This is a genomic window from Desulfobaculum senezii, from assembly GCF_054657395.1.
Genome location: NZ_BAAHYU010000005.1, coordinates 57,672 through 115,342 on the forward strand (window position 1 = coordinate 57,672; position 57,671 = coordinate 115,342).

Annotated in this window: 43 protein-coding genes (1 of these 43 only partly in view); 18 read left to right on the forward strand and 25 right to left on the reverse strand. The window is 64.0% G+C overall.

Annotation, left to right across the window (positions count from 1 at the left end):
* A protein-coding gene (locus ACYQ2T_RS16830) for a hypothetical protein (protein WP_459902018.1) crosses the window boundary here: on the reverse strand, nt 1-101 show its 5' portion. Its footprint begins 250 nt before the window's first position; only the first 101 of its 351 coding nucleotides appear in the window; the start codon lies at nt 99-101; its stop codon lies beyond the left edge, outside the window.
* 75 nt (nt 102-176) lie between these two features.
* The gene (locus ACYQ2T_RS16835) at nt 177-1,826 is read right to left on the reverse strand and encodes a hydantoinase/oxoprolinase N-terminal domain-containing protein (RefSeq protein WP_459902019.1); all 1,650 of its coding nucleotides are present in this window, start codon (nt 1,824-1,826) and stop codon (nt 177-179) included.
* Between the two features lie 392 nt (nt 1,827-2,218).
* On the opposite strand from ACYQ2T_RS16835, the gene speA reads away from it, so the two are divergent.
* From speA to speB, 4 genes are all read left to right on the forward strand, one after another.
* Nucleotides 2,219-4,141 (forward strand): biosynthetic arginine decarboxylase, encoded by a 1,923-nt coding sequence (gene speA, locus ACYQ2T_RS16840; protein ID WP_459902020.1) that lies wholly within the window; start codon nt 2,219-2,221, stop codon nt 4,139-4,141.
* Nucleotides 4,142-4,173: 32 nt separating this feature from the next.
* Entirely contained in the window at nt 4,174-5,352 is a 1,179-nt protein-coding gene (locus tag ACYQ2T_RS16845; protein ID WP_459902021.1) for a saccharopine dehydrogenase family protein, read from the forward strand.
* Entirely contained in the window at nt 5,331-6,485 is a 1,155-nt protein-coding gene (gene nspC, locus ACYQ2T_RS16850) for a carboxynorspermidine decarboxylase (RefSeq protein ID WP_459902022.1), read from the forward strand. Before ACYQ2T_RS16845 ends, nspC begins: the two co-directional genes overlap by 22 nt.
* Before the next feature lie 123 nt (nt 6,486-6,608).
* A complete protein-coding gene (gene speB / locus ACYQ2T_RS16855) occupies nt 6,609-7,460 on the forward strand; it encodes an agmatinase (RefSeq protein WP_459902168.1) in 852 nt (283 codons plus the stop codon).
* 358 nt (nt 7,461-7,818) lie between these two features.
* Here the strand turns inward: speB and ACYQ2T_RS16860 are convergent, their stop codons facing one another.
* The 4 genes from ACYQ2T_RS16860 to ACYQ2T_RS16875 all read right to left on the reverse strand — a co-directional run bounded on the left by ACYQ2T_RS16860 (nt 7,819) and on the right by ACYQ2T_RS16875 (nt 12,373).
* Entirely contained in the window at nt 7,819-8,595 is a 777-nt protein-coding gene (locus tag ACYQ2T_RS16860; protein WP_459902023.1) for a superoxide dismutase, read from the reverse strand.
* Nucleotides 8,596-8,723: 128 nt separating this feature from the next.
* On the reverse strand, nt 8,724-9,125 hold the full coding sequence (locus ACYQ2T_RS16865; RefSeq protein ID WP_404845266.1) for a hypothetical protein: 402 nt from the start codon (nt 9,123-9,125) through the stop codon (nt 8,724-8,726).
* Nucleotides 9,126-9,147: 22 nt separating this feature from the next.
* Complete coding sequence (locus tag ACYQ2T_RS16870; protein WP_459902024.1) at nt 9,148-11,247, reverse strand: TRAP transporter permease; 2,100 nt, start codon at nt 11,245-11,247, stop codon at nt 9,148-9,150.
* A gap of 148 nt (nt 11,248-11,395) precedes the next feature.
* Nucleotides 11,396-12,373 (reverse strand): TAXI family TRAP transporter solute-binding subunit, encoded by a 978-nt coding sequence (locus ACYQ2T_RS16875; protein WP_404845268.1) that lies wholly within the window; start codon nt 12,371-12,373, stop codon nt 11,396-11,398.
* A gap of 312 nt (nt 12,374-12,685) precedes the next feature.
* Here ACYQ2T_RS16875 and ACYQ2T_RS16880 point away from each other — a divergent pair, with 312 nt between their 5' ends.
* From ACYQ2T_RS16880 to ACYQ2T_RS16905, 6 genes are all read left to right on the forward strand, one after another.
* A complete protein-coding gene (locus ACYQ2T_RS16880) occupies nt 12,686-14,083 on the forward strand; it encodes an ATP-grasp domain-containing protein (RefSeq protein ID WP_459902025.1) in 1,398 nt (465 codons plus the stop codon).
* A 33-nt stretch (nt 14,084-14,116) separates the two neighbouring features.
* On the forward strand, nt 14,117-15,691 hold the full coding sequence (locus ACYQ2T_RS16885) for a KamA family radical SAM protein (protein ID WP_459902026.1): 1,575 nt from the start codon (nt 14,117-14,119) through the stop codon (nt 15,689-15,691).
* On the forward strand, nt 15,691-16,890 hold the full coding sequence (locus ACYQ2T_RS16890; RefSeq protein ID WP_459902169.1) for a M20 family metallopeptidase: 1,200 nt from the start codon (nt 15,691-15,693) through the stop codon (nt 16,888-16,890). Before ACYQ2T_RS16885 ends, ACYQ2T_RS16890 begins: the two co-directional genes overlap by 1 nt.
* A gap of 199 nt (nt 16,891-17,089) precedes the next feature.
* Nucleotides 17,090-19,498: a PAS domain-containing sensor histidine kinase gene (locus ACYQ2T_RS16895; protein ID WP_459902027.1), complete on the forward strand. Its 2,409-nt coding sequence runs from the start codon at nt 17,090-17,092 to the stop codon at nt 19,496-19,498.
* Nucleotides 19,488-20,192: a response regulator gene (locus ACYQ2T_RS16900; RefSeq protein WP_459902028.1), complete on the forward strand. Its 705-nt coding sequence runs from the start codon at nt 19,488-19,490 to the stop codon at nt 20,190-20,192. Before ACYQ2T_RS16895 ends, ACYQ2T_RS16900 begins: the two co-directional genes overlap by 11 nt.
* A 312-nt stretch (nt 20,193-20,504) precedes the next feature.
* Nucleotides 20,505-20,780: an HU family DNA-binding protein gene (locus ACYQ2T_RS16905; protein ID WP_404845273.1), complete on the forward strand. Its 276-nt coding sequence runs from the start codon at nt 20,505-20,507 to the stop codon at nt 20,778-20,780.
* Nucleotides 20,781-21,578: 798 nt separating this feature from the next.
* Here ACYQ2T_RS16905 and ACYQ2T_RS16910 read toward each other — a convergent pair.
* Nucleotides 21,579-23,867: a PAS domain-containing hybrid sensor histidine kinase/response regulator gene (locus ACYQ2T_RS16910; RefSeq protein WP_459902029.1), complete on the reverse strand. Its 2,289-nt coding sequence runs from the start codon at nt 23,865-23,867 to the stop codon at nt 21,579-21,581.
* 210 nt (nt 23,868-24,077) lie between these two features.
* Between ACYQ2T_RS16910 and ACYQ2T_RS16915 the strand changes: the two genes are divergently transcribed.
* Nucleotides 24,078-24,998 (forward strand): sulfotransferase, encoded by a 921-nt coding sequence (locus tag ACYQ2T_RS16915; RefSeq protein ID WP_459902030.1) that lies wholly within the window; start codon nt 24,078-24,080, stop codon nt 24,996-24,998.
* On the opposite strand, the gene ACYQ2T_RS16920 is transcribed toward ACYQ2T_RS16915, so the two are convergent.
* The 15 genes from ACYQ2T_RS16920 to ACYQ2T_RS16990 all read right to left on the reverse strand — a co-directional run bounded on the left by ACYQ2T_RS16920 (nt 24,992) and on the right by ACYQ2T_RS16990 (nt 38,901).
* The gene (locus ACYQ2T_RS16920; RefSeq protein ID WP_459902031.1) at nt 24,992-25,507 is read right to left on the reverse strand and encodes a TadE/TadG family type IV pilus assembly protein; all 516 of its coding nucleotides are present in this window, start codon (nt 25,505-25,507) and stop codon (nt 24,992-24,994) included. The genes ACYQ2T_RS16915 and ACYQ2T_RS16920 overlap by 7 nt on opposite strands.
* A gap of 18 nt (nt 25,508-25,525) precedes the next feature.
* Nucleotides 25,526-26,860 (reverse strand): vWA domain-containing protein, encoded by a 1,335-nt coding sequence (locus tag ACYQ2T_RS16925; RefSeq protein ID WP_459902032.1) that lies wholly within the window; start codon nt 26,858-26,860, stop codon nt 25,526-25,528.
* A complete protein-coding gene (locus ACYQ2T_RS16930; protein ID WP_459902033.1) occupies nt 26,763-27,146 on the reverse strand; it encodes a TadE/TadG family type IV pilus assembly protein in 384 nt (127 codons plus the stop codon). Before ACYQ2T_RS16930 ends, ACYQ2T_RS16925 begins: the two co-directional genes overlap by 98 nt.
* A gap of 20 nt (nt 27,147-27,166) precedes the next feature.
* Nucleotides 27,167-28,531: an SPOR domain-containing protein gene (locus ACYQ2T_RS16935; protein WP_459902034.1), complete on the reverse strand. Its 1,365-nt coding sequence runs from the start codon at nt 28,529-28,531 to the stop codon at nt 27,167-27,169.
* Between the two features lie 18 nt (nt 28,532-28,549).
* The gene (locus ACYQ2T_RS16940) at nt 28,550-29,494 is read right to left on the reverse strand and encodes a type II secretion system F family protein (RefSeq protein WP_459902035.1); all 945 of its coding nucleotides are present in this window, start codon (nt 29,492-29,494) and stop codon (nt 28,550-28,552) included.
* 13 nt (nt 29,495-29,507) lie between these two features.
* Complete coding sequence (locus ACYQ2T_RS16945) at nt 29,508-30,467, reverse strand: type II secretion system F family protein (RefSeq protein ID WP_459902036.1); 960 nt, start codon at nt 30,465-30,467, stop codon at nt 29,508-29,510.
* The gene (locus tag ACYQ2T_RS16950) at nt 30,464-31,957 is read right to left on the reverse strand and encodes a TadA family conjugal transfer-associated ATPase (protein WP_459902037.1); all 1,494 of its coding nucleotides are present in this window, start codon (nt 31,955-31,957) and stop codon (nt 30,464-30,466) included. The genes ACYQ2T_RS16945 and ACYQ2T_RS16950 overlap by 4 nt, the downstream gene beginning before the upstream one ends.
* Complete coding sequence (locus ACYQ2T_RS16955) at nt 31,954-33,180, reverse strand: CpaE/TadZ family protein (RefSeq protein ID WP_459902038.1); 1,227 nt, start codon at nt 33,178-33,180, stop codon at nt 31,954-31,956. Before ACYQ2T_RS16955 ends, ACYQ2T_RS16950 begins: the two co-directional genes overlap by 4 nt.
* Nucleotides 33,181-33,213: 33 nt before the next feature.
* Entirely contained in the window at nt 33,214-33,483 is a 270-nt protein-coding gene (locus tag ACYQ2T_RS16960) for a hypothetical protein (RefSeq protein WP_459902039.1), read from the reverse strand.
* On the reverse strand, nt 33,480-34,970 hold the full coding sequence (locus ACYQ2T_RS16965; protein WP_459902040.1) for a type II and III secretion system protein family protein: 1,491 nt from the start codon (nt 34,968-34,970) through the stop codon (nt 33,480-33,482). The genes ACYQ2T_RS16960 and ACYQ2T_RS16965 overlap by 4 nt, the downstream gene beginning before the upstream one ends.
* 32 nt (nt 34,971-35,002) lie before the next feature.
* Nucleotides 35,003-35,233, reverse strand: coding sequence for a hypothetical protein (locus ACYQ2T_RS16970; protein ID WP_459902041.1), 231 nt, complete (start codon nt 35,231-35,233; stop codon nt 35,003-35,005).
* A 2-nt stretch (nt 35,234-35,235) separates the two neighbouring features.
* Nucleotides 35,236-36,054 carry a Flp pilus assembly protein CpaB gene (cpaB, locus tag ACYQ2T_RS16975; RefSeq protein WP_459902042.1) on the reverse strand — a complete coding sequence of 273 codons (819 nt, stop codon included), beginning with the start codon at nt 36,052-36,054 and terminating at the stop codon, nt 35,236-35,238.
* A gap of 15 nt (nt 36,055-36,069) precedes the next feature.
* Nucleotides 36,070-36,615 carry an A24 family peptidase gene (locus ACYQ2T_RS16980; protein ID WP_459902043.1) on the reverse strand — a complete coding sequence of 182 codons (546 nt, stop codon included), beginning with the start codon at nt 36,613-36,615 and terminating at the stop codon, nt 36,070-36,072.
* A 300-nt stretch (nt 36,616-36,915) separates the two neighbouring features.
* Nucleotides 36,916-37,077, reverse strand: coding sequence for a Flp family type IVb pilin (locus ACYQ2T_RS16985; RefSeq protein ID WP_404845289.1), 162 nt, complete (start codon nt 37,075-37,077; stop codon nt 36,916-36,918).
* Nucleotides 37,078-37,524: 447 nt separating this feature from the next.
* Nucleotides 37,525-38,901, reverse strand: a complete 1,377-nt coding sequence (locus tag ACYQ2T_RS16990) for a sigma-54-dependent transcriptional regulator (RefSeq protein ID WP_459902044.1) — start codon at nt 38,899-38,901, stop codon at nt 37,525-37,527.
* 168 nt (nt 38,902-39,069) lie between these two features.
* On the opposite strand from ACYQ2T_RS16990, the gene ACYQ2T_RS16995 reads away from it, so the two are divergent.
* The 6 genes from ACYQ2T_RS16995 to ACYQ2T_RS17020 all read left to right on the forward strand — a co-directional run bounded on the left by ACYQ2T_RS16995 (nt 39,070) and on the right by ACYQ2T_RS17020 (nt 48,866).
* Nucleotides 39,070-39,993, forward strand: coding sequence for a hypothetical protein (locus ACYQ2T_RS16995; protein ID WP_459902045.1), 924 nt, complete (start codon nt 39,070-39,072; stop codon nt 39,991-39,993).
* Between the two features lie 191 nt (nt 39,994-40,184).
* Nucleotides 40,185-41,234, forward strand: a complete 1,050-nt coding sequence (locus ACYQ2T_RS17000) for a class I fructose-bisphosphate aldolase (RefSeq protein WP_459902046.1) — start codon at nt 40,185-40,187, stop codon at nt 41,232-41,234.
* 280 nt (nt 41,235-41,514) lie between these two features.
* Nucleotides 41,515-42,222, forward strand: a complete 708-nt coding sequence (locus tag ACYQ2T_RS17005; protein ID WP_459902047.1) for a CerR family C-terminal domain-containing protein — start codon at nt 41,515-41,517, stop codon at nt 42,220-42,222.
* A gap of 82 nt (nt 42,223-42,304) precedes the next feature.
* Entirely contained in the window at nt 42,305-44,680 is a 2,376-nt protein-coding gene (locus ACYQ2T_RS17010; RefSeq protein ID WP_459902048.1) for a TolC family protein, read from the forward strand.
* Nucleotides 44,681-44,682: 2 nt separating this feature from the next.
* Complete coding sequence (locus ACYQ2T_RS17015) at nt 44,683-45,792, forward strand: efflux RND transporter periplasmic adaptor subunit (RefSeq protein ID WP_459902049.1); 1,110 nt, start codon at nt 44,683-44,685, stop codon at nt 45,790-45,792.
* Nucleotides 45,789-48,866 (forward strand): efflux RND transporter permease subunit, encoded by a 3,078-nt coding sequence (locus ACYQ2T_RS17020; RefSeq protein ID WP_459902050.1) that lies wholly within the window; start codon nt 45,789-45,791, stop codon nt 48,864-48,866. The genes ACYQ2T_RS17015 and ACYQ2T_RS17020 overlap by 4 nt, the downstream gene beginning before the upstream one ends.
* An 87-nt stretch (nt 48,867-48,953) precedes the next feature.
* Here the strand turns inward: ACYQ2T_RS17020 and ACYQ2T_RS17025 are convergent, their stop codons facing one another.
* From ACYQ2T_RS17025 to recQ, 3 genes are all read right to left on the reverse strand, one after another.
* Entirely contained in the window at nt 48,954-49,337 is a 384-nt protein-coding gene (locus ACYQ2T_RS17025) for a response regulator (protein ID WP_459902051.1), read from the reverse strand.
* Complete coding sequence (locus ACYQ2T_RS17030) at nt 49,303-52,101, reverse strand: PAS domain S-box protein (protein WP_459902052.1); 2,799 nt, start codon at nt 52,099-52,101, stop codon at nt 49,303-49,305. The genes ACYQ2T_RS17025 and ACYQ2T_RS17030 overlap by 35 nt, the downstream gene beginning before the upstream one ends.
* A gap of 491 nt (nt 52,102-52,592) precedes the next feature.
* The gene (gene recQ / locus ACYQ2T_RS17035) at nt 52,593-54,815 is read right to left on the reverse strand and encodes a DNA helicase RecQ (protein WP_459902053.1); all 2,223 of its coding nucleotides are present in this window, start codon (nt 54,813-54,815) and stop codon (nt 52,593-52,595) included.
* A gap of 219 nt (nt 54,816-55,034) precedes the next feature.
* On the opposite strand from recQ, the gene ACYQ2T_RS17040 reads away from it, so the two are divergent.
* Nucleotides 55,035-57,437 (forward strand): GGDEF domain-containing protein, encoded by a 2,403-nt coding sequence (locus ACYQ2T_RS17040; RefSeq protein ID WP_459902054.1) that lies wholly within the window; start codon nt 55,035-55,037, stop codon nt 57,435-57,437.
* Nucleotides 57,438-57,671 lie beyond the last annotated feature (234 nt).

Consider the following 57,671-nt stretch of genomic DNA (forward strand, 5'->3'; position numbering starts at 1 on the left):
GTGCCGTCCTTGAATATCCAGCCATGGACGACTTCGGTCTCGGGGTTTTCGCTCGCGGCCTCAAGGCAGGATTCGAAACTTGTGGGCTTGCGGTCGAACATGAATACCTCCGTTGGCGTGTTGTCGGCGCTGTGGCCTGTGACGGTGTGCACGGGCGGGTCTGGCCGCCGCGTGGGTTACTGGTCGGCCTTGGTGCCGATAAGGGCCGCGCCAAGGGCGTTGCCGACTTCAAAATGATCCGGGAAATGGATGGGCGCGCCAAGGCGCTGTGCCACTTCGGGCAGCAGCATCCGCGCGGCTGCGCCAATGCCGACGATGGGCACGTTGAGGGCGGCGCTAAAGCGTACAAGGGACATGGAGTCCTTGCGGGCGATGAATTCCGCCATGCTTCCGCCAACTTCCTTGCGCACCACATGGTCGAGCAGAGCGTTTTCAATCTTGCGCTGGGCTTTGGTTATGACAGCTTCGCAAAAGGCCTCAGCGTCCATGCCGTGGCGGCGCGCCAGCACCTCTGCCGCGGCCTTGGCCTGCGCGGTGTCGCCGATGCTCAGGCGGCCGAGTACGTGCAGGGCGTCCGTTGGCGTGAAGCCGATTTCCGCCACCTGCTGCGCGCGGACAAGGCGCTGAAGATGCGCGGAAAGCGAAATTTCGCTGAGGCCCGTGGCGCGCATGAGGGATGCGGCGGACATGGGGCCGGCGCCGCTGAGAACGGTCAAAATGGGATCAGCGGCGATGACGTCCGGCTCCGGCGCTTGGTCTATGGTAATGAGGCGCGAGGCGTCGCCGGAGTCCAGCCACGATTCTGGGGCCGGGACGTTTGTAGCCATGCAGATGGGCAAAACGCGGGCTGGACCAACGGCGATGGACCCCGCCGCAGTGGTGCGGACCTGCGAGTCTCCGCCGATGCCCACGGTGAACATTTCCACGGCTTCGACGTGCGTTTCCCACTGGCCGATGCGGCTGCCGCCCTTTTTGATGGTGGGCTGGCCTGCGCGGATGAGGGTGACGTCCGTGGTGGTGCCGCCAACGTCCACGATGAGGGCGTTGTCGCCGGGGGCGAAGGCCATGCCGTAATGGGCAGTGGCGGCGGGACCGCTGGCAAAGGTCTCGGCCGCGCGGCGTAGTGCGCTCTCCAGCGTCATGGGCGCGCCGTTGCCGCGCACAATGCTCACCGGACAGGTGAGGCCATGCTCTGCAAGGGCGGCGCTGACGCCGTCGATGAATTCCTGCATGACGGGCATAAGGCGGGCGTTGAGCACGGTTGTGGCGGCGCGCTCCTTCATTCCGGCCTTGCCGCTGACCTCGTGGGAGCAGAAGACGGGCTTGGGGTCCACCAGTTCGATGGCTTTAGCGGCCACCTGCTCATGCGTGGGATTGGCGTAGCTCATGGCCGCGCTGACGGCGTAGGCGTCCACATGGCCGCGCAGATTGCCAACGCCATCGACGATGGCTTCCACGTCGAGGGGGGCTTCCTCCTTGCCGACGATGGAGTGGCCTCCGGCGGCGTATTGCACGGAGACGACGGGCAGGTCGAAGGCCTTGGTCATGCCGATGACGAACAGCCCGACGCGCGCGCCTTTGTCTTCCACCACGGCGTTGGTGGCGAGGGTGGTGGACACGGCGACCACATCCACCAGCTGGGGCGGAGTGGCGCTCTCGCGCATGACGCGGGACAGGGCGGACGACAGGCCGATACTGAGATTTTTGTGTGTGGTCGGTGTCTTGGCGGAGGCGACAACGTCGCCGGACGCGCGGTCCAGAAGAATGGCGTCCGTGTAGGTGCCGCCGGTATCGATGCCTATTGCATAGCCGTGTGTCTGTGTCATGATGAATCCTTTGCCGTTTTTCGTGGTCTGTGACGGCCGTATGTGCAGTACGTGGTGATACTGCCAAGGCGCGCGGTTGGCAACCGTGCATCGTGAAAAATCGGCCAAGCGGGCGGATGGGGGCGGATTTTCACGCTATGCGGGGATTTGTGGCGTATAGGTCAGGCTCTTTTTTGTGGAAGGGAGAGAGTGTTTGGGGTAAGGGAAGTTTGTAAAATTTCCCAAAGTTTTGGTGAGCTATTGACGAGTGGCGCAAAATCTACTAATTGGCGCGCTCCATCATATCGGGCAGGCGGGGGCGGCGGTTTGGGCGCTATGAAATACTGGCGCAAACAGCCACCCCGTGCGGCTTTTCCCCGAAAAGTTCCGATGGGTAAGGAGGGTGCTGCGATATGGCAAAGAAACCCGTGCTTGAGCAGTGGAACGCAACGCGTTCTGCTGACCTCTATGGCGTCAATAACTGGGGCAGTGGCTACTTTGGTGTGGCCGACTCCGGCGACGCCGTCATCACCCCTTTTGCAGAACGCGGCCCGGCCGTCTCCATCCCCGAGGTCATCAAGGGCCTTAAGGAGCGGGGCATGGACCTGCCCGTGCTTCTGCGCATCGAAAATATTCTCGATTCCCAAATTTCCGTCCTGCACGACTGCTTCAACCACGCCATGCGCGACCTTGAATACCAAGGCGAATTCCGTGGCGTGTACCCCATCAAGGTGAACCAGCAGGAACAGGTTGTGGAGCGCATCACCGAATACGGCGAGCCGCATCACCACGGCCTTGAAGTGGGCAGCAAGCCCGAACTCATCGCCGCGCTGTCCTATCTTCACGACCGCGAGGCCTGCATCGTCTGCAATGGCTACAAGGACCGCGAATTCGTGGACCTTGCCCTTTACGCCAACAAGATGGGCTATAACTGCATCCTCGTCCTTGAAATGCCGAGTGAGCTGGCGCTTATTCTGGAGCGCTCGCGCGCTTTGGGCATCCGTCCGCGCATGGGCATCCGCATCAAGCTGGCGGCCCGCGCCGGTGGTCACTGGACGGAGTCCGGCGGCGATCTGTCCATCTTTGGCCTGTCCACGGCCGAGGTGGTGGACGTGGTGGACGAACTGCGGAAGCACGACATGCTGGACTGCATGCACCTGCTGCACTTCCACCTTGGCTCGCAGATTCCGAACATCCGCGACATCCGAAATGCCCTGCGCGAGGCCTGCCGGGTCTATGCCGGGCTGGTGGATGAAGGCGCGGCCATGGGCTATCTGGACCTTGGCGGCGGCCTTGCCGTGGACTACGACGGCTCGCACACCAACTTCCTGTCCAGCCGCAACTACACCCTTGGCGAATACTGCGCCGACGTGGTGGAAACCGTGATGAGCATTCTGGATGAGCGCGACATCGCGCATCCGCACATCATTACGGAGTCCGGCCGCGCTACGGTGGCGTACTACTCCGTGCTGTTGTTTGAGATTTTGGACGCCAGCCGCCTTGAGGACCGGGCCATCCCCATTGACCTGCCCGAGGACTGCCCCGAGCCGACGGAAAACCTGCTTGAGGTCTACCAATCCATCTCGCTCAAGAACTTGCAGGAGTGCTACAACGACGCCATCTATTACCGCGATGAAATCCGCCAGATGTTCCGCATGGGCACGTGCTCCCTGCGCGAGCGCTCTGTGGCGGAATCCCTGTTCTGGGCCATCATCAAGGAAATTGCCGCGCGCGTGGACGAGGTGAAGCGCCCCACCAAGGAACTGGCGGGCATTCAGGATTCCCTCGCCAGCATTTACTACGCGAATATGAGCATTTTCCAGTCCTTGCCGGACTCGTGGGCCATTGACCATCTGTTCCCGGTCATGCCTGTGCACCGTATGGACGAACAGCCCACGGAAAAGGTGGTGCTGGCGGATATCACCTGCGACTGCGACGGCAAGCTGGACCGCTTTATCGACGAGCGCGGCGTCCGGCGCACGCTGGATGTGCACGACCTGCGTAAGGGCGAGCCCTATTATATGGGCGCGTTCCTCGTCGGCGCGTATCAGGAGACGCTGGGCGACCTGCATAACCTTTTCGGCGACACCAACGTCGCCTCCATCCATATCAATGAGGACGGTTCGTTCGACTTCGTGCGGGAGCTCGATGGAGATTCCGTGGCTGACGTGCTGTCCTACGTCGAGTATGATCCGAAGATGGTCCTGGAGCGCTTCCGCAACGTGGCGGAGCGTGGCATCCGGGAGGGGCGCATTACCCCTCAGGACAGGTACGCCATCATGAAGGCCTTTGAACAGGGCCTGAGAGGATCGACCTATCTGAACGGCTTGCGATAGCACAATCCCTTTTGACAAGGAGGGACACAAGGATGTCCAGAGTACTCATCGTCGGCGCTGGCGGTGTGGGTCAGGTTGTGGCTCACAAATGCGCGCAGCTTCCCGAAGTGTTTCAAGAAATATGTCTTGCCAGCCGCACCGTCTCCAAGTGTGACGCCATCGCTGCGCAGCTTCCCCGCCCCATCCGCACCGCACAGGTGGATGCGGACAACGTCCCCGAGATGGTGGCGCTGATCAATGACTTTCAGCCGGACCTCGTGTTGAACGTGGCCCTGCCGTATCAGGACCTGAATATCATGGACGCCTGCCTTGAAACCGGCGTCCACTACCTCGACACGGCCAACTACGAGCCGCTGGACGAGGCGAAGTTTGAATACAAGTGGCAGTGGGCCTATCAGGACCGCTTCCGCGAAAAGGGCCTGATGGCGCTGCTTGGCAGCGGCTTCGACCCCGGCGTGACCAACGTCTTTTGCGCCCACGCCCAGAAGCACCACTTCGATGAAATCCACCAGCTGGACATCATCGACTGCAACGCGGGCGACCACGGCAAGCACTTTGCCACCAACTTCAATCCGGAAATCAACATCCGCGAAGTAACCGCGCGTGGCCGCTACTGGGAACGCGGCGAATGGGTGGAGACCGACCCGCTGTCGTGGTCCATGTCCTACGACTTCCCCGAGGGCATTGGTCCCAAGAAGTGCTACCTCATGTATCATGAGGAGTTGGAGTCGCTGGTGCAGAACCTGCGCGGCATCCGTCGTGCCCGCTTCTGGATGACCTTCTCCGACAACTACCTGAAGCATCTGGAAGTGCTGGAGAACATCGGCATGACCCGCATCGACGCCGTGGAGCACAACGGCTGCGAAATCGTGCCGTTGCAGTTCCTTAAGACGCTGCTGCCGGACCCGGCCTCCCTCGGCCCGGACACCAAGGGCCGCACCTGCATCGGCTGCCTGATGCGCGGCGTGAAGGACGGCAAGGAAAAGCAGGTCTACGTGTACAATATCTGCGACCATCAGGACGCCTACCGCGAGGTGAGGTCGCAGGCTGTGTCGTACACCACGGGCGTGCCCGCCATGATTGGCGCGGCCATGATGCTGACCGGCAAGTGGAAGGGCGAGGGCGTCTTCAATATGGAAGAGTTCGACCCCGACCCGTTCATGGATATGCTGAATACACACGGCCTGCCATGGAAAGAGATCATCTCCTAGCCGCGTTGGAGCGCGTCCCCGCCACGCCATGCTTTGTGGTGGACGAGGCGCTCCTGCGCCGCAACCTGTCGGTGCTGGACACGGTCCAGCGCCGGACAGGGGCCAAGATTCTGCTGGCCCTCAAGGGTTTTGCCATGTTCAGCGCGTTTGCGCTGTTGCGGGACGCGCTGCATGGCGTTTGCGCCAGTTCCCCGCACGAGGCACGCCTTGGCCGCGAGGAATTCGGGCGCGAGGTGCACGCCTTTGCCGCCGCCTATTCCGAAGCGGACATGCGCGAGCTGGTCACCCTGAGCGATCATATTTCCTTCAACTCCTTTGCCCAGTACCGGCGCTTCAAGCCGTTGGTGGACGCCGCGCCCGCGCGCATTGAGTGCGCCATCCGCGTGAATCCGGAGCACTCCGAGGGCGCTGTGCCCATCTACGACCCGTGCTCCCCCGGCTCGCGCCTTGGCGTGCGGCTGCGTGATTTTGAGCCGGACGCCCTTGACGGCATTTCCGGTCTGCATTTCCACACGCTGTGTGAGCAGAATGCGGATTCGCTGGAGCGTACCCTTGCGGCGTTTGAGGCCTCATTCGGCCCGCATCTGCGCGGCATGAAGTGGCTGAACATGGGCGGCGGGCACCACATCACGCGCGAGGACTACGACGTGGACCTGCTGTGCCGCCTCATCGACGGCGTGCGCGAGCGCTACGGCGTTGGCGTCTATCTTGAACCCGGCGAAGCCGTGGCGCTGGATACCGGATTCCTCGTCGCTACGGTGCTGGACGTCATTAATGCGGATATGCCTATCGCCATCCTCGATGCCTCCGCCGCCGCGCATATGCCCGATGTGCTGGAGATGCCGTACCGTCCGGACGTCATCGGCTCCGGCCAACCCGCGGAGAAGGCGTGGACGTGCCGCCTTGCCGGGCATTCCTGCCTTGCGGGCGACGTGATAGGTGAGTACTCCTTCGACCGCCCGCTGCACCCCGGTGACAGGCTCATATTTACGGATATGGCCCACTACAGCATGGTGAAGACCAACACCTTCAACGGCCTCAAGCTGCCCTCCATCGCCCTGCGGCGTGCGGACGGGACGCTGGAGGTCGTGCGCGAGTTCGGGTACGAGGACTACAAGACCCGCCTGTCCTGACCGATTTACGTTCAGGCGCGGGTATGGGCGGCGCTTTTTCTTTTTCGCCGCCCCAAACGCCAACGACCATATCGACCAGCGAAACAAGGAGCAGAGCCGTTGAGCGGACTTTATCCTGATTTTATGGCCACAGACCTGGAACCCACCGCTCCGGGCGAGAGCCTGTTCCATATCATCCCCGTTCCCTACGAAAAGACCGTCTCCTACGGCGGCGGGACCGTTGACGGGCCGCAGGCCATTCTTGAGGCCTCGGACCAGCTAGAAATGTGGGACGGCTCTTCCGTGCCCGCCCGCCGCGGCATCGTCACCCACGACGCCGTCGAGTGTTCCGGCGCGGCAAAGACCGTTATGGACCGCATCGCCGACGCCGTGAAGACCGTGCGCGGCCACAACGGCATGCCCGTCGTCCTGGGCGGCGAGCACACCGTCACCCTCGGTGCGCTGCGCGCCCTTGCCGAGGAGCACGGCACCTTCGGCATTGTGCAGTTCGACGCCCACGCCGACCTGCGCGACAGCTACGAAGGCTCCCCCTACAGCCACGCCTGCGTTATGCGCCGCGCCGTGGCCGACCTCGGGCTGCCCCTCTTTCAGCTTGGCGTTCGCGCCCTGTGCGAAGAGGAAGTCGAGTACCGCCGCGAGCAGGGTATAGGCCACATTGACGGCTGGGAACTTGGCACCATGCCCTTCCCCCGCGCGCTTCTGCCAGAAGGGTTCCCCGATAAGATTTATGTCACCTTCGACGTGGACGGCCTCGATACCTCCATCATGCCCGCCACAGGCACCCCCGTGCCCGGCGGCATCATGTGGCATCAAGCCATGCAGCTGCTGCGTATGGCCATCCGCGGACGCCGCGTCCTCGGCTTCGACGTCGTCGAACTCGCCCCCATTCGCGACATGCACGCCTGCGACTTCACCGCCGCACAGCTCGTCTACAACATCATGGGCATCATCGACCGCGACGCTGTGCTGCCCTAGGGTGAGCGTTCATTGGAAGAAGAAAAGGCCGACGATGGATTCGTCGGCCTTTTTATTTTTGGGGAAGAAGAGGACGGGGAAGGGGAGTGCCTCCGGCGGGTTAAGGGCCGTGGGCCCTTAACGATCCCATTTATACGCCAGTAATGCGTACCAGACACGCGGCCTCTATCAGGCCCCCGCAACGGCGCCACACCCACACGGCCAACTCCCCCAACGCGAGGGAAAAGCCACCCACCCCTTTTTCGGGCTGGCTTCCAGCCCGAAAACCTCGGGATTTTTAAGGGGTCGCACCCCTTAAGCCGCCGGAGGCATGCTCTTGCCTCCGGCGTAACGCCCCGGCCCATCCACGCGCACTCCGTTAGGCGGTGCCGTTTTCGTAGCGGCGGGTGACTTCGTACCAGTCCACGAGTCTGTCGAGGATGGCTTGGACGTAGGCTTTTCTGCGGTTTTGGTAGTCGAGGTAGTAGGCGTGTTCCCACACGTCCACGACGAAGAGCGGCACGTGGCCCATGGTGATGGGCGTCTCGGCGTTTTGTGTGCCGATGATGTCGAGGCCGCTGCCAGTATCCACCAGCCAGACCCAGCCGCTGCCGAAGACGCTGGCGGCCTGTGTGACGAAGCGATCGCGGAAGCGTCCGAAGGAGCCGAAGGAGGCGTCTATGGCGGCGGAGAGGGTGTTGCCGGGGCGGCCGCCGCCGAGGGGGGCGAGGCCGCGCCAGTAGAAGGTGTGATTCCATGCCTGTGCGGCGTTGTTGAAGATGGCTTTTCGGTCTTCGCGCCCGGACGTGGCGGTGATGATTTGGATCAGCGACATGTCCTGATAGGGCGTTCCGCCGATGAAGCGGGCGGTCTTTTTGTAGTAGCCGAGGGTGTGCTTGCCGTAGTGGTAGGCCACGGTCTTGGCGGAGATGATGGGTTCAAGGGCGCTGACGGGGTAGGGGAGTTGGTGCGACATGCCGTGGTGCGCGGCCATGAAATGCATGGGCATGTGGCGGTAGCCTTTGTCCTTGACCATGTGGTGCCCCGCGTGGGCGAAGGCGGCGGGCAGCAGCCCTGCCCCGGTGAGGGCCGTGGCTGTTGCCGCCAGCTTGAAGAAACGGCGGCGGCTTATGCGGGGGGCACGATTGGAGCTCATAGGGCCTCCTTGGGCTTTGCGTGTGTGCTGAGCACGGATTCTTCAATCGTAGCCCATCATGATGATGACGCAACAAAAAAACCGGCCGGGCGTGACGTCGCCTGGCCGGTTTTGTGTTGCGTGAGGGGTTATTCCGTTGGCACGTGGTAGTTTTTGACGAAGGCCTTGACGCGGCGCTGGATGCGTATGGTGCGCCCGATGAGCTCGGCAAGGCCGAAGAGCGCAATGGAGAGGATGAGCGAGAAGAGCAGAAACCCGCACCCGCCGAGGATGAACAGCAGGTTGATTTCATCGTTTGGGCTGTCCGTTTGCCAGAGGAAAGTGATGCACCCGATGGTCCCGAGGAGCCATGACAGATGCGCCACCACGGTCAGAATGTGCTCCATGGGCAGGCGCGAGATGGGGTTGACCATCTTGTAGCCCACAAAGTCCTCGCTGCCGCACTTGGGGCACTCGCGGTAGCTTTTGCTGAAGGTCTCGCCGCAGACCTCGCACTGGAACATCTTTTTAACGATGGTACGTGTGGGCATGAGTGTGCTCCTGTGTTGGCGGTCATGCCGCTGCGGTATGCGGGGTGCCGGACTGCGTGCGCATGCGTTGCATCATCCACACCGCGCCCCAAATGATCAGCCCGGCGGGGTAAACCCAGTAGCGCTGGTCGTGCGGGATGCCGGTCAGTTGGGCGATGAGGTCCGGGCGCATCATGATGAGGGTGATGCTGAGCAGAATGGGAATTTCCCAGAGCTTGTTGCGCGTGATGAACCACCCCTGCGTTGCCGAGGCAAAGGCAAAGTTGCCCACGCAGGCCATGAGGAAGATAAGTCCACCTTGTAGCCAGCTGTCCACATTGTGGAGGATGAGGTCGTGGTTGAAGATGAACATAAAGGGCAGGATGGCTGTGCGTATGTCGTACAGGAAGCCCTGAATGCCAGTGGGGATGGGTGGCGACTCGGCAATGGCCGCCGCCGCGTAGGCGGCAAGCCCCACGGGCGGCGTGTCGTCGGCGAGAATGCCGAAGTAGAAGCAGAACAGATGCGCCGCCATAAGCGGAACGATGAAGTCCTGCGTTGCGCCAAGGGTGACGATGGCAGGCGCGGTGAGGGACGCCATGACGATGTAGGTCGCCGTGGTGGGCAGCCCCATGCCGATGAGCAGGCTGGCGGCGGCAGTGATGACGAGCATCAGGAAGATGTTGCCGCCGGAAAGCTGGTCGATGACCTGCGTGATGAGCCCGCCGAGGCCAAGGGCCACGACGCCGACGATGATGCCTGCCGCGGCGGTGGCCATGGCGACGCCCGCCATGTTGCGCGCGCCGTCGGCCATGGCGAGTACGATGTCGCGTATGCCTTGTCCAAAGGCGGGGCGCATGGGCTTGCCGCTCATGCGGGCGCGGATGGGACGCTGCACCAGCATGATGACCGTCAGCACGATGATGGCGCGGAACGCGGCAAGCTCGGGAGAGTGCCGCAGGATAATCAGTTCATACAGCAGCATGGCGAGTGGGAGCAGAAAATGCAGCCCGGCGAGAAGGGTGGGAATAAAGCGCGGAAGCTCGGCGCGCGGGATGCCCTGCAGCCCCAGCTTGCTGGCCTCGATGTGCGAAATGTAGATGAGCGCCGCGTAGGAGACAAAGGCCGGAACCGCCGCCGCCTTGACGACCTCAATGTACGGCACGTTGACGTATTCCGCGATGATGAAGGCCGCCGCACCCATAATGGGCGGGGCCAGCTGACCGTCGGTTGAGGCGGCTACCTCAATGGCGCCGGCCTTGGTGCCGGGGTAGCCGACCTTCTTCATCATGGGGATGGTAAAGGTGCCGGTGGTGACGATGTTGGCAATGGACGAGCCGGACACCATGCCGGTGAGTCCGGACCCGAGGATGGCGGCCTTGGCCGGTCCGCCTTTGAAGCCGCCCAGCAGGCACAGGGCCAGCTGAATGAAAAAGTGCCCGGCTCCGGCCTTCTCCAGCATGGTGCCAAAGAGGACGAAGAGAAACACGATGGTGGCGGAAACGTCGAGGGGGATGCCGTAAATGCCCTCGGACGACATGGTCATCTGCCCGATGAAACGGTTCAGGGACACGCCCTTGAAGGCGATGACATCGGGCATGTACGGCCCGAGAAAAGCGTAGATGATGAACAGGAGGGCGATGACGGGCAGGGCCGGGCCGATGACGCGCCGCGTCCCCTCAAGCAGCAGCGCCACCAGCAGGATGCCGAAGACTAGGTCGCGCGTGGTGGGCGCGCCGTAGCGCATGGAGATGCCGTCATAGTCCAAAAAGATGTACAGCGCGGCCAATGCCGCAAAAAGGGCGAGGATGTAGTCCAGAATGGTCACGCGGTGCATGGCGAGGAAGAACCGCAGGTCCGGCCGCCAGTTGGGCGTAAACTTGAACATGGGAATATTCAGATACACCAGCACGATGGCGAAACCGAGATGAAAGGCCCGGATATAGAGCGTATCCAGAATAAGCCAGCTGGCCGTGGATAGCTGGAACAGGGACCACAGCACCGCAATGCCAATGGTCAGAGCGCGCGTAACGCCGTAGCTGTCGCTTTGCAGGCCGTGCTCGGCCTCGGCAAGGCGTTTGGCGTACTCCACACCTTTGATGTCGGGGTCGTGTTCAGTCTGGTGGTGCGGTGCGTGTGGCATGCGTGGCTGCACTCCTAGGCTGCGGGTTGCGGAGGACAGTCGTCCGCCATGCGGGGATGACCGGGGACTGGGACGCCGCGCGGGCGTCTGTAACGAATGGCGAGGGAGCGCCCCGGACCGGCCTTGGCCGGTCCGGAGCACGTGGAAGCTACATCAGCCCGGCTTCCTGATAGTAGCGCATGGCGCCGGGATGGATGGGAGCGGACAGGCCCTGAAGCATGCCGCGCTTGGTCAGCACCTTGTATGCGGGGTGCAGTTTTTTGAATTCCTCGAAGTTTTCAAAAACTTCCTTGGTGATGGCGTACACCACGTCGGCGGGGACCTTGGAGGAAGTCACAAAGGTGGCCTTCACGCCAAAGGTCTTCACGTCCTTTTTATTGGTGGCGCCGGGGTAGAACTCGATGGGGATGTCCGAGGGGGCGTAGTAGGGGTACTCGCTGAACAGGGAGTCCACGCCCGTGATGTCGATGATGCGCACGGCGCGCTTGCCGGCGGTGGCTTCCTTGATGGCGCCGGAGGGGTGGCCAACGGTGTAGAAGAAGGCGTCGATGCGGCCGTCCTGCAACAGGCCGGGAGCCTCGGCGGCTTTCACGCCCTCGGCGGTGAGGTCTTTGTCAATGTCGAAACCGAGGGCCGTCAGCGCGTCAATAGCGTTTTGGCGCTGGCCGGAACCGGGGTTGCCGATGTTGATGATTTTGCCCTTCAGGTCCTGCACGGTGGTGATGCCCGCGTCCTCTGCGGCCACCAGCGTGACGGATTCGGGATGGATGCTGAACACGGCGCGCAGGTCGCGCTGCGGTCCGCTGTCCTTCCATTCGGCCATGCCCTTCATGGCCTGATACTGCCTGTCGGACTGCACAATGCCGAATTCCAAATCGCCCGCCATAATGGCGTTGACGTTAAACACGGAGCCGCCCGTGGATTCCACGGTGCAGCGGATGCCGTATTCGTCTTTCTTTTTGTTGACGATGCGGGCGATGGCGCCGCCGGTGGGGTAGTAGACGCCGGTGATGCCGCCGGTGCCAATAGTGATGAAGGTGGTCTTGGCTGCTGCGCCCGTGGGCATGGTGCCCATGAGGAAGACTCCCAGGCACAGGGTGAAGGTAAGCATGAACCATTTCCGCATGTGTCGCCTCCTGCCGGATGAGGTGTGGACTCGGTGGCCTCCGGGGTGGAGGCATGCCGTGTGGTGGTATCGACCTTCCCTGATGTCAGGGACGTCAGCGCAGTTGTGATAACAACCTGTTAGCAAAGATCATTTGTGATTATTCCTCGTTCGTTACCAAAACTTAAGAAAAATGGCAAATTTTGTCGTAAGTTTTGTAGTGGTCTGTGAATTTCTTCATTCTTTCATGCACTGTGCGATGAAGTCTTGCGTTTTTTGGAAAATAGGGACAACACTTTATGGCATACACCGCCATCAAGTGAAGGGGCGCATATGTACCGCCAGTTTGTCCGTCTTGAAGATGGGGTCTACTACGTCGTCTATGTTGGCGAGGTAAAGGCCTGCTGCCTGAATGCGTACGTCGAGCAGGCGTTTCGGCGTAGTGTTGGGCAGGAAGTGCGTGTGATTTCAATCGTTCCGGACATGATGATGGAGTATCGGTGGAACGACGTGATGGTCGTCAATCCACCGGCGGAGCGTTTGCGGTGGGTGCTGGGGCGCGATGTGGCGCGCCGGGTGCCGTCCGCGGCCTTTGCCGCCGGAGTCTGCGCCGATGCCGCTGTGCTGCGCCTGCTGACGGAGCTGGTGCGGCGGCAGGGCGAGGTGCCGGTGTGGATGTTCGAAAGCCGTCCGGAGCTGAGCGTACGCCTTGCCGGGGGCGTACGGCTTGTGGGGCCGGACGCGGACCTGACCCGGCTCATCAACGACAAAACATGGCAGTATGCCGCCTTTGCGGACATTGTGCCCGTGGTGGAGCACCGGGTGTGCTCCGGCCGCGAGGCCATGTGCCGCGCGGCGGGCGATATGCTGGAGTATTGCGCCGAGGGCGTGTTCGTCTCCATGGCGTATTCTGCTGGCGGCGGCGCAAGCATGGTGGCCGCCACGGTGACCGACTGTGCGGCGCGGTTTCAGGATGTGGACGCGCAGTATTTTGTCTGCCGGTACATGCCGCACTGTTTTGACCCAACGGTGCTTGGCGTGGTGGCGGGGCCGGATGAGGTCTATGTGGCGGGCGTGGCAGATATGGCGATTGAAAACGGCACCGCCTTTCGTGGCTCCACTTTTCCCTCCATCTTGCCCGCCAACGTGCAGCGGAGCCTGTGCGAGGCCACGGAGCGCGTGGGGCGGCGGCTTGGGGAAATGGGCTTTCGGGGCATCTTTGGCTGCGACTACATCGTGGATGAGCGCGGCGACTTTTTTTTCATCGAAGTGAACCCCCGCAAACAGGGCACAACCATGGAGTTTTGTGCGTATCTGGAGCGGCACCTGCCCCCCGGCGCGCCCAACCTGCCGGAGTTGGAATACCACGCGGTGCTGCATGGGCGCTTTCCGCCGAATACGGTGCGCCCCGGCGAGGCGGGAACGCGAAGCGCGCCGCTGTGGTGGGGAACGTACAATTATAAGACGGACGTGGAGGTGACCACGCACGACGCCGCGCCCCAGACCATGCCGGAGCGGGAGTTGTTCGCCTCGGTGGCGGAGCATGGCGGGTGCGGGCACATTGTGCGCGAACATGTGGGTGCGGGGATGATGGTTCTGCCCGGAACCTTCCTTGCGCGGGTGGTGGCGGCCGCGCCAACGCGGGACGCCATGCTGACGGAGTTGGAGGCGGGCAAGGCGCGCATTGCGCAGACGGTGGCGGTGGACGGCGGGTGCGGCTGTGTGGCTTAGGGCCCGCGTGGGCAGCAGAACGTGGAGGTGAGCGTGATACAGGCCAAGGAGACGGCGGTGGATGCACTGACGAAGGACTTTTTGGACAAGCTTGCGGGGGGCGGTGCGCCGTCCACGGAGCAGCGCGAAACGGTGATGCGTCTGTATGCGTTGGCGCGTGAGGCCGCAGGTACAGCGGCCATTGTCGCCTTTTTCGCCGCCCTGCGCGAGATGAAGCGCGCCAGCGGCCTGGGGTACGAGGCCTTTGGCCTGACGCGGGAGGCGCTGGTGGACATTGCGCGCCTGCATGCGGAGCGCGACGAGCACGGCGTGAGTGTCGGTGGACGTGTCGGCCGCGCCTATGACGTGCTGGAGGCCGCCAACGACCGGGTGGAGACCTACCTTGCCCAGCAGGAGGCCGTGCCCGACGGCGAGGCGCTGTGGGAGAGCATGCAGCAGAACGCGGCGCGCATCAGGTCCGTCCTTGGTATGAGCGATGATGACTGGAATTCCTTTTCCGGCCAGTTGCGCCACGCCATAAATGATGTGGAAACGCTGGCCAAATGCGTCGAGCTGCCACAGGCGACTATCCGCGAGGTCACGCGGGTGACGGAGAAGTACCGCATGCGGCTGACGCCGTACTACGCCAGCCTTATTATGCCCGGCGTGGTCAACGACCCGGTGCTGCTGCAGGCCGTGCCCACCGCCGAAATGGTGGACAATATGGGCGTGGAATTGCCGCCCGTGGCGTCAGACCATTCCCCGGCGCGGCTTATTGATCAGTTCTATCCCCGCGTGGTGGCCGTGAAGGTGACCAATATGTGCGCCATGTACTGTACGCACTGCCTGCGCATTGCCCATATCGGCAAGGCGGACCGCGTCTTCCCGCGCGAGGCGTATACCGAGGCGCTCAACTACATCCGCAGCAATCCCCGCATCCGCGACGTGCTCATTACTGGCGGCGACGCCTTTATGCTGCCCAATGAAACGCTGGGGTGGCTGCTGGAACAGCTGGACAACATCCCCCATGTGCAGATGAAGCGCCTTGGCACCCGCGTGCCCGTGACCACGCCCCAGCGCGTGGATGATGCGCTTCTTGGCATCCTTGCGGCGTCCAATGACAAAAGTCCGGTGCGCGTGGTGACGCAGGTGAACACCGCGCAGGAGCTGACGCCTGTCTCGCGCGCGGCGTTCAAGGCCATCTCCGGGCAGGTGAGTGCCATCCTGAATCAAGCCGTGCTGCTGCGGGGCATAAATGATTCCAGACCCAAAATGTGGAAGCTGTGCGAAACCCTGCACGCTTCGTATATCCGCCCGTATTACGTGTTCAACTGCAGTTACAGGAACCCGCAGTATACGCATATGCGCGTGCCCGTGGAAAAGGGGCGCGACATCATCGAGAGCATGTACGGCAACATCTCCGGAGACGCGATTCCCCGGTATATCGCGGCGGCTGGCGGCAAGATTCCCCTGCACCGCAGCAACGTGATGGGCCGCGCCGAGGACGGCGGCCTGCGTCTGCGCAAGCCGTGGAATGGCGAGGAGACCGTGTACCCCGACGCGGACACGGACTTGTATGCGGACGACGACCACTTTGCCTTTGCCCGGACGGAGGGAGAGGACACGTGATGCGCGCTGAGGTGTTTCGACGGATTCGGCGGACCGTGGCCGAGCGCGAGGCCGAGATGCTGGCGCTCCTTGAACGCATCGTGCGGATGAACAGCCATTCCGCCAACCATGATGGCATCAACGCCGTGGCGGGCGTTTTCGCCACCCAGTTGGAGGCGCTGGGCTTTGCCGTGGAGGTCCGCACCCGCCATCAGAGCGGGAACATGGTCCTTGCCCGCAGTCCCGCCCGGATGGCCGCGGGCAGCCGCACGCCGCAGGTGCTTCTGGTGGGGCATATGGACACGGTCTTTCCCGTGGATGCGGGGTTTGACTGCTTCCGGCGCGAGGGCCGCAATATCATCGGTCCGGGCATCATCGACATGAAGGGCGGTCTTGTGACCGCCCTTTTTGCGCTTTTGGCCCTTGATGATGTGGGCGAATTGAAGGACCTGCCTGTTACTTTCGTCCTGAATCCAGACGAGGAAATCGGCTCGCCGTGGTCGCGTGAATGCATTGAAGAGGAGGCGCGGCGCAGCGGGTGCGCCTTTGTCTTTGAATGCAGCGGCCTGCTTGGCGAGACAGTGACCGGGCGCAAGGGCCGCATGCCCTTCACCTTCAGCGTCAGCGGGCCGGGTGGGCACTCCGGCGCAACGGGCGCGCACAAGCCCAGCGCCATAGTGGAATTGGCCCGCCGCATTGTCACCGTGGAGGGCCTGAACGAGCCATACCGGGGTATCTCCGTGAATGTTGGCGTGATTGAGGGCGGCACTGGTCCCAACGTGGTTCCTGAGCAGGCCACGGCGCATGCGGAGGCGCGCTATATGGAGGAGGCCGACGGCGACGCCCTGCGCGCCGCGCTGGAAAACGCCATGCTGCGGCCCGGCATCCCCGGCACGATATGCCGCGTGGCGTTTGGCAGTGGCCGCCCCGCCATGGAGCCGACGCGCGAAAACCGGGCGCTGTTCGGTGTGGCGGGTGTTATGGCTGCGCGCCTTGGCATCCCCATTGGCGAGGACTTCCGGGGCGGGGTGTCGGATGCGAATTTCATCGCGCGGGCGGGGTGCCCTGTGCTTGACGGCATGGGGCCATCCGGCGCGCGTGACCACTCCCATGATGAGTATATGGTTGCGGATTCCCTTGTGCCGCGCACGCAGCTTGCCGCCATGACCATGGCCGAGTGCTGGCGGCTGCTGGCCCGCGGGCGGCTCTTTGAGGACTAGGGCGGGGCACGGGGCGGCGTGCGCCGCGGCGTCAACGCGTTATCCCCGGCGGTGGCAGAGGGCTTCGCAGGGCCGCGCCGCGCCGGGAAATGGTGTGTCCGCAGGCCGACAATCGGCGGGTGAGTACTTGCGCAAAACAGGTTTCGGGTATAGTTCAAATAACCGATCACTCAGTTTTTCGAAGCGACATGGGGGAGTTATGCAGAGTCGCTTGCGGATTCTGTTACGACATGACGGTGAAGATGACCTGTTGCACCTGCGAGAGGGGTTGGTGCGGGAGGGGCTTCACTGCAGCCTAAAAACCGTCCGTGACGATGCCGCCCTTGACGCCGCACTCCGAGAGGAGTGGGACGCCATTGTCTATGTCCCTGCCTGCGGAGCTGACCTTTCCGCCGTTATCCGCCGCATTGAGCGCAGTCCGCGTCAGCCGTCCCCCATCGTCCTGCGCGAGGAACTATGCGCCGAACACACCATGCAGGCCCTGCACGCTGGTGCGGCGGATTGCATCTGCCCTATGGATGTGGCGCGCCTTGCCGACAGTATCCGGCGTTCGTGCATGGAGCGGCGGCTGCCGGGGCTGACGTGCCGCGTGCGGCGCAAGCTCCTCGACACCGTGATGAAGTGTACGCTGGCCGGGGTGTTCATCACTGACGAGGATGGGGAGTTCCTGTTCATCAACGACGCCGCCGTGCGCATGCTTGGCCTTGGTGGCGACTGCCTCAAGTGTTGCCCCGGCGCGGACCTTGGCACCATCTTTCAGCCCGAAACCTCGGCCAGCATCATGCAGCGCCTGCGCGGGGAGGGCGAATTCCGGTTCGATACCCGCATCCATGCGCAGGGCGGGCATGTGTTCCCCGTGGAGGGCGTGCTTTCCCTTGTGGAGGAGGCCGGGCAGACCTACTGCATCGGCGCGGTGTACGACGTGGCGGACCGCCGCGCCGTGGAGATTGCGCTGGAGGAAAAGGAAGAGCGCTACAGGCGGCTGTTTGAGGACTGCCCCATATCGCTGTGGGAGGAGGACCTTTCCGGCTGTCGGCAGTATTTCGACACCCTGCGCGAGCAAGGGGTCACGGACTTTTACGACTATTTTCGAAGCACCCCCCAAGCCGTGGCCGAATGCGCGCGGCGCGTGAAAATCCTCAACGTGAACAAGGCCTCGCTGGACCTTTTGGAGGCCCGCTCCAAGGACGAGTTGATGCAGTCCCTAGGGCGCATTGTGTCCCCGGCGTCTTTGCCCGTGCTGGCGGAGGAATTCGGGGCGCTGGCATCCGGTGAAACAAGTTACGATGGCGAACTGGATCATGTGACGCTCACGGGAGCCATCCGGCAGGTGGAGGTGCACTTTCGCGTTGCGCCGGAAAATGTGAAGGACCTGCGGCGCGTTGTGGTGTCGCTGCTTGACGTGACGGAGCGCCGCACCGTGGAGCGCCAGTTGCGCGACGTGCGCGCCCAGTTGGAGCAGCGCGTGGAGGAACGCACCCGCGAACTCAACAGCGCCAACGCCCGCCTGCGCGCGGAAGTTGCGGAGCGCCGCCGCACGGAGGAATCCCTGCGCCGCAGCGAGGCCGCCCTGCGCGAGGCCCAGAGCATAGCCCGCCTGAGCACGTGGGAGTACGACCCCGTCGCCCGGCGGTTTCACCTGCCGCGTGAGGTGTTTGTCCTCTTCGGGTATCCCGCCAATGATGACGGCATCAGCACGGAGATGTTTTTGCAGCTGGTGCACCCGGGGGACCGGGACGAGGTGGTGCAGTCCTACCACGCGGCCCTTGAAGGCGAGCAGCCGTATGACATGGAATTTCGCCTCCGGCAGTGCGATGGCGGCTACCGGTGGGTGCATGTGCGCTGCCGGGTGCGCCACCGTGAGGAGGACGGGACGCCCGTCGCCTTTGGCACCGTGCAGGACATCACCGACAGCGCCGACGCGCGCGAGCAGATTCGCCACCTGTCGCAGGAGCTGATCCGCGTGCAGGAAATTGAGCGCCAGCGCATGAGTCTGGACCTGCACGACAACGTGGCCCAGACGCTGCTCTCCATCAAGCTCGCCAGCACGACACTTTTTGACGATTACGAAGACATCCCGGAGGAGCTGCGTCGCCGTTTGGCGCGGCTGTCCAGCGGCTTGCAGGACGCCATCAACTCCGTGCGCGATTTGTCCTACGACCTGCGCCCACCGCTTTTGGACCAGTTTGGTCTGGCCCGCTCGCTGGAGCTGCACTGCCGTGAGCTGCAGGACAAAACAGGCGTCAGCATGGACTTTGCCGCCGCGGGGATGGACAACGTCCGTCTGGACTCCGAGATGGAAATCAATTTGTACAGGCTTGTGCAGGAGGCCCTGCGCAACGCCGTGAATCATGCCAAGGCCCGGAACGTGGCGGTACGCATTGTCTCGTCATCGCCGGACATCCTGCTGCGAGTGGAGGATGACGGTATGGGCTTCGACCTTGAGCGGCGGCGGACCCTCGCCCTGCGGGAGCGGCGTATGGGCCTGTCGTCCATGGAGGAACGCGCGCGACTCGTTGGTGGATCGCTGACCGTTAAGAGCCAGCCGGGCATGGGGACGAAGATATTGGCCGAAGTGCCAGTCAGGGAGAGACAACGTGCCAGATGAAAACAAACTGAGCATCATCATTGTGGATGACCATCCCATGTTTCGGGAGGGCCTGAAGTCCATTATCCGCCGCGACACGCGCTTTGAGATTGTCGGCGAGGCAGGAAACGGCCGCGAGGGTATGGAACTGGCCTACAAGTACAAGCCGGACCTCGCCCTTGTGGACATTTCCCTGCCAGACCTCAATGGCATTCATCTGACCGCCGAACTCAAGCAGACTCTGCCGGAAACGCGCGTGGTCATCGTGAGCATGCACTCCAAGATTGAGCACATCACCGAGGCCTTCAAGGCCGGCGCGTTTGGTTATGTGGTGAAGGAATCCGCGTCCGAAGGATTGCTCAAGGGGCTGGAGACCGTGGCCCTTGGCGATTATTTTCTGGATAGCTCGGTTTCGCCCACGGTGGTCAAGAGCCTTATGGAATCCCCCTTGCGCCGCGGTCCGGGCAAGGACGCCGAGTACGGCACCCTGACCCCGCGCGAGCAGGAAGTCATGCGCCTGTTGGCCGAGGGGCTGACCACCCGGCAAATTGCCACCAAGCTCTACATCAGCCCCAAAACAGCGGAAAACCACCGCGCCAACCTGATGCGCAAGCTGAACCTGCAAAGCAATATCGAGCTTATCCGCTACGCCGCCCGTCTTGGGCTTATTGACCTTGATTTATGGGTGGATGCGTCCGAGGCAGGTAAAGTATAAGCGCAACTTCAATTTTCTTGGCTTTTCCCAGCCTTTTTGGCGGAAAGCTCCCGAAGTGGGAGCTTCCCCCAGAACCTAGGACGGAAACGCAAAAACGCACCAAAGCCCCTTCGGTTTCGAAGGGGCTTTTTTGTATTTCCTTCCGTCATCCTTGGATTTTATGACCCCCAGACCGTCTGGGGGTTTCCCCTATATAAATGGGTGTAATCCTGAAAGTTTGGATAGATTTCCCTATATACAAAGTTTCGTGGATTTTTTTAGATGCATCATCGGCAGAAATCCTAAGCAACTCAATTGAATAGGAGAAAAGCGATGACCAAGGCTGGGATGGTGGAACAGATTAAGGACAAGGCTGGCCTGCCCACGAAAGTCGCGGCAGAAAAGGTGTACGACGCCGTTTTGGACACCGTGCGCGAAGCCCTTATTGGTGGCGACTCCGCCATCTTTACGGGACTCGGCTCGTTCCATGTCGTGCAGCGCGCAGAACGCGCGGGCCGCAATCCCGGAACCGGTGAAGTGATTCGCATTCCTGCTTGCAAGGTTGTGCGCTTCACTCCCGGCAAAAAGATCCGGGCGATCCTGAACTAGCAGAGCTGCTTCGGGGAGAGCCTTGTAGAGACCCCCGCTGGGCGAGGCGGGACGATGCGGCACCGGCTTTTGCCGGTCTGTGCCGGGGGACGCGACGCACGCGTTGCGGCCTTGGCAACGATGTCCTGTTGTCTGGTGGCAACAACCAACTTTCAGCGCCATCTTCCACTTTGTCGCTTCATGGAAGCGCTGACGCGGTGAGGAACCAGAAACAGCAGCCCCCTGTCCGGGGAAGCGCCCCAGAGGGCGAGAGAGGGACGGGAGGTTGTGGCTATGAGGAAAGCAGGGTGACGAGCATGGCTCGCCGCCCTGTTTTTCGTTGGTGGACGGGGGAAGGCGTGGGCGTGGTGTGGTACGGGCCGCATCGCCATCTGCGCAAGGGACAAGGCCTGCAGGGCTTAGCATGCGGCGCCTGTTTTGTGGAGCGCAAAGAGGAGGGTGAGGCGGGTGTGCGGACGTGAACAGGCCTGAGAGGATTGGATGGCGTGTAAGGTGTGGGCGGAAGCTCTGTCATCACGGAGTGGGGCGAGGGCAGGAAGGCAGAGTAGCAGGGGCAACTGATGGCGCGGTGGGGCGCTGTGAGATGACTCTGGGCTGGGGCTGTCTCGTGGCGAGGGATACAGGTGCTGGTGGTGCGGCGGCCGGAGTGCGGGACGTCCGGCCTCAGGGAGAGGTTCTGCGTGGCTTGCCCCAGTAAGGACGGCCGCGGCCTCCACGCGCAAGATGAGGGCGTGTGTGGGGCAGTTCGCGCGCTTTTCCCGCAGTCCCCGCATCTCGTGTCACGCGCGGCTTTCCGGGCTATTCGGCGGGGCTGCGCAGGGCGGCGTCGATGCTGGCGGCGAGGTCCTTCTTGAGCATGGGTTTGAGCAAAAAGCCCCTGATGCCGATGCTGCGGGCGCGTTCGGCGCTGATGTCCTCGGAGTAGCCCGTACAGATGATGATGGGCACGTCCGGGCGCAGGGCCAGTATTTCCTTGGCGAGGGCTTCGCCGGTGAGGCCGGGCATGCTTTGGTCCGTTACCACAAGGTCAAACTCGTTTGGCGCGGATTTGAAGACCTCCAGCGCGTCCAGACTGCTGGTGGTCACGCTGGTGGTAAAGCCGAGACTGTCGAGCATTTCCCCGCCGATGGTGGCAAGGGCCTTTTCGTCGTCAATGAACAGGGCGCGGCCTTTGGCGCTGGGGCGCGGCGTGGCTGGTTCTTCCGTTCCGGTTGGGACAATGTCTGCCGCGGGCAGTACCACGCGGAAGGTGGCCCCCTCGCCGGGGGGCGAGTCCACGGACACGGTGCCGCCGTGGCTGCTGACAATGCCATGCACCATGGCCAGCCCCATGCCGGTGCCCTCGTCGGGCTTTTTGGTGGTGAAGAATGGGTCGAAGACGTTGTCGAGAATCTCGTCGGGGATGCCCGTGCCTGTGTCCGCCACGGTCAACAGCACGGCGGCGCGGGCCGCGCCGTCCTCGGTGACAAGCGTCGTATCCGCCAGCGACACGCGCAGGGTGCCGCCCGTGGCGCGCATGGCGTGCGCGGCGTTGGTGCACAGGTTCATGATGACCTGATGAATTTGGCTCAGGTTCGCCATCACCGCCGCAGATGCGGGCGGCAGGTCCGTGATGATGTTCACGTTGGCGGGCAGGGATGCCCGGAGCATTTTGGTCACTTCCTTCACCACGCTGTCCAGTTGCAGCGGGCGCAGGGCCAGTTCTTCCTGCCTGCTGAAGGTGAGAATCTGATGAATGAGGTCGCGGGCGCGGCGTCCGGCGTTGATGATTTCCGTCAGGCGGCGCTCGGTGACGGTTTCCGGCGTGGCGTCCTCCAGCGTCATTTCCGCGTAGCCCATGATGACGCCGAGGATGTTGTTGAAGTCATGCGCAATGCCGCCGGCAAGGGTGCCGATGGCCTCCAGCTTTTGGGACTGGCGCAGTTTGGCTTCCAGCTGCTTCCTGCTGCTGATGTCGTGCGCGACCAGCACAAAGCCGTCGGCGTCCTCGTCCACGGCGCGGTCCACATGAAAGGGCGACACCGAAACAAGAAACACGCCGCCAAGGCCGGGCAGGTCCATTTCCACCACTTCGCCGTCGCTTTGGGACATGGCGCGCAGTTGCTGCAGGGCGGTGCTGTGGTCGTCCATGGGCGGCAGCAGTTTGGACCAGTGCAGGCCCACGGCCTGCTTGGGATGTAGGCCAAGGCGCGTGGCAAGGGCCATATTCATGCGCCGCAGGGTGAAGTTGCGGTCCAAAATGGCGATGACGTCGGGCACGCTGTCAAAGGTGCGCTCCCACTCCTGCTTGGCGCGGATAATCATGGCCTCCACGCGCTTTCGGCGGTCAATATCCTCAATGGAGCCTTCCACGGCGGAGAATTCGCCGGAATCGCCCCGGATGGCGCGCGCGGAGAGCGACACCCAAATGGACGAGCCGTCCACGCGGTGAATGCGGGTTTCAAAGTCACGGATGCGGCCATGCTCCTCCACCAGCGTGAGGATGCTTTCCTGCGTTTCGGCGTCAATGTGCGGCAGGTCCAGCGCGGCCTTTCGCGCGGTTTCAAAGGCTTCCGGCGATTCGTAGCCAAGGATGCGGGTAAAGGCCGGGTTGTAGCTGGTCAGCCGGCCCCACGGCGTGCAGCGGAAAATGCCAACCATGGAGTCATCGATGACGCGGCGGTATTTTTCCTCGTTCATGCGGTGGGTTTCGAGGGAGATATTCAGTTGGCGGTGGGCGCCTCCATGGATAAGGGCGCGCTGGACCGCCGGGGCGAAGCTCCAGTCCGTCAGGCACAGGTAATCGTCCGCACCGTCGTGCATGGCGGCGATGGCGGCCTGCGGGCTGGGCTGCTCGGCAACAAGCAGAAACGGTAGATGCTCGCGAGCGGCGCGGGTGATGGCAAGGCTTTCCTCCCACGGCATGCCGGGGAGCTCCGAGGCGGCCATAACGATGTCCCACGGCTCATCCGCAAGGGTCTGCGCCAGCCGGAGCGGCGAAGACACGACGTTATACGCGGGTTCCAGCCCGTGGGCCGACAGGCGGGTGACAATGGCGGACGCCAGTTCTTCGGAGTCCGAGATGACAAGCAGGCTAAATCGGGTCATCGCAGGGCCTTTGCTGGATGCCGTGGCCTTCGGGGCAGGGGCGGGGGCATCCTGTGTTTTGCGTTTCCGGGCAGACGGTTAGGATGCTAACCGTCGTCACGATGGATAGCAGATTGCCTGCTGGCCGTAAATCGCGCGGGCTGTTGACCCACCCGTGCGCGCCCCGTATTCTACAGGATGAAAACCTGTAAAAACTATGGGAGGCCGCATATGGCGGACCGGAAGTTACCGCTCATCTATATTGCCAGTAGTGGCCGCTCCGGGTCCACTTTGCTGGATATGCTCCTTGGCGCGCAGCCGGGGATATGGACGGCGGGCGAGGTGCAGATGCTGCCCTTTGAGCTGGTCCGGGGCAAGTCTCCCTGCGGATGCGGTGAGCGCGTGGCGGAGTGCGACTTTTGGACCGAGGTCGCGGCCCGGTGCCCGCAGGCGCTGGCCTCGGGCGAGATTGGCCGTTTCCGCGATGAGAGTGGCTATGGCAAGGCGCTGCGCTGGGCGGAGATTCGCGCCCTACGCACGCCCGTGCGGGAGGTTGGGCCGGACCGTTCAGCGGAATACTTCCACCATGGCAGGGCCAACCGGGAACTGCTGGACACCGTGCGCGCCGTAGCCGAAGAGCGCACCGGAAAACCCGTCACATGGCTGGTGGATGCGTCCAAGGATGTGTACCGCCTGTCGTGGCTTATCCGGAGCGGCCTCTTTGACATCCGCGTCATCCATGTCCTCAAGGACCCACGGGCCTTTGTGTACTCCAAGATTCGCCGCTTGCCGCGCCTTGGCGGCTGGCGCTACGCCCCGCGCATGACCCTGCGCTGGGTGGTGGAAAACCGCCTGTTGGCGCGTGTGTACCGCACGGAGCTTCCCGTGGAGCACGCCTTGCTGCTGCGGTATGAGGACCTTGCCGGACAGCCGGAGAGGACCATGCGTATGGTCCTCCCGTGGCTGGGTCTTCCGGATGCGGAGCCGAAGATGGATTTTCGCAGCGGCAACCACGCCCTGTCCGGCAACGCCATGCGCGCCGCTGTGGGCGGCATTATGCTTGATGACCGGTGGCGTTCGGCCATGCCCGCCCTGATGCGCGGGGCCGTTGGGCTGGCCACGGCCATGGAGGCCCGCCGCTACGGCTATTGACTGGCCACGACGTCGGCCTCGCAGGGGAGCCATGGTTCATTGATCATGCGCCGGGAGCCGGTAAGGGTGATGGCGTCCGCCAGCATGCCGCCGATGAGTGGCGTCACCGGCGTATACGGGCAGCGGACTTCCACCTCCATCATGGCGCAGGGGCGTCCAGCACTGCCCTCGGTAGGCGCGCCCGTCCCAAGTGTTGTGGGCCAGCTGCGCACGGTGATGGTCAGCGGCCCTGTCGGCTCCGGCAGGGCGATGGTATCCGACAGGGTGCGGACCGTGCCTGTGATGCGCGCCAGTCTGTCCCCCTCCATGTCCCCTTGGCCGGTCACCGCAAAGCGTGCTCCGGCGGAGGCGGCCTTTTCCAGTGTGGACTGGGTGAAGTACAGGTTTCCTAGCTCCACAAGCAGCAGAATCATCCCCAGCACAACAGGCAGCAGAAGACTGAATTCCACCACGGACAGCCCGCGCTGACGCGCGTGCGGTGTGCGGCGTATGGTGCGTGTGTGGTGCATGGTGTGTCCTCCCTTGGGCTAGCGCAAAAGCCGCCATCCCAGCTGTCGGCCTATCTTTTTGAACACGTCGCCAATGTCGTAGGGCGAGGGCGCGTTGAAGTAGTGGTCGTCCGTCCCCGGCGTACTGGAGGCCGCGGCCTTGAGCAGGCGCTCGTCTTCGGCGTCGGAGTCGCCGTAGCGGATGCAGAAGACCTCAATCCCGGCGTTGCGGGCGAGCATGGCCTCGGCGAGCAGGTCCTCGTTCAGGCGGCCGCCGTCCTCGCAGTGGGCGTCCATGTCCAGCATGCCGAAGTAGGCGTTGGTCCAGTAGTTGTTGGGCTGGTACGACACCGCGTGCGAGCCGCCGCACATGCCGTCCTCGGTGTCGCCGTCGGTGAGCAGAATGAGGATTTTGCGCATGTCGCCACTGGCGTCGCCCTCGGTAAAGGGAGCCTGCGGCGTCAACACATGGCGGCCCCACTTGATGCCCTCCGAGATGACGGTGCCGGACCAGTCCCCGCGTCCGTCCTGTTCGTAAATGGCGCTGAGGATGGCGTATTTGTCCTGTGTGAGGGCGTGGGTGAAGGGGATGCTGTCGCAGGTGCCGGAACTGACGCGCAGGCGGGACCATGACGGCACGCGGTATTCGCGTTTGAAATATTCTTCATTCAGGCCGTCGTTCAAGGTGCCGTCGGCATTGCGGCATCCGGCGGGCAGGCCGTCCACCCCGGCGGGGATGCGGACCTTGCCGCGAAACGGCACCAGACCGATGCGGACCGACGCGGCCATGCCATCGGGCATAACGAGGTCCACCAGTTGGCTGGCGGCGGCGTTGGTCTCGTCAATGGGCGCGCCCTTCATGCTCCCGGAATTGTCGATGACGAACACGATTTCCAGATTGTTGAATCCAGCCATGGCGCTGGCTTCGATGCGCTGCGAGCTCAGGCCAATGACGGGTAGGATCATCAGGTCCACGTTCGCTGCGGCGGTGATTTCCACACTGCGCACCGCGCCGCCGGGGACGAGCCCCGTCAGCTCTGCGCCGGGGTGGTTTTCGTCCAGATACGTTGTTGCGGCGTCCCGGACGAGGCCCTTGTCCATGTCCGGGTCGTAGGGCAGTTGCAGGCTGGCGGCAAGGGCTGCGGAGTCCACAGCGGCTTGCAGGCGGGAGTGGGCGAGGTACAGATTTGCGGAGTCGAGTGCGAGGCCCATCAGGGCGAGGAGAGCGGGGAGGAGGACGGCGATGAGAACGGCGGCGGAGCCTGAGTTGTGACGGTTAGAGCGCTGGCATGCTGGTTCGCGCCCGCAGGGTGAAGGAGCGCGCGCCGGACTGCCCAAAGCCGGGCACGGCGGCGAGAAGCGTTGCATAGACATAGCTGACCTCGACGGTGAGTTTGTCTGTGGTGTCGTCTGTGGTCACGGCGGCGGAGAGCTTGTCCGCGTCCAAATCGGGCGCGAGCCGCCGGACCAGTTCCGTTACATCGGGCGGGGCGGGCGAGGACGCCAGAAGCCGCGCGGCCTGCCTGCTGCAGTCGCGGATGTCCGTATAGGCGCCCAGCATGTTGCCGCCCTCCACGAGGGTGGCGATGAAGACGGCCAGAAGTGGCAGGATCAGTGCCACTTCCAGTGCCGCCAAACCGCGTTCACGGTGCTGTCGCATAGGTGCTTCCTCCTTGTGCGTCAGGTGTTGCTTTTGGCCCCGGTGGCGGGGGTGCGCTTGATGATGCGCAGGTTGCGGTAGCCGTGGTCCCGCTTCAGGGTGCGCTGGAGCTGCTGCGCGCTTTGCAGTTCCATGAATTCACCGGCGGTGACGCGGTACCACTTGCCCTTGCCGCGCACCTTCACGCTGGACACGTGGGCGTTGTAGCCCTTGCGGATAAGCTCGCGCGCGATGCGGCGGGCCTTGCCCACGGAGCGCCATGAACAGACGTGCACCGTGTACACGGGCAGGTCGCCAAGGGGCGTGGGTTCCAGCGTGCTGTTGTCGATGCCCACGGAGTCGAGGAGGAAGTTCAGGGTGGAGTCGGCCTTGGTAACCGGGGTGCCGTCCGGGGCGTAGGAGCGTACGTCGTGGGCGCGCTGTGCGGGGGCCGCCTCAGTCGGCGCGTGCGGCGCGGACTGGGCAAAGCTGCGGGCAAGGCGCGCGCGGCGCAGATTCTCGCTGGCGCGTTCGTAGTAGCCGGGCTCAAGGCGGATGGCGGTTTCAAAGCAGGCGATGGCGTCGTCGTAGCGCTCCTGCATCAGGTGCACGTAGCCAAGGTTGTTGTAGGCGCCGGCGTCGCCCTCGGCGCTGCGGAAGGCCTCCAAGGCTTCGGGGTAGCGGCCCATGCGCGCAAGGGCGAGGCCCATATTATTGGAGGTGCGGCGCAAGGGCGCGCCAAGGCGCAGGGCCTTGGCAAAGGCGCGCACGGCGTCGGCTTCGCGCTCCATCATGGTGTAGGTCATGCCGAGGTTGTTCCACACGGCGGCGCTGTCTGGAGTGCTGTCGGGCGCGATGTCGAGGGCGGTGCGGAAGGCCGTGACTGCGGCGGCGAATTCCCCCTGGTAGTTGTGGATGGCCCCAAGGTGCGCGTAGGCGCGGTGCAGGGATGGATCAAGGTGCGCGGCGCGGGTGAGGCGCGCTTCGGCTTCGTCGTACAGTCCGTTTCGGAAGGAGACGATGCCCGCTCCTTCAAGGGCCTTGGCGTGGTCCGGGTTCGCACTGAGGACGGCGTTGAAGGCCTCAAGGGCGCGCTCGCTGCGTCCTTGCTGCAGGAGCGCCATGCCCATGTGGTAGCGCGCGGGAATGCACGAGGGCGCAAGGGCGGCGGCGCGGGCGTACTGGCCGAATGCGGCCTCGCTGCGGCCTGCGGCGTCGAGGCGGCGGCCCTGGTCCACAAGGGCGAGGGCCTGCGTGGCGTTCACGGAGGATGCGGCGGACTGGACCTGCGCGTCCTGCGCGGGGTGGGCGGCACTTTGGCCCGGTGTGTGCGCGGCGCAGCCGCACAGCCCTGCAAGCAGCAGAGCCGCCGAAGCCGTTAACAGTGAAGTGGTGCGTCGAGTCATATGCCGTCTCCCTCGGTGTTAGAATCTGGAAAAAACCTTCATAAGCTGGATGGCAGCCGGACCCATAATGGCGACGAACAGCGCAGGCATGATGAAGAAGACAAGAGGAAACAGAAGCTTGACCGGCATCTTGGCCGCGCGCTCTTCCGCGCGCTGTGTGCGGGTGGTGCGCAGCGCGTCGGAGTAGACGCGCAGGGTGCCCGCAATGCTGGTGCCAAAGGTGTCCGCCTGATTAATCAGCGTCACCAAGCTGTTCATGTCTTCAAGGTCCACGCGCCGGGCAAGGCTGCGCAGTGCGTCTGCACGTTTCATGCCTGCCCTCAGCTCAAGAATCAAGGTCTTGAATTCTCCGGATAAAGTTGGCGCGGCGGCGTGAAGCTCGCTCCCCACCCGCGCAAGGGCCTGATCCAGCCCCATGCCTGACTCCACGCAGACCACAAGCAGGTCCAGCGCGTCGGGCAGGGCGTGCAGGATGGCTTGCTTGCGGCGCTTTATGGCAAGGCTCAGCCAGATGTCCGGCAGGTACAGCCCCACCGCCGCCGGGACGATGGTCAGCAAAAGTGACCCACCAACGCCCTGTCCATCCAGCAGAAATTTCCCACCAAGGCCGAGGAGCGCCCCCACAACCGTTGCCGCCAGCTTGGCCCCCCAGAATGCGGCGGGCGCGCCGCTGCCGGGATAGCCCGCGCGCAGAAGCCGCAGCGCCAGCTTGGACATTTCGTCCGGGTCGGCAGGGGCAACGCGCTGGCCGAGGGTGGCGGCGGTGCGGCCCATGGCCCCCGCAAGGCGCTGGCGCAAGGGCTGACGTGGTGCCGTCCGGTGCGGACGTCCGCTCATGCGCTCCTCCAGCCGCGTGAGCTTCCCGCGCGAGGACAGCGCCCCACTGATGCCAAGGACCAACAGCAAGACGGAGACGAAACCGGCGCAGGCCGCCGTGATGGGGAGCAGAAGTGGTGCCGACATAGCCGCGCCTCCTTTAGACCTTGATGGCAATGAGCTTTTTCAGCACCGCCGCGCCAACGCCCATCATGATGATGGCCATGGTCATGACGGACCGGCCCTGCGGTGTTTCGTAGAGCAGGCTCATGTATTCGGGGTTGATGAGGTTGATGACCAGCCCTACGCCGCCGGGGAGCGCCAGCAGGATGTAGGCCGTCAGCCGCCCCTCGGCGGAGAGCACGCGGATTTTGCCCTGCAGCTTGAAGCGCTCGCGTATAAGGCGCGAGATGCCCGCGATGATTTCCGCAAGGTTGCCGCCAGTTTCGCGCTGAATGTTTACGGAGACGATGAAGAAGCGCAGGTCCGGGCAGTCCACACGCGTGGCAAGGTTTTCAAAGGCGTCGTCCATATCCACGCCGAAGTTGATCTCCTCCAGCGTTCTGCCGAATTCCGGGCCGATGGGCGGGGCGAATTCGTCCGCGACAAGGCGCAGGCCGTGGGTGAAGGCGTGCCCCGCCTTGAGGGCGCGGGCGACAAGGTCGAGAGCTTCGGGCAGTTGGCGCTGAAAGGCGCGCATGCGGCGGTTTTTGGCGCGGCGAATCCAAAAGAACGGGGCGTAGCCCAGCACCGTGGTGGGCACCATATGGAAGAACATATTGTCCGACACGGCCCGCGCCAGATGAAAGCCCACCGCCGCGCCAAGAAGAGCCAAAAGCAGGAGCGTGCCCACGCTGATGCGCTTGCCGGATTGGCGGATGAGGGTGTCCAGCCGCTGGGTCCACGAGAGCCTCCCCAGCAGGCTGTGGAGCCACGCCACGTCCGAGAGCGAATGCTGGCGCTGGATGTCCACCTCCTGCGGGGCAAGGCGCGACAGGCGCTGCATGCGGCGGCGGGTGAGGCGTTCGCCTTCGTCGCGGCGGCTGCGCAGCACGATGATGGCGGCGCAGGCCGTGGAAAATATGCCAATGACGGTGGCAAGGGCGATGAGGGTGTTCATGGCGTGTCCTCCCCGACGCTGAGCAGGGTTCCGGCGCGGAAGAGGTCGGCGTCCAGTTCCACGCCAAGGGCGGACAGGCGCTGCGCAAACTTGGGCCGGATGCCCATGGACTCAAACACTCCGCGCACGCCGCGCGTGGCCGTAACGCCCGTCTGCCGGAAGCGGAAAATTTCCTGCATGGTGATGGCCGGGCCTTCCATGCCCGTAATTTCCTGCACGCTGATGAGCTTTCGCGTGCCGTCGCCAAGGCGGGTGGCCTGAATGATGACGTCGATGGCCGAGGCAATGGTGCGCTTGGTGGACTCGCCGGTCAGGTTCAGTCCTGCCATGGCGGTCATGGTCTCAATGCGCATGAGCGCGTCGCGCGGGGTATTGGCGTGCACGGTGGTCAGGGAGCCGTCGTGGCCGGTGTTCATGGCCTGCAGCATGTCCAGCACCTCCGCGCCGCGCACCTCGCCCACGATGATGCGGTCCGGGCGCATGCGCAGGCAGTTTTTAACGAGGTCGCGGGCGGTGATTTCGCCTCGGCCCTCAAGGTTGGCCGGGCGGGTTTCCAGACGCACCACGTGGTCCTGCTTCAGTTGCAGCTCTGCCGCGTCCTCAATGGTGACGATGCGTTCGTCATGGGGCACAAAGCGCGAGAGCACGTTGAGCAGGGTGGTTTTGCCGCTGCCGGTGCCGCCGGAGATGAGAATATTCAGCCGCGCCCGCACAATGCCGCGCAGCACGTCGCCGATTTCCTTTGTGAGCGCGTTGAAGGCGATAAGGTCGTCCATCTCCAGCGGGTCGCGCGAGAAGCGGCGGATGGAGAGGCTGGGCCCGTCGATGGCCAGCGGCGGGATGATGGCGTTCACGCGCGAGCCGTCCTCAAGGCGGGCATCCACCATGGGCGAGGATTCATCAATGCGCCGCCCCATGCGCGAGACGATGCGCTCGATGATTTGCCGTAGATGGGCGTCGTCCTGAAAGCGGGTGTCCGTGCGCTCCAGCTTGCCGCGCCGCTCCACGTAGACCTGCGCGTAGCCGTTGACGAGGATGTCCGACACGGCGGGGTCCTGAAGCAACGGCTCCAGCGGGCCAAGGCCCAGCACCTCGTGGCGCATTTCGCTGATGATGCGTTGGCGCTCGGCCATGTTCAGGGGCGCTTGGCGGAACTCCTCGGCAAGGATGCGCTCCACAAGGGCGGCGATGCGGCGGCCCAGTTCCTCCGGGTCCAGACGCTCCACGGCGGCAAGGTCGATGCGCTCGATAAGGCGTTGGTGGAGCTTGGCCTTGACGGTGTAGTATTCCTCGCCCGTGGCGTCGTGGGACGTTGGGCGTATGGGGCGCTGGGCCGTGTGCTCCGGGCTGGGAGCGGGCGGCGTGATACAGGACGGTGCAGGCTGCGCCGCGCGCGTGGGCGTTGCCGTCTCTGGGCTGGCCGTGTGCGGGCGGCGTTGCGGCGTCTTCCACGCGCCGGTGTTGCGGCTGAGGCGGTCGGTCAGGCTCATGATTCACTCCGTGCGGCGCGCGGGGCGGGAGTCAGGCTCATGGCGCGGGTGCGCGAGACAAGGCGCGACAGGATGCCCCGCGCCGGGGCGGCCTCGGCCTGCGCGGTGTGCCCGAGGGTTGCGGCCAGCCGCGCGATGGAGCGCGTCACGGGCGAGGCGGGCGCGCAGTGGCGCAGGGGGCGGCCCTGATTGATGGCCGACAGCGTGGCCGCGTAGTCGTTTTCAATGCGCCAGAAGACCTTGCGCCCGAGGAGTTCTTCGGCCTCGCGCACGGAGATTTCCGCCTTGGAGAGGTGGCGGCTGACCACAAGGCGCACCTTGGCGGCAAGGCCGGGGCGCATGGCGTCAAAGTTTTCCAGCAGCTTTCGGACATTGGCGAGGCAGGGCAGGCTGAGCACGCAGACGAGGTAGATATCGTCGGCGTGGTCCATGGCGGCGACGGAGATGTCGTCCAGATGCGGATTGCCGTCCACCACGGTGACGGCGTAGTCCGCGCGCAGCCGCGCCATGAGGGCGTCCACAGCTTCGGCGGAGACGGCTTCTGCGTCGCCTGGGCGGCTGGGGGAGGGCAGAATATCCAGCCCGCTGGTGTGGCGGACCATGAGGCTGGCGAGGAATGTGGCGTCCAGCCGCGAGATGTCGCGCGCGGCCTCGCCCCAGGTGTTGGCGTATTCTATGTCCAAAAACAGCGGAACCTCGCCAAGGGGAACGCGCATATCCATAAGGGCGACGCGTTCGCCGCCACCGGCCAACTCCACGGCAAGGTTCACGGCCACGGTGGTGGCCCCCACGCCGCCCTTGCCGCCGATGACGTGGATAATGCGTCCGGCGGCGTCCTCGCCCTGCGCGGCTGTGGGCGCGGCAGTCTGGGGCGCGTCGTAGCGCTCCACAAAGCGCGAGAGCGCGGCGGCAAGGTCGTCATCGTCGCACGGGGCGGGCAAAAATTCCGACGCCCCGGCGCGCATGGCGGCAATGATGAGGTCCGGACTTTTCTCCCCGGCGGTGACGAATACTTCGTGCACCAGCCCGGTGTAGAGCATGCGGCGGATGCGGGCGAGGTCGCTGTCGTGATCGTCGCCCATTTCGTACAGGCAGGCCCCGCCAGAGCGCGTATCGTCCGCGCGTGTGGCGGTGAAGCGGGGGTGGCGCTCCACAAGGGCCGTGACGCGCTGCTGGGCGTCGTGGTCCCTGAGAATGATGCGTATGGGATACATGGTCTGCATGGCGTGCTCCGCTTGGGCTTGGGTGCGTTTCGTCTATGGCCCGCCGGGGGCGACGGTGCCAAGTTCCAGCGACATGGTCGCTTCGCCGGGCTTCTCCTGCGGCGAGGAGTATCGCCGTACGGCGTGGTCCGCGAGTGTGCCGCTGAGGCCCTCCACGGGCGTGGGCGGGGCCGGACCGGGGGTGACCTGTTGATACAGCAGCTGCTGATGGTAGGCCGCGCCAAGGTGCGTGGTCTTCTGGGCGGTGCAGGCCGCGCAGGTCAGGGCCGCGCACAGGGCGGTTATGGCGATAAGGCGTGTCATGGTGCGTCCTCCCGCAGGGGCAGAATGTGACCGAATTCGCCCTCCATGCCCGAGGGCGGCGCGCCGTCGCGTCCGCCGCGGGAGCGGACGGAGGCCGGAGTGATGGACAGGGGCGCGCTGTCGTCCCTGTCGCCTTCCATCTTGCCGAGGACGAAGAATTCAAATTCATCCGGCTCCGTAAAGTGGTCGGTAGGCAGGGTCTGGCGGGCCATGTCCGTTGGCTTGGCAAGGTGGGGGGTGACGATGATGACGAGTTCGCTTTCGGCCTTTTGGAACTGCTTGGAGCTAAACAGCATGCCAAGGACGGGGATGTCGCCAAGGGCGGGGTACTTGTTCACGTCCTCGCGCACGGCGTTTTGCAGCAGGCCTGCGATGGCAAAGCTCTGTCCGTCGCCAAGCTCCACCACCGTCTCCGCGCGGCGCGAGGTAATGGCCGGGATGGTGAAGCCCTGAATCTGCAAGGCGTTTTGATAGTCCAACTCCGAGACCTCGGGGCGCACGTCAAGGCTGATGCGGCCATCGGCCAGCACGGTGGGGGTAAAGCTGAGGCCGACGCCGTAGGGCTTGTACTCAATAGCTACGGACCCAAGGGCTTGCGGGACGGGGATGGGAATTTCGCCGCCGGCGAGGAAGCTGGCCTTCTCGCCGCCGCGGCAGACGAGGGTCGGCTCGGCCAGAATCTTCACGAGTCCATTTTGCTTCAGGGCCTGCAAAAAGCCCGTGATGGTGGCTTGTCCGCTGTGGAAGCGGAACATGCCGTTGCGCGAGGGACTGATGCGGACCTGACCGTTGCCAAGGCCGCCGTTTTGCGCGGCGGCGGGGCCGACCACGGGCAGGGGGCCATTTTTATTGTCCAGCGCCCACAGGTCGTTGAGGATGGTGTAGAAGAAGTCGCCGTTCATGTAGTAGCTGAGGTCAATGCCCAGCTTTTCCATGACGGTGCGCGACATTTCTGCGACTTTGACCTCCAGCAGCACCTGATGCACGCCGCCGACGCGCAGCAGGTTGGTTACGCCGTCCGGCGAGGGCGCAAAGGCGCGGGCGAGGTCCAGGGCGGTGGAGAGGCTTTCGGTGCTGGAGACGGTGCCGGAAAGGGTGATGCTTTCATGGGCGGCCATGACCTGAATGCCGCGCTCATTGGGCAGAATGCGGTGGAGCATCTCCTTCAGGCGGGAGAGGTCCGGCGTGACCGTGATGGTGAAGACGCGCAGGACGGCGTCGCCGCCGGCCCACAGGGTGAGAGTGGTTGCGCCGGGGGTCTTGCCCGTGACGTAGACCTGCCGGGGCGACAGGACCATCACGTCCGCAATGGCCGCATCCGCTACGGAAACGCGGCTGACCGGACGCGGCGCGTCCACGACCATGGATTGCCCGGTGGCGATGCGGACGGTACCGGGCGGATATCCTGCGGCCTGCGCGGCTGCCCCGCAGGGCAGAAGGCTGGCCATCAGCAGCAGGAGAAGGATGGTGACGGGGCGCGACGGCATGGCGTCTCCCTCCCTGCATGCGCGGCGATGCGCTACATGCTGCTTGTCACGAGGACCTCAATGCGGCGCACGGGCTGAAGGTGACCCTCCGCCACGATGGTTGCGCCGTCGAGAGTTGCCCTCGTCTGGTTCGTCTCCGCACTCATGGTGGCGCTGAGGGACGCGGTGCTGGGTGAGGACGAAGGACGAAGCGTAACGGTCGCGGCGAGGATGGCCGTGAAGATGAGCATGCCTGCAAGGATGTGTTTGGGAGCGGAGAACATGATTAAAACCTCAATGTTGTGCGTGTTGTTCCTGTAATAAGCTCCACGCGCTGGCGGCGCGGGGCCGGGGTGGCCTGTGTGGGGGCCTTTGCTGTGCGCAGTGCGGCCAGCGTGCGCGGAATGTCGGTTCCGCTGGTGCGGATGTTGTCGTTGTCTGCCGGATTGCGGAGGGCAAAATGCAGGGTGCCGCGCGTGGCGGCCAGGGCGAGGCGTTCTGCCTCATCCGGCGTCAGCTCCAGCGTGTAGGTGTCCACGGAGGCGGGATCGTCGCTTGCGGTGCGTTCCCACTCGGTGCCCGACGCCAGCACGCGGATGTTTTGGAGCACCATCTTGGTGACGGTGCGTTCGTTTCGTGAGCTGTCGTCGTCAATGGTGACGAGGACGTCCACGCGGTTGCCCGGGCGGACGAACCCAGCCAGCCCCAGCACCTTGTTGCCCTTAACGCCAACGGCGCGCTTGCCGGGCGCCACAAGGGCGCTGACGCCGCCGGTCTGCACGTCCGGCGAAACAAGGCGCGATGCTGTCACGGCTTCACCGGCGGCAAGGTCCGTGAGCAGAACGCGTCCGGCAAGGGCCTCGGCGCTGTCGTATGCGCCGTCCGGGCGGTTGGCGGGCAGAAAATCGGCGGAGCGCAGGTGCTCCGCAGTCAGGGCCGTGCCCTTGGTCAGCGGCGCGCTGGCGACGACCACGGCCACAGTGGCGGGCGCGGCGTCGGCGTTGGGTGCGGCGCTGTGGGCGCGCATCCACAAAAAGATGAGGCCCCCGGCAAAGAGCGACAGCGCAAACGCGAGGCTGAGTTGAATGAGCGTTGTCCTGTGCATGGCTTCCTCCCAGTCCTACAGACCGCTTGCCGGGGTGAGCGCGCCGGAGCCAAGAAGCATGGCGCAGATGCTGCCGAAGGCGATGGCGACGCCGTAGCAGAGCTTTGGCAGGTGTGCGGCGCCGGGGTGCGGTGCGTAGTCGAAGTGCCGGGTGGCGGGCAGCAGCATGGCCGCGCGCCAGAAATTGCGCAGGATGGCGCCGAACAGGCGCTGGTGCAGGAGCAGAATGCCGCAGGCGTACAGCCCGCCGAGCAGGGTGGTCAGGATGAAGGCGTCCAGTGCGCCGCCAAGACCCAGCAGCGCGCCGACGGCGGCCATGAGCTTCACGTCGCCCGCGCCCATAACGCCGAGAAGGTACGGCGCCAGCATCACGCCAAGGCCAAGGGCGAGGCCGCCCAAGCTAAACAGCAGGCCATCCGTGCCATTGGTCAGACCGTGATAGGCCAGTGCGGCGATGATTGCGGGGTAGGTGAGGGCGTTGGGGATGCGCTGGGTGGTGAGGTCGGTAGCCGCCGCTACGAGGAGTATCGCGGTGAGGGTGAGGTGCATGGGTGTCATCATGACGTTCTCCCTCCGGGTGCTTCGAGGTGAGTTGTGGCGGGACCGGGGGGATTGAGGGGGAGAGTTCCGGTCCCGCCACATCTTCGCTACGCCCAGTGCGATGCGAATCCTCGTGATAAGGGCTGTTCTGCGGGTTGTGGTGAGGGGGTACAACCCGCGGAATGTGCCCGGCTGTTGGCATGTCGCTCCGCCATGCAGCTGACGGGGGCGGACCATTCGGGGAGAGAGGGGATGTCTGGTCCGCCGGTGCGACGCGCCGGGTATTGGAGGCTATCTCCAAATATGGGTTTCCTGCGTGTACTAGGGCAGGGCGTTCGCAATGGTTTCAAATGCACTGTTGACCTTGGTGCCAAGGGTCGTCACAGCCGTAACGATGACGGCGGCGATGAGGGCAGCGATAAGGCCGTATTCAAGGGCGGAAACGCCTTCCTCGTTACGGGTAAGGTTGATGAGCCTGGTCATGGTTCTCCTCCTTGCCTAGCGACGGAAAAAATTTTCCATTGTGGCGGTGGCGCCATGCGCCGTTGCCCCTTTGCGCTCTCCTTAGGCAAGGCGTGTGCCACGGACGGAAGGTGCCGCGGAGAATGTGTTTAACATACTGAATTTGTGTGCAAAAAAAATTCTCACCGTGCGAGCGTAGGCCGAACGCAACGGCGTGTGGCCGCGTATCCGGCAAAAAAGTCCAAAAAAAATAGATTGCAAAGGGCGGTGTTTGTGCGTGCAACCAGCAAAAAAATCCCCCAGAACCGCTGAAGTGGCGAGAAAAATGGCTAATCTAAAAAATATAGACTAAATAGCGGGCGGCGAGGGGCGGTGGCGGCTGAGGGCAGCGCAGGGGGAAAGAGTCGTGTCGTTTCGCCCCATGTGCGTCACGGCAGTGCTGGAAAATGCGAATCTAAAAAAAATAGATTACTGGGTGATGGTCTTGGGATCGATGCCGTGCTTTTTGAGCTTGGCCCAGAGGTTTTTGGGCGTCAGCCCAAGGGCGGTGGCGGCTTCGGTCTGGCGGCCGTCCGCCCCGCGCAGGGCCTTGATGATGAGGCTGCGTTCAAAGGCGGTGACGGCGTCCTTGAGGCTGCGGGTGGGCTGGGGCGAGGCGGAGGGGCCACCGGTGCCCATGGCGCGGCGGATGTCGCCTTCCTCAATGGTGCCGGTGGCGCTGATGGCCGCGCCTTCCAGCACGTTGGAAAGCTGGCGGATATTGCCGGGCCAGTGGTACTCACAGAGCAGGGTCAGCGCCGCAGGAGACACGCCCTCCAGCTGAATACCAAGGTCGGCGCGGATGCGGCGGCAGAAGTAATCCACCAGCAGGGGGATGTCTTCGCTGCGTTCGCGCAGGGGCGGCAACTGGATGGTGGCAACGTTGAGGCGGTAGTACAGGTCCGCGCGGAAGTCCTTGGTGCGGATGCGGTCCAAAAGGTCCTGATTGGTGGCGGCAATGATGCGGACGTCCACGTCCACAGGACGGGCCGCGCCAAGGCGCTCCACCTGTTTCTGCTCCACCACGCGCAGCAGTTTGGGCTGGATGGAGAGCGGCATATCGCCAATTTCGTCCAGCAGGATGGTGCCGCCGCGGGCAAGCTCGAACTTGCCGGGCTGGGCGGATGTTGCGCCGGTAAAGGCGCCGCGCTCGTGCCCGAAGAGTTCGTTTTCAAACAGGTGTTCAGGGATGGCGGCGCAGTTGACCTTGATAAAGGGGCCGGAGGGGCGCTGGGATAGGGCGCGGATGGTGTCCGTGACCAACTCCTTGCCGGTGCCGGATTCGCCGGTGATGAGCACTGTGGTGTCCAGCGGGGCCACGCGCTCCACCTGCGCGATAACGTCGCGGATGGCGTCGCTGTGGCCGATGATGCGTGTGGACGGGCCTTCGGTACGCAGCGAGGCACGCAGGGTGCGCACTTCGCTTTGCAGGCGGCGTTTTTCCATGGCCCGGCGGACCACGATTTCCAGTTCCTTCAGGCTGAAGGGCTTGGAGAAGAAGTCGTACGCGCCAAGGCGGACGGCCTCCAGCGCCATTTCGCGGCTGGAGTAGGCCGTCATGACGATGATGTCCGCCCCGCGTCCGGATTTGAGCAGACGCGGCAGGGCTTCCACGCCGGACATGCCGGGGAGCTTGACGTCCGTCAGGATGAGGTCGAACCGGTCCTGCGCCAAGTGGCGCAGTCCGTCCTCCGCCGTGGAGACCGGACTGACCGTGTGGCCGCGTCCCTGAAGGGCTTCCACGAGCATGGTGCGGAAGGCGGCGTCGTCTTCTATAAGGAGTATGTTGCCTGCTGGTGTGTTCACGGCGGGAGTGTACATTGGCTTGGGAGTATTGACAATCTGCTTGGAACATCATCCCTCTTGTGGCAGGATTGGGCATCTGTGTGCGAATTTGCGCGCGCCCTCGCCCTATTGGGCTGTGAGCGCGCGCTGCAACGCGAAATCAATGGACAATCAGCAAGGAGTCAATCTGTGACTGGTCGATACCGGTTGGTATGCACTCTGGTGGCGGCGCTGGTGCTGCTGCCCGTCCTTGCCATGGCGGCGGGGCAGGAGGGTGACGAGCGTCAGACAACCTTTGGCGCGGCGGTTGGCCCGCTGGACCGCGAACCCTTTGCCGTGGAGGCCTTCGGCGGCGTTATCGGCGCGGGAGATGTGGAGGATACGGACGGCGACGTCAGCGTGACGTCCGCCGGTGTGGTGCTCCAGTACGGGAACTTTGGCCTCAAATACAACGGCGCCAGCTACGACTGGGGCAACGTGGACGACCTGCCCTTTGGCTCCGGCGACGAGGACCCGTGGGACGCGCTGCATTCCCTGTCCCTAACCTACCGCCATGTGGCCTACCGCGAGGGCGAGGTGACGTGGATGGTGTCCGGCTCCCTGCTGTCGGGCTTTGAGGAGGAAATGGACAGCTCCGTCAGCGCCGGACTGTCCACCATTGTGCGCTACGCCTTTGACGACGACTGGAGCGCGGGCATTGGCGCGGCGGTGCAGGTGGAGCCTATTGGCATCCGTGCGTTTCCGGGCCTTGTGGTGCTGTACCGCTCCGCGCGGCAGGAGGGGCTGTCCGCGATGCTTGGCATGCCCACCAGCACGGTGGCGTACCGCTTTTCGCCGCAGTGGGCCGTGAAGGCGCAGGCCAGCATGAGCGGCGGCCTCTACCGCCTTGCCGACGACAGCAGCGTGCGGGAAAAGGGCTACGTGCGCGTTTCCGGCGTGGCCTCGGGCCTGTACGCCGAGTGGACGCCAACACCGCGCGTGCGCGTGACCGCAGGGCCGGAATACCACTTTGGCCGCGGGTACACCTTCTATGATGACGACGGCGACGAAAAGGATACCTATGATGTGGACGCCAGCCTTGGCGCATCCCTCAAGGTGTGGGTGACCTTCTAAACGCGCCATGCTCCGCGCGATGGACAAGAGCTTTGCCGCCCCCGGCCATGTGGACCGGGGGCGGTTTTTTCATGGTGGGGCGGGGGGGAGGGTTTGCGCGTGGGCGTCAGGATGGTATGGTGGATGGATGTGTACTACGAGCCATGAACCATAACGCACCATAACCGCCCGCGGGCGGGAGGAGACGGGACATGACGGACATTACCAAACTGCTCGGCGATGACGCCGGATATCTGCTGGATCACACCTGCACGACCTTTACCAAGGAGACCCTGCACCTGCCGGGGCCGGACTTTGTGGACCGTGTGATGGTGCAGACGGACCGCTCGCCCCGTGTTTTGCAAAGTCTTGGGACGCTGTATGGGCACGGGCGTCTGGCCGGGACGGGATATATGTCCATCCTGCCGGTGGACCAAGCCATTGAGCATACCGCCGGGGCGTCCTTCTCGCCCAATCCCATCTATTTTGATCCGGAAAATATTGTCCGGCTGGCCATTGAGGGCGGATGCAGCGCCGTGGCGTCCACCCTTGGCGTGCTGGGGTCGGTGGCGCGCAAGTACGCGCACAAGATTCCCTTCGTCCTCAAGGTGAACCACAATGAGCTTATGACCTACCCCAACAAATGGGATCAGATTCCCTTCGCCGCCGTAGTGCAGGCCTTTGAGATGGGCGCAGTGGCCATTGGCGCAACGGTGTACTTTGGCGCGCAGGAGAGTAACCGCCAACTGCGTGAGATTTCCGAGATGTTCCGGCAGGCGCATGACCTTGGCATGGCGACCATTTTGTGGGCCTATACCCGCAACGCCGGGTTCAAGACCACGGATGCGGACTACCACACCGCCGCGGACCTGACCGGACAGGCCAACCACCTTGCCGCCACTGTGGAGGCGGACATCGTCAAGCAGAAGCAGCCCACCACCAACGGCGGCTTTACCGCGCTGAGCTTTGGCAAGTCGCACCCCGCCATGTACGACAGGCTGTGCACGGAGCATCCCATCGACATGACGCGGTATCAGGTCGCCAACTGCTACATGGGCCGCGCTGGCCTCATCAATTCCGGCGGCGGCGCGGGCGGCGATGACCTTGCCGACGCCGTGCGTACGGCAGTCATCAACAAGCGTGCTGGCGGAATGGGCCTCATCCTTGGGCGCAAAGCCTTCCAGCGCCCTATGTCCGAGGGCGTTACCCTGCTGCACGCGGTGCAGGACGTGTATTTGAACGGCGATATCACCATCGCCTAGCTGGGCAGGGCGGCAGGGAGAGGGCGGGCGCGCCGCTGACAGGTGGCGCTGAACCCTGCGGCGTTCTTTCCTGTGCTGGCGCTGCGCGGCGCACGCCTTGTGCCGCACACGGTACGTATGGCGGCCCGCATCCTGTGGAGGGTGCGGGCCGCTTTTTGGGCGCGGGGCAGGGCATGCGGGCAAATTCAATCAAACGATTGACTTGCTGGCGCCGCGTGCCTATATCCTCAAAGGAACAGGACTCTTGTGGCAGGATGAAGAGAGGAGGAGACAGCCCCGCATGACGGCATCCGGGAAAGCACAACAGCGGACAACACCGCGCGGCGTGGCGACGCGCCTGCGCCTTATTGAGGAGGGCGGCAAACTGTTTGCCGCCAAGGGGTTCGACGGCGTCAGCACCCGCGATATTGCGCGGGCCTGCGGCGTGAATTTGGCGTCCATCGCCTACCACTTTGGGGGCAAGAAGGGGCTGTACAACGCCGTGCTGGAGGACATTTTTGCCAACATGCAGCGCGCCAGTCAGCCGCTGGTGGCCGCCGCCATGTCCGGCGCGCGCGAGGCGGACGGCGATGCCCGGCGTCTCGCGCAGGTGGCGTGGCGGTTTGTGCACGGCTTTTTGGAATTTTCCCTCGGCAATCATAAGAATTATTGGGCCGTGGATTTTTTGCAGCGCGAGGTCATGAACGGCTCGGACACGTTGGAGCGGTTTTACCACACCGTCATCGGCCCGGTGTACGAGGCCGGGAGCGAACTGTGCCACGCGGCCAGCGGCGGCCAACTTTCCGCGCAGGAGCGGGTGCTGCGTGGGCACGCCCTTGTGGGCATGTGCATGAGCTTTGTGCGCGGGCAGTGTATTTTGCTGCACCGCGCCCAGTGGGACGCCTTTACCCCGGAGCGTGTTTCGGCCATTGCCGGGACGGTGGCGGAAGCCGCGCTCAATATGCTGGGACTGCCCGCAGTGGAGCATGCCGGTAATGAGGGTGCGTAAACGCACGATGAATGCCCTTCGCGTGAACCCCGCGCGAAGGAAGCCATATTCTCCGCGGCCATGCGCCGCGAAAGGACGGACAATGGTTCCATTTCGACATAAGGCGGCGCTTGGCCTGTTTGGGGCGTGGGCGGCCGTTTTTCTGCTGCTGGCTGGCGCGCCAGCGCTGCACGCGGCGCAGGCGCACGTAGTTATTGGCGTGGTATGCGACGGCCCGTCGCCGCAGGCGCGGGCGGTGCTGCGCGATGTACAAAAGGAACTGGCGCCCCTTGTGGATGAGGGGACCGAGGTGGTGTGGAAACGGCCCGCACAGTTCAGCGCCGGATGGGACCCGGCGGCGTCTGCTGGCGCGCTGCGCGCCGCCCTTGCGGACCCGGAGGTGGACATGGTGTTCAGCCTTGGGATCATGCCGTCCTACGCCGCCACCCTTGGCGAGGGAGCGCTCCCGAAGCCCGTGGTGGCCGCGCCGTTTTTGGACGAGGAGACCATGCGTCTGCCGTACCGGGACAATCGCTCCACACGCCGCAACCTGAGTTATATCGTGCTCCCCCAACGGGTGAAGCGCGACCTGACCGCCTTTAAGGACCTTGCCACGTTCAGCCGCCTGCATGTGTTGGTGCAGGCGGAGTATCTGGACGCGTTGCCGGGGCTTCAGGACGTGGCGGACAAATACTCCCGCCTGCTGGGGGTGGATATTCAGCTGGTGCCCGTGGGGGACGATGTGGACGCCGCTTTGGCCGCCCTTGGCGGGGCCGAGGCTGTGTACATCACCCCGCTGATGCGCCTTGATGACGCGCGCCGCGCGCGGCTGGTGGCGGGGCTGAACCATCGTGGCGTACCGTCCTTTTCCTTTGTGGGACGGCAGGATGTGGAGCAGGGCGTTTTGGCCGGGATGGCCAGCTTTTCCGGCACGCACCTTGCCCGCCGCATTGCCCTGAACCTGCGCGATATTATGGACGGCGCCGCGCCGGATTCGCTCCCGGTCATCCTGCCCGAGGAGGAGCGCCTGTTTGTGAACATGCGCACCGCGCGGGAGATTGGCTTTTCCCCCAAGTATGAGACCCTGCTCACCGCCACCCTTCTTGGTATGGAGGAGGAAGAAGGCAGCGGAATGCCCCTGACCTTGGGCCGCGCCATGCGCATTGCCGCCAAGGAAAACATTGACCTTGCCGTCAAGGACGCCGAACTGGCCGGAGCGGAGCAGGACAGCCTGCTTGCCCGCAGCGCCATGCTGCCGCAACTGGGCGCGGGCATGAATTACACGCAGATTGATCAGGACCGCGCCGTGGCCTCGCAGGGGCTGTACCCGTGGGACGTCACCACCGCCGGGCTGAACCTGACGCAGATGCTTTATGATGACGCGGTGGTCAGCCGCTACCGCGCCTCCACCCGCAGTGTGGAGGCGGAGCGCCTCTCGCGCGAGGCCGTGCGTATGGACGTGATGCGTACCGCAGGGCGGCGCTTTCTTGCCTATCTGTCCGCGCGCTCGCTTCTGCGCATAGAGCGGGAGAACTTTGCCCTTATCGGCAAGAATTTGGAGATGGCGCGCGTTCGGCGCAGCGCCGGAGTCTCCGGGCCGGAGGAAGTCTACCGCTGGGAGGCCGCGCAGGCCGAAAGCCGCGCCCGCGTCATCGCCCGCAAATCCGACGTGCAGTCGGCGTTGACGGCGCTGAACCAGTCCCTTGACCGTCCTGCCGGAACGCAGTGGGAGGTGAAGCCTCTGACGGCGGATGAGGCGCGGCGCGCGTTCTTTGGCGTGGAGGCGTCCACCATTGGCGGGACGCTGAAGCAGCTGTCGCGCATTAGCGAGACGGCGGCGGAGCTTTCGGATGACAGGCCCGCCGTACGCGCGGTGGCGCATCTGGTGGAGGCGCAGTCCATTGTGCTGGCGCAAAAGCGCCGCACGCGCTGGGTGCCCAAGGTGAGCGCCTCGGCGGAGTATGGGCACGAGATAGACAAGCACCAAGCCGGGCCGCGCATCATTCAAGACCCGGACCCCAACGAGGATACGTGGACGTTGAGTGTGGACGCCAGCCTGCCGCTGTTTGCTGGCGGCGCCATCACCCACGACCAGCGCAAGGCCAGCGCCGAACTCCGGCGGCTGGACGCCACGCGCAGGCGGCTGACGCAGTTGGCCGAACAGCAGGCGCGGACCGTTGTGGACAACATGGCGCGCTCCTACCCCAAGATGGAGCTTGCGGCCCTTGCCGCGGACCGGGCGCAGCGCAATCTGGACGTGGTGCGCGACAAGTACGCGCGCGGCGCGGTGTCCATTTTGGAGCTTTTGGACGCGCAGAACCAGTCCCGCGTGCAGGAGCAGTCTGCGGTGCTGGCCGTGTATTCCTACCTTGGCGACGTGCTGGACTTCCAGCGCGCTGTTGGGTGGTTTGAGATCGACAAAACCCCCGCCGAGCGGCGCGAGTTTCTTTCGCGCTTTGGCGTCGGGACCAAGGAGTAGCCATGCGATTTTGTGGAAAACGAGCCCCCGTCCTGTGCGCCGCGCTGGCGCTGTGCCTTGCGCTGGCCGCATGCGGCGGGGAGCAGAAGCCGGAAAAGCCCGTGCTGCGGCCCGTTGTGACTATGACGGTGCCGGACCCGCAGGCCGGACGCGAGCGGACCTTCCCGGGGACGGCCCGCGCCGCCATTGAAACGCGCCTGAGCTTTCGCGTTTCCGGCGAGATAGAGCATCTGCCCGCCCGCATTGGCATGCGGGTAAAGCAGGGCGATGTGGTGGCCCGTCTGGACCCCACGGACTACCGCCTGCAAGTGGGCCGCGCCGAGGCCGCCGTGGCGCAGGCCGAGGCCTCCACCGCGCAGGCGCGCTCCGATTGGGAACGCACCCGCGCCCTGTATGAGGTGGGCAACACCTCCCGCCGCGACCTTGACCGCGCCCGCGCGCAGATTGATGCGTCCGAGGCGTCCCTGAAGGCGGCGCGGCGGCAACTGGAACTTGCGCGCCAGCAGCTACGCTATACGGTACTGCGCGCGCCCATGGACGGCGCACTGGCCGAAGTGCCGGTAGACGTGCACCAGACGGTTGCCGCAGGCCAGCCCGTGGCCCTCTTGACCGCAGGCCAGCGCATGGAACTTGAAGTGGGCATCCCCGACAGCCTCATCGCCAGCATCCACGCTGGCGACGCCGTCACCGTGCATTTTGACGCCCTGCCCGGCGAGGGCTTTGCAGGGTCCGTGATTGAGGTGGGCGTGGAGTCGCGCGCCGTTTCCACTTACCCCGTCAAGGTTGCCCTGACCAACGAGGCACGTGGCGTGCGCCCCGGCATGTCCGGCGAGGCGACCTTTGCCTTTGACGCCAAGAGCGCCTACGTGCTGGTGCCCCCCGTTGCCGTGGTGGGTGAAGTGGGGCAGAAGCGCTCCGTGTGGGTTGTGGACGAGGCGTCCGGCACCGTGAAACAGCGCGCTGTCACCATCGGCAAGCTGACGTCCAGCGGGCTGGAGGTGCTCTCCGGCCTTACCCCGGGCGAGAAGGTTGTCATCCGCGGCGTCCACCGCCTGAAGGACGGCCAGCGCGTGAAGGTGCAGGAGGGCAAGGCGCAGGAGGCGTGGTCGTGAATATCGCCGATTGGTGCCTGAAGAATAACCGCACGGCGGGCGTGGTCATTGTGCTGGTGGCGCTGGCGGGCATTTTGTCCGCCGTGACCATGTCCAAGCGCGAGGACCCGGACTTTACCATCCGCGTGGCCCTTGTGATGACGGTGTTCCCCGGTGCGTCCCCCCAGCGTGTTGAAGAGTTGGTGACCGACACAATAGAGGAGAGCATCCGCGATATCCCGGAGGTGACAACGCTGGAATCGCAGTCGCGCACGGGCGTTTCCATCATCAAGGTGGAGTTCCACGACGGCATCCGCAATATGGAGCCGCTGTGGCGCAAGCTGCGCGAGAAGGTCTCGGATGTGACGCCGTCCTTGCCCGAGGGGTGCCGCACGCCCATGGTCAATGACGAATACGGCGACGTGTTCGGCATCTGCGTGGCGCTCACGGGCGATGGCTACTCCTACCGCGAGCTCAAGGACGCCGCGGACATGACCCGCGACGAACTGCTGAAGCTGGACCTTGTGGGCAAGGTGAACCTGTGGGGCGTTCAGGAAGAGCGCGTATTTGTGGACTTTTCCAACGCCCGTGTGGCCGGGCTTGGCATTTCGCCCTTTACCCTTGCCCGCGTTATCGACGCGCAAAACACCATCAAACCCAGCGGCCACGCCAAGGTGGGGCCGGAGCGTATCGTTATTGAACCAACGGGCGAGTTTACGTCCGTGGACGACCTGCGAAACCTCACCCTGCGCCAGCCCGGACAGAAGACGGGCATTGCCCTGTCCGACATTGCCACGGTGCGGCGCGGGTTTGTGGACCCGCCTTCGCGCATGGTGCGCTTTAACGGCCAGCCTGCGCTGCTGCTGGCGGTGTCCATGGCCGAGGGCGGCAATATCCTTGAACTGGGGCGCGAGGTCTCGGCCCGGCTGGACACGCTGCAAACCATTCTGCCCGTTGGGCTGGACTACCATATGGCGCTGTATCAGCCGCAGTACGTCAAGGACGCGCTGGGCGACTTTGGCGTGAATCTTTTGGAGTCCTTTATCTTCGTGGTTGTGGTGATGCTGCTGTTTGCGGGGCTGCGTACGGGCCTTGTGGCGGGCACGCTGGTCCCCATGGCTATGCTGGCCTGTATGGCGGTGATGCCCGCCTTTGGCGTGGGCCTGCAACGGATGTCCATTGCCTCGCTGATTATTTCCCTTGGCATCCTCGTGGACAACGGGGTGGTGGTTAGCGAGAACATCCTTGTGCGTATGGCCTCGGGGCAGGAGCGGCGAAAGGCCGTCACCGAGGCGGTGCGCGAGTTGTGGATGCCGCTGCTTGCGGCGTCGCTGACGACAATCTTTGCGTTTTTGCCCATCCCTTTTGCGCCGTCGCAGACGGGTGAGTACACGTTTTCGCTGTTTGTGGTCATCACGTGCACGCTTTTGGCGTCGTGGCTGCTGGCGCTGACCATGGTGCCCATGCTGTCTTTTCATGTGTTGCGGCCCAAGGTGCAGCGGCAGAACTTTGAAAATCCCGCCTACCGCGCCTACCGCAGCGTTCTTGAATGGTCATTGCGCCACCGCGTGCAGTTTTTGCTGGCAGTGGTGGCCGTCTGCGCGGTGAGCGTGTGGGCCTTCCGCTACGTGCCGAAAATCTTCTTCCCGCCCAACGAGCGCGACCAGTTCATGGTGGACTTTTGGCAGCCCTACGGCTCGGACATCCGCACCACCACTGAGCGGGTGGAGCGCCTTGAGCGCGTGCTGATGGACGACCCGGAAGTCAAGGACGTGCTGACCTTTGTGGGCGCAAGCGGCCCGCGCTGGTACCTGCCCCTCGACCTTGAGGAAAGCTCGCCCAACTATGCCTCCCTTGTGGTGCGCACCACGGATACGCAGGCTGTGCAGGACGTGATGCCCCGCGTGCGCCGCGCGCTGGATGAGGGCTTCCCGGACTGCCGCCACACGGTGAAGGAGCTGATGTACGGTCCGCCTGTGGGCGCGCCCATTCAGGTGCGCATTTCCGGGCCGGATATCACCACACTCTACGACCTGCGCGCCAAGGTGGCGGACGTTGTGTCCGGCACGGATGGCGTGGTGTCCGTGTGGGACGACTGGGGGCAGTGGACCAAGAAGCTGGTGGTGGATGTGAATCAGGAACAGGCCCGCCGCGCAGGGCTGACCAGTACGGATGTGGCGCTGTCCCTGCAAACGCATATGTCAGGCATGCAGGCGTCCACCTACCGCGAAGGTGACGACGCCATCCCCATTGTCCTGCGCTCCGAGGACGCCATCCGCGACGACCTCGGCAGGCTGGAGAATCTGAACGTGTATTCCTTCTCCGGTGGGAATTCCGTGCCGCTTTTGCAGGTGGCGCGCACGCGCCTGACGTGGCAGCCGCCGGACATCCGGCGCCGCGACGGCGCACGCACCCTGACCGTGAAGGCCGACCTTGAGGGGCGCTTTCCCTCGCAGGCCATGGCGGACATTGCGCCGCGCATTGCGAAGCTGATGGATTCTCCGGACTGGCCGGTGGGTTATTATGTGGAATACGGCGGCGAGCAGGAAAAGAACGGCGAGTCGCAGGCGTCCATTATGCAGAACCTGCCATGGGCGCTGGGGCTGCTTGTGTTCATCCTTGTGGCGCAGTTTAATTCACTGCGGCGGCCCACGATTATTCTGCTGACCTTGCCGCCCATGATGGTGGGCATCACGTGGGGCATGCTGGCCACCAACGCGCCCTTTGGCTTTATGGCCATGCTGGGCATGATTAGTTTGACGGGCATCATCGTCAATAACGCCATTATGCTCATAGACCAGATTGAATTGCTGCGCGCCACGGCGCTGGAGGCGCGGGACGCAGTGATGCTGGGGGCGCTGAAACGCGCGCGGCCCATCCTGATGACCACCGTGACGACCATCATTGGCATGATTCCGCTGGCCCTGCAGGGCGGCGAGTTGTGGCGGCCCATGGCGGTGTGCATTATCTCCGGATTGGCCTTTGCCACGGTGTTGACCCTGCTCCTGTGCCCTGTGCTGTATTCGCTGGCCTTTGGCATACGCTTTAAGGGCTGGCACTGGGACCCGGACGTTGCTGACAAGGCAGACAGCTGACGGGCGACGAAACACACGACAAGCGGCCCGCATTCCCAGAGGGGGAGTGCGGGCCGCTTTTTTTGCGCTGTGGTGGCGGGGCAAGGCTTAGGGCGCGCCCACCTTGTCGATGACGGCGTCGAGCAAAACGCCCATGTCCGCAAGGGGCTTGATGAACACGTCGCCACTGGTCATGCCGATGTCTTTGAGCTCCGAGGGCAGCTTAAAGTTGGTGGAGCCGGTGTGAATGAGAAAGTGCGTGTGCGGACTTTTGCCATGGGCCTGCACAATGAATTCGCTTCCGGCCATGCCGGGCAGGCGCATGTCGATGACGCCGAGGGAGATTTCTCCCGTGGCGATGATGTTCATGGCGTCCTCGCCATTGGAGGCGGTGCGCACCTCGAAGCCTTCGTCCTCGAAGTAGGCCTCTAAGTTCTCGCGCACCATCTGCTCGTCATCAAGGATGAGTATGATCGGGTTCGTCTGACTCATTGGTTTCCTGCCCGATTGGCAGCCACAGCTTGAATGTCGTCCCCTTGCCGGGTTCGGCCTCAACATCAAAGCGGCCACCGTGATTGTTCGTTATGATGAAGTAGGACACTGACAGGCCAAGGCCCGTGCCTATGCCCACATCCTTGGTGGTGAAAAACGGTTCAAAGACGCGTTTGCGGGTCTTTTCGTCCATGCCGGGGCCATTGTCCTGCACCTCTATGCGGGCCATGGACCCTTCGCGCGCGGTGCGCACGGTGATGCGCGGCTTCCAGCCCTCGCCGCCTTTATATTCGCTCATGGCTTGGGCGGCGTTTTTGAGAAGGTTCAGCAGCACCTGCTCCAGTTCCGAGGCAATGCATGAGATGCCGGGGAGGCTGTCGTCGTACTCCCTGATGATGGCCGTGTTGCGGAAGTCGTACTTCTTTTTCAGGTCGTAGTCGTTTTCGGCCAGCTCGATGGTTCTGTCCAGCAGGGTGCCAAGGTCCTCCATGGACCGGCGCGATTCGCTCATGCGGCTAAAGTTGAGCATGTTGCGCACAATGCGCGCGGCGCGTTCGCCGGATTCGCGGATGCCGTCAAGAAACCGCAATATCTTTCGTTGTTCCATGAAAGCGCGGATGGCGTCAATTTCACAGCCCACGTCCTGCGCGGCCTTGACCGACGCGGGAAGCTCCGTGGACAGGCGGCGCTGGATGTTCTGCACGCCCTGCAGGATGGCCCCGAGGGGGTTGTTAATCTCGTGCGCCATGCCGGCGGCCAGCCCGCCAACACTCATCATCTTCTCCGTCTGGATCATCATGTCCTCAAGGCGGGCGCGCTGGGTGACGTCATCTATGCGGATCACCGCGCCCACCACGCCGCTGACCACCAGCGGGTAGATAAGGATGTCCACATACACGTCATCGCCCGAGGGACCAGTCATGGTGACCTTCTCCTCCGTGACCGGGGCGCTTTGGCGGATGGCGCGTGCGGCGGAGGCGGCAAAGGGCGCAAAGCCCGGCCAGCAGGATGTAATATGCTGCTTGATGGCGCCTTTTTCCTCTACGCCGGTGAGTTTCTCCGCCGCGCGGTTCCAGTGGGTGACGTGGCCGTGTACGTCCACGCCGATGATGACCGAGGGCATGGAGTTGATGATGTTGTCCAGATAGCCCTGCGTCTGGCGCAGTTCCTCTTCGGCGCGTTTGCGGTCTGTGATGTCGCGCATGCTGGCGAGGATGAGGTCTCGTTCGTTGATGGTGATGGGGCAGAGGTAGACCTCCGCCAAAAAGTAGGAGTCGTCCCCCGGGCGGCGCGTTTCCCATTCAAAGAGGTCCGGTTGCCCGCGCAGGGCCTTTTCCCAGTGGTGGCGCAGGGTGTCCACGGGCGCGCCGGGGCCGGAAAGGTCGCGGCTGATGGAGAGGGTGAGCGCCTGCTCGCGCGTAACGCCAAACATTTGGAGCATACGGGCGTTGGCGTCCACAATGAAGCCCTTGTCGTTATGCAGGATGACGGCGTCGTGCACGCTGTTGAAGATGGTCAACAGCGACTGCTCCGACTCGCGCAGGGAGCTTTCGGCGCGGCTGAGCTGGCCGATGCGCAGTTCCAGCACTTGCAGGGTTTCCTGCAGGCGTGTGGTCATGAAGTTGAACGCCTGCACCAGAATGCCTACCTCGTCGTGCTGGTCGAGGGCGATGCGGCGGCTGTAGTCGCCGTCGGCAATGGCAAGGGCCATGTCCTTGGCCATGGTGATGGGGCGGGCAATGCGTGCGGCCACAAACCACATCACCCCAAGGCCAAAGAGTAAAAGCAGCGCCGATATGCCGCCAAGGGTCCACGCGCGGGTTTTGGCCTGCTGGTGGATGATGCCGGAGGGCAGGCTGACATACACGCTCCATGGCGCTTCCAGTGCGCCGAACTCAATGGGGAGGAAGACCTCGTACACATCCTCGTCCGCGGCGGGGGAGGCCCAGGAGTCGCCGCGCAGGATGCGGTCGAACGCTGTGGTGTAAAAGTCGGTGATAAGGGTGTTGGCAGGCTGGCCGAAGAGGTCCGGCTGTCTGGTGACGCCAGCCAGCATGCCGCTGTTGGTGATGATGGCCAGCGTGCCCTTGTCGTGCATGATATTGGCTTCATCCACCATGCTTTGGATAAAGCCAACGCTGAGGTCCGCCCCGGCCACGCCAAGAAATTCCCCGTACACGATGATGGGCACGCAGACGCTGACCATGGCCAGCTGGTGCCCGCGCACAAGGTAGGTTTCCGGGTCGAGTATGAGAGGCTTTCGATAGAGCTTGGTAAGGGTGTAGTAGTTGCCGCCGGGTTTGTCGTAGTCCACGCTGGGCTCCAGATGGATGCCGCCCCAGCGGTTCCAGTAGGGCAAAAAGCGGCCCGTGGAGTCGTGACCGGGCGCGTTGCGGAATTCCTTGTCGCGCCCGTCAAAGGCGTCCGGCTCCCACACGCACCATACGCCCAGCAGGTCGGGGTGCTGGTCCAGCACCTCCTTGAGCATAATGTTCACCCGTTGGCGGTCGTTGGGCATGCCGCCTTTTTGGGTGCTCTCCAGCACAACGCCGATATTGAGCGCGGTGTTGACGACCTCAAGGAGCTGGTTGCGCACCACGGATGCGGCGTCCGCCGCCACGGTGCGCGCCCGCTGCACGCCCAGTTCTGTTGCGTCGTTCCAGAACTGTATGCCTGTGTAGACGCTGAGAATGATGGCTGTGGCAACAAGGCACGCCCCAAAGGAGAGGATGATCTTCAGCTTGAGGGAGCGCAGTTCCAGCATCGTCCTTCCGGGTGGCTCCGCCAAAGCTTGTGCGGGCCGGGCCAAATGTTGTGCGGGGTACGAACGTGAACGCTCTTTTACAGATAGCAGAAAAGCGCAGACAGGTGAATGTTGCCGTGCTGTGGGGATGTATTTTGGATGGCGGAAACGCGCAGGGCGCCGGCGGAGCATGACGTGCCCGCGCGCTACGCTGAAAAATCAGGCGCCCCCGCCTCTTGTGCGCGGTGTGGCGCAGGCCGCTTGGGCCGAGGTGTCCGCACGCTGTGGATGGAAGGCGCGAAGGTGCGCGGAGCGGGCGGTTGGGGCAGGGGCTGGATGGGGCAAAGGGAGCCGCACACTCGTGGCACAGCGGCGGAGCGCCGGGCGCGCTCTGTGCGCGGGGCGTTACGTCAGGCGTCACGCCCCGCGTCACGCAGGCCGCCGCGTGGGGCAGTGCCGACCGCGGCGCCGGGAGCCGGGCGCCGGGAGCCGGAAGCCGGAAACTGCGGCCTTTAGGCCTCTGCCGCGGCGCTGTGGAGCATGGCGCGCACGCAGCGCAGTTGCTCGTAGGAGTAGGTTCCGCCAAAGGCCTCGTGCACCGGGCCGATGCCGGGGATTCCCTTCTCCTGCGCCGAGGTGATGGCCGTGGCGATTTCCGTGGCGTCGGCTTCGCTGAGTCCCGCAACGTCCGTGGCGGCAAGAACGTCATGCTCCACGGCGGTGATGAGGTGCTTCCAGATGGTGGTCGCGGCCAGCCCCCGCGCCTGGGTGACGGCGTCCACGGAGCCGTGCTCGCGGAAGAGGTCGATGCTTTTTTGAACGGTGGCGCTGATGGCCTCGCGCGTGGGTTTGGGCTTGGGCTGGGCGGCGGGAACGTCCGGCAGTTCGGGCACGTCATCCGGGCGGCCGTTCTCCTCCTCCCACGTGCTGATGGCGCCTAGGAAGGGTGTCGCATAGGCTTTGAGCTTGGCCTGACCTACGCCGTGCAGAACGCCCATCTCTTCCGGCGAGTGGGGGCGGAAGCGGACCATCTCAAGCAGGGTCCGGTCCGGCAGGACAGCGTAGGGCGGCACGCCCTGCTGTTTGGAAATGGACAGGCGCAACTCGCGCAGGACATCGAAGAGGCCGCGTGCGTCGGCTGTGGCGAGGGTGTCGTGCTCATCGGCGCGCACGGCCTTGGAGCGCGAGCGGCCAGCCCCGCGCGCGGTGACCGGGTCCTTGCGCAGGGTGACGGTGCGCTCGCCGCGCAGCACTTCCCAGCTGGCATTATTGAGCAGCAGGCTACCGTAGCCTTCCATATCCACGCGCAACAGGCCAACAGCTGCAAGCTGGCGGTACACGGACTGCCAGCCCTTGCGGTCCAGCTCCTGCCCGCAGCCAAAGGTCTTGAGGCAGTCGTGCCCCATGTTCTTGACGCGCACGGTCTCCTTGCCCATCAGCACGTCCGCAAGGTGCCCCGCGCCAAAGCGCTGCTCCGTGCGGAAAATGCAGGACAGCGCCTTTTGCGCCGCGATGGTGGCGTCCCATGTTTCCACGGGGGTGAGGCAGTTGTCGCAGTTGCCGCAGCCACCGGAGTGCTCCTCGCCAAAGTAGCCGAGCAGGGCCGTGCGGCGGCAGGTGGCTGTTTCGCAAAAGCCGAGCATGGCGTCCAGCTTGCGGGCTTCCACGCGCTTCCTGTCCGTGCTGGCGCCGCCGGAGTCCAGCATGCGGCGGAGCATAACCACATCCGCAAGGCCATAGGCCATCCACGCATCGGCGGGCAGACCGTCGCGGCCCGCGCGGCCGGTTTCCTGATGGTAGGCCTCCAGACTCTTGGGCGGGTCCATGTGCGCCACAAAGCGGACGTTGGGCTTGTCCACACCCATGCCAAAGGCCACCGTGGCGACCATTACAAGGCCTTCCTCACGCATAAAGCGCTCCAGATGCAGGCGGCGTTCCGCCTGCGAAAGGCCTGCGTGGTAGGGCAGGGCGGCGATGCCCTGCTTGCTCAGCCAGCTGGCGGTGTCCTCCACCTTTTTGCGCGACATGCGGTAGACAATGCCCGCGTCGCCCTTGTGCCGCTGGGTGATGAAGCGCAGCAGCTGGCGCTTGGCGTTGTCTTTGGGGACGATGGTGTAGGTGATGTTTGGCCTGTCGAACCCTGCGGAAAAGACGCGTGCGCCTGTGAAATTCAGCTGATTGATGATGTCCGCGCGGGTGGGGCCGTCCGCCGTGGCGGTAAGGGCGATGCGCGGCACGCCGGGCCAGTGGGCGGCCAGAGTGCCCAGCTGGGTGTACTCCGGGCGGAAGTCATGCCCCCACTGCGACACGCAGTGCGCTTCGTCAATGGCAAACAGGGCGATGGGCAGGCCTTTGAGCATGTTCAGGAAATGCGGCTGAAGCAGGCGCTCCGGCGCGACGTAGATGAGGTCGTACTCTCCGGCGACCATGCGGCGCTCCGCGTCGGCGGCCTCCTGCGGGGGCAGGCTGGAGTTGATGTACGCGGCGCGCACGCCCATCTGGACAAGGCTTTGTACCTGATCCTGCATCAGGGCGATAAGCGGCGAGACCACAATGCCCACCCCATGGCGAACCATGGCGGGAATCTGATAGCACAGGGACTTGCCGCCGCCCGTTGGCATAAGCACGAGGGCGTCGCCCCCGCCGCATACATGCTCAATGATGGGCTGCTGGAGTCCCTGAAAGTCGCGGAATCCGAATGTGTCTCGAAGAATGTCCAAGGGTGCGGGTGCCATTATACCTCCTGACCTGCGTCGTGCCCCGGCGTGATACCTGAATCCGCCGCCGAACACAAAGGGGGAGGCAGGGGGCGGGTCATGAAGATGTCACACAGAATTCACGTCCGGGTCACCTGCGCTGGAATGAGTGGAGTATGTGTCGGACGTCGAACGCCCCCGGGAGGGAACAACCGGTGTTGTCCGGGGGCTTGGCCTAACCATTTACGGGGAGAGACCATGCTGGAAGCCATACGTGGATTCGGGCAGGGATTGTTATTTGGGCGCGAGGATGCCGCCCGCCTTTCGCATGATGATGCAACACATTTTGCCTTTTTGACCGGGCATGGCCGCCTGCGGCTGGAGCGGTTTTTGGGGCAGGGGAACCCTGTGGCCCTGTTTCTGCTGGAGGCCGACAACTTTGTGGTCTTCCGCGATATTTACGGCAGCCTTATTGCCGACCGCATCAACAGTGCCATGCTGGACGAGGCGCAGGCGCTGGCCGATGAGCTTTTGCGCGGGTGTCACGTGCGCTTTGTGGAAAGCATTGAACCCGGACGCGTGGTGGTGCTGTGCGGCGAGGACGAATGGGACAGGGACGCCCTTGAAGACGTGGCCCTTGCCTTTCGCCTCAAGGTGCGAAGCCGCATCAAGCAGGAGGCGCTGAACCTGACGGGGCAGTCGCTGAACGTGCAGTCGGGCTTTGGCCTGTTGGATGGCGGCGACAAGGACCTTGAGGCCAGCGTCTACCGCGCCCTGAGCGATGCGCGCCGCGTGGCCGCCGGAACGCTGGACAGCACCAAGCTGGCGCTGTTGACGGAGTTTCGCGATGTGCTGGACCGCCAGCTTATCCGCGCGGTCTACCAGCCCATCGTGAGCCTGTCGTCCGGCAATATTTTGTCGTGGGAGGCGCTGACGCGTGGCCCGTCCGGGTCCAATTTCCGTTCCCCTTCGGTGCTCTTTGACTTTGCCGAGGAGGTGGAACAGGTCTTTGCGCTGGAAAAGGCCTGCCGCGAGCGCGCTATCAGGGACGTTGGCCCCCTTGGGCAGGGGCGCAAGCTGTTCCTGAATGTGCATCCACGCACGCTGGTGGACCCACATTTTTCGCCGGGCCAGACGGTGCGGCTTCTGCGCGAGTATGGGCTGGAGCCTGTGGACGTGGTGCTGGAAATTACCGAACGGCACAGCATCAAGGACTTTGCGCTGTTTCACAGGACGCTGGAGCATTACCGCAGCCAGGGGTTTCGCATTGCCGTGGACGACGTGGGCACCGGCTATTCCGGGCTGTGGTCCATCGCCCAGCTGCGCCCGGAGTATCTGAAGGTGGACATGTCCCTTGTGCGCGACGTGGACGCGGACCCGGTGCGGCGGGCGCTGCTTGAGACGCTCGTCACGTTCTCGCGCAATATTGGGTGCCAGCTCATTGCCGAGGGCGTTGAAACGGCGTCGGAACTGAACACGTTGATGCGCCTTGGGGTGCACTATGGGCAGGGGTATTTTTTGGCGCGTCCGGCCTTCCCAAAGCCTGACCTGCCGCCCGAGGTGCTGGGGAACTTCTCCCGCGTGGGGCACAGGGAAGAGGCCTCGCGCCGCTCGTCGCCCATTGGCTCCCTTGCGCTGACGGTGCCCACGGTGCCGCGCGGGGCAACGGTGAGCGAAATCCGGCAGATGTTTGGCGACACTTCGCAGCCGCTGAGTTCCGTTGTGGTGGTAGATGATAAGGAGCGCCCGCTTGGTCTTGTCATGAGCCATCATCTGGACCACGCCCTCAGCACGCAATACGGCCTGTCGTTGTATATGAACCGCGCGGTGGAACTCATCATGGACCCCGCGCCCCTGTACGCCGAAAGCTCTGCGCCCATGGAAAATGTGGCGCGGGAGGCCATGCAGCGGCCCAAGGCCAACATCTTTGACCATGTGGTGGTGACGCGCGGGGAAACGCTGGTGGGCGTGGTGACGGTGCAGGCCATGCTGGACGCCCTCGCCACCGTGCAGGTGGAGATGGCCAAGGGCGCCAATCCCCTCACCGGGCTGCCGGGGAATGTGGTCATTGAGGCGGAAATGGAGCGGCGCATTGCCGCGCGCGAGTCCTTTTCCATTGTGTACGCGGACCTTGATAACTTTAAGGCCTACAACGACGTCTACGGCTTCCGTAACGGCGACGACATCCTTTTGCTGTTGGCGCGCCTGTTGCGCTGGGCGGTGAACCGCCATGGCGATGGCGGGACGGATTTTGTGGGGCATGTGGGCGGCGACGACTTTGTGGTCATGTGCACCAGCGCGCGGGCGGAGCGCATTGCCAAGGCCGTAACGCGCTGCTTTGGGCGGCTGGTGCGCAAGCACTACTCCCCGCAGGACCGCGAGCGCGGCACGGTGCGCGCGCGGGGGCGCGATGGGGTGGTGGCGGAATTTCCACTGGTGTCCGTCTCCCTCGCTATTGTGGATTGCCGGGGAGAGGGCGAGATGGGCGCTCTGTCGCGCCACGCGGCGGAGATGAAGCACTACGCCAAAACCCTGCCCGGCAATGTGTGGGTGCGCGACCGCAGGCGCATCACCGCGCGCGAGGGGGAGGCGGATGCGAAAAATCCTGGTGTGCCGGGATGTTGCCAGCTTGAGACCTGCACGGAGGACGCCCCGAAATAAGCGCCGCGGCGCTGGCGGCCAGCTGCGCAGGAGCCGGGGGCGCTGCACAGGAGGCGGCGTGAGGAAAGGAATTTCGGCGTTTGGCTGCGCTTTGGCGCTGTCTTTCATGGACAAGGCGACGTGATTTTTCTATCGTTCCCGTTTCAGTGGATGCGCCGGGACTCCAAAGCGGAGCTGGCGGCAGGCCGCCGTGATGCGCCGTGTGAGATACAGCGTGAATGGCGCTGGCGTATC

Coding starts and splice junctions, on each gene's coding strand:
- speB (WP_459902168.1), top strand. CDS start 6,609: ATGGCCACAGACCTGGAACCCACCGCTCCGGGCGAGAGCCTGTTCCAT.
- ACYQ2T_RS16970 (WP_459902041.1), bottom strand. CDS start 35,233: ATGTTCTCCGCTCCCAAACACATCCTTGCAGGCATGCTCATCTTCACG.
- ACYQ2T_RS16895 (WP_459902027.1), top strand. CDS start 17,090: ATGCAGAGTCGCTTGCGGATTCTGTTACGACATGACGGTGAAGATGAC.
- ACYQ2T_RS16920 (WP_459902031.1), bottom strand. CDS start 25,507: ATGCACCACACACGCACCATACGCCGCACACCGCACGCGCGTCAGCGC.
- ACYQ2T_RS17015 (WP_459902049.1), top strand. CDS start 44,683: ATGCGATTTTGTGGAAAACGAGCCCCCGTCCTGTGCGCCGCGCTGGCG.
- ACYQ2T_RS16870 (WP_459902024.1), bottom strand. CDS start 11,247: ATGCCACACGCACCGCACCACCAGACTGAACACGACCCCGACATCAAA.
- ACYQ2T_RS17010 (WP_459902048.1), top strand. CDS start 42,305: ATGGTTCCATTTCGACATAAGGCGGCGCTTGGCCTGTTTGGGGCGTGG.
- ACYQ2T_RS16935 (WP_459902034.1), bottom strand. CDS start 28,531: ATGACTCGACGCACCACTTCACTGTTAACGGCTTCGGCGGCTCTGCTG.
- cpaB (WP_459902042.1), bottom strand. CDS start 36,054: ATGCACAGGACAACGCTCATTCAACTCAGCCTCGCGTTTGCGCTGTCG.
- ACYQ2T_RS16890 (WP_459902169.1), top strand. CDS start 15,691: ATGCGCGCTGAGGTGTTTCGACGGATTCGGCGGACCGTGGCCGAGCGC.
- ACYQ2T_RS16945 (WP_459902036.1), bottom strand. CDS start 30,467: ATGAACACCCTCATCGCCCTTGCCACCGTCATTGGCATATTTTCCACG.
- ACYQ2T_RS17005 (WP_459902047.1), top strand. CDS start 41,515: ATGACGGCATCCGGGAAAGCACAACAGCGGACAACACCGCGCGGCGTG.
- nspC (WP_459902022.1), top strand. CDS start 5,331: ATGGAAAGAGATCATCTCCTAGCCGCGTTGGAGCGCGTCCCCGCCACG.
- ACYQ2T_RS16915 (WP_459902030.1), top strand. CDS start 24,078: ATGGCGGACCGGAAGTTACCGCTCATCTATATTGCCAGTAGTGGCCGC.
- ACYQ2T_RS16985 (WP_404845289.1), bottom strand. CDS start 37,077: ATGACCAGGCTCATCAACCTTACCCGTAACGAGGAAGGCGTTTCCGCC.
- ACYQ2T_RS16835 (WP_459902019.1), bottom strand. CDS start 1,826: ATGACACAGACACACGGCTATGCAATAGGCATCGATACCGGCGGCACC.
- ACYQ2T_RS16875 (WP_404845268.1), bottom strand. CDS start 12,373: ATGCGGAAATGGTTCATGCTTACCTTCACCCTGTGCCTGGGAGTCTTC.
- ACYQ2T_RS16930 (WP_459902033.1), bottom strand. CDS start 27,146: ATGCGACAGCACCGTGAACGCGGTTTGGCGGCACTGGAAGTGGCACTG.
- recQ (WP_459902053.1), bottom strand. CDS start 54,815: ATGGCACCCGCACCCTTGGACATTCTTCGAGACACATTCGGATTCCGC.
- ACYQ2T_RS17030 (WP_459902052.1), bottom strand. CDS start 52,101: ATGCTGGAACTGCGCTCCCTCAAGCTGAAGATCATCCTCTCCTTTGGG.
- ACYQ2T_RS16845 (WP_459902021.1), top strand. CDS start 4,174: ATGTCCAGAGTACTCATCGTCGGCGCTGGCGGTGTGGGTCAGGTTGTG.
- speA (WP_459902020.1), top strand. CDS start 2,219: ATGGCAAAGAAACCCGTGCTTGAGCAGTGGAACGCAACGCGTTCTGCT.
- ACYQ2T_RS16940 (WP_459902035.1), bottom strand. CDS start 29,494: ATGTCGGCACCACTTCTGCTCCCCATCACGGCGGCCTGCGCCGGTTTC.
- ACYQ2T_RS16905 (WP_404845273.1), top strand. CDS start 20,505: ATGACCAAGGCTGGGATGGTGGAACAGATTAAGGACAAGGCTGGCCTG.
- ACYQ2T_RS17040 (WP_459902054.1), top strand. CDS start 55,035: ATGCTGGAAGCCATACGTGGATTCGGGCAGGGATTGTTATTTGGGCGC.
- ACYQ2T_RS16965 (WP_459902040.1), bottom strand. CDS start 34,970: ATGCCGTCGCGCCCCGTCACCATCCTTCTCCTGCTGCTGATGGCCAGC.
- ACYQ2T_RS16960 (WP_459902039.1), bottom strand. CDS start 33,483: ATGACACGCCTTATCGCCATAACCGCCCTGTGCGCGGCCCTGACCTGC.
- ACYQ2T_RS16910 (WP_459902029.1), bottom strand. CDS start 23,867: ATGACCCGATTTAGCCTGCTTGTCATCTCGGACTCCGAAGAACTGGCG.
- ACYQ2T_RS17025 (WP_459902051.1), bottom strand. CDS start 49,337: ATGAGTCAGACGAACCCGATCATACTCATCCTTGATGACGAGCAGATG.
- ACYQ2T_RS16925 (WP_459902032.1), bottom strand. CDS start 26,860: ATGTCTATGCAACGCTTCTCGCCGCCGTGCCCGGCTTTGGGCAGTCCG.
- ACYQ2T_RS17000 (WP_459902046.1), top strand. CDS start 40,185: ATGACGGACATTACCAAACTGCTCGGCGATGACGCCGGATATCTGCTG.
- ACYQ2T_RS16980 (WP_459902043.1), bottom strand. CDS start 36,615: ATGATGACACCCATGCACCTCACCCTCACCGCGATACTCCTCGTAGCG.
- ACYQ2T_RS16955 (WP_459902038.1), bottom strand. CDS start 33,180: ATGCAGACCATGTATCCCATACGCATCATTCTCAGGGACCACGACGCC.
- ACYQ2T_RS16880 (WP_459902025.1), top strand. CDS start 12,686: ATGTACCGCCAGTTTGTCCGTCTTGAAGATGGGGTCTACTACGTCGTC.
- ACYQ2T_RS16950 (WP_459902037.1), bottom strand. CDS start 31,957: ATGAGCCTGACCGACCGCCTCAGCCGCAACACCGGCGCGTGGAAGACG.
- ACYQ2T_RS16865 (WP_404845266.1), bottom strand. CDS start 9,125: ATGCCCACACGTACCATCGTTAAAAAGATGTTCCAGTGCGAGGTCTGC.
- ACYQ2T_RS16860 (WP_459902023.1), bottom strand. CDS start 8,595: ATGAGCTCCAATCGTGCCCCCCGCATAAGCCGCCGCCGTTTCTTCAAG.